The organism is Actinomadura sp. DC4, assembly GCF_030406325.1.
GTDB lineage: Bacteria > Actinomycetota > Actinomycetes > Streptosporangiales > Streptosporangiaceae > Actinoallomurus.
In genome coordinates this window covers 1-57,671 of sequence record NZ_JAUEQY010000009.1, presented here as the reverse complement: position 1 = coordinate 57,671, position 57,671 = coordinate 1, and the positions used below count along the sequence as shown (strand labels likewise).

At 72.1% G+C, this 57,671-nt stretch carries 43 protein-coding genes and 1 pseudogene (1 of these 44 running past the window's edge); 12 read left to right on the top strand and 32 right to left on the bottom strand.

What is annotated here, in order from left to right:
* Positions 1–638, top strand: partial view of a histidine kinase gene (locus tag QWU11_RS16655; protein WP_290109198.1) — the 3' portion only. 610 nt of this gene lie to the left of the window's left edge; only the last 638 of its 1,248 coding nucleotides appear in the window; its start codon lies off the left edge, out of view; its stop codon occupies positions 636–638.
* A gap of 923 nt (positions 639–1,561) precedes the next feature.
* Positions 1,562–1,888: a hypothetical protein gene (locus QWU11_RS16650; protein WP_290109197.1), complete on the top strand. Its 327-nt coding sequence runs from the start codon at positions 1,562–1,564 to the stop codon at positions 1,886–1,888.
* A gap of 70 nt (positions 1,889–1,958) precedes the next feature.
* Here the strand turns inward: QWU11_RS16650 and QWU11_RS16645 are convergent, their stop codons facing one another.
* A complete protein-coding gene (locus QWU11_RS16645) occupies positions 1,959–3,188 on the bottom strand; it encodes an MFS transporter (protein WP_290109196.1) in 1,230 nt (409 codons plus the stop codon).
* Between the two features lie 135 nt (positions 3,189–3,323).
* Here QWU11_RS16645 and QWU11_RS16640 point away from each other — a divergent pair, with 135 nt between their 5' ends.
* Positions 3,324–4,385: a LacI family DNA-binding transcriptional regulator gene (locus QWU11_RS16640; protein WP_290109195.1), complete on the top strand. Its 1,062-nt coding sequence runs from the start codon at positions 3,324–3,326 to the stop codon at positions 4,383–4,385.
* Between the two features lie 13 nt (positions 4,386–4,398).
* Here the strand turns inward: QWU11_RS16640 and QWU11_RS16635 are convergent, their stop codons facing one another.
* Entirely contained in the window at positions 4,399–6,132 is a 1,734-nt protein-coding gene (locus QWU11_RS16635) for a discoidin domain-containing protein (RefSeq protein WP_290109194.1), read from the bottom strand.
* A 242-nt stretch (positions 6,133–6,374) separates the two neighbouring features.
* On the opposite strand from QWU11_RS16635, the gene QWU11_RS16630 reads away from it, so the two are divergent.
* From QWU11_RS16630 to QWU11_RS16620, 3 genes are all read left to right on the top strand, one after another.
* The gene (locus QWU11_RS16630; protein WP_290109193.1) at positions 6,375–7,409 is read left to right on the top strand and encodes a DUF1996 domain-containing protein; all 1,035 of its coding nucleotides are present in this window, start codon (positions 6,375–6,377) and stop codon (positions 7,407–7,409) included.
* 112 nt (positions 7,410–7,521) lie between these two features.
* Entirely contained in the window at positions 7,522–8,322 is an 801-nt protein-coding gene (locus tag QWU11_RS16625) for a hypothetical protein (protein ID WP_290109192.1), read from the top strand.
* Between the two features lie 31 nt (positions 8,323–8,353).
* Positions 8,354–9,367: a glycosyl hydrolase family 18 protein gene (locus QWU11_RS16620; RefSeq protein ID WP_290109191.1), complete on the top strand. Its 1,014-nt coding sequence runs from the start codon at positions 8,354–8,356 to the stop codon at positions 9,365–9,367.
* A gap of 4 nt (positions 9,368–9,371) precedes the next feature.
* Here QWU11_RS16620 and QWU11_RS16615 read toward each other — a convergent pair whose 3' ends face one another.
* Both QWU11_RS16615 and QWU11_RS16610 read right to left on the bottom strand, forming a co-directional pair.
* Positions 9,372–11,837, bottom strand: coding sequence for an ABC transporter permease (locus QWU11_RS16615; RefSeq protein ID WP_290109190.1), 2,466 nt, complete (start codon positions 11,835–11,837; stop codon positions 9,372–9,374).
* Positions 11,834–12,619, bottom strand: coding sequence for an ABC transporter ATP-binding protein (locus QWU11_RS16610; protein WP_290109189.1), 786 nt, complete (start codon positions 12,617–12,619; stop codon positions 11,834–11,836). Before QWU11_RS16610 ends, QWU11_RS16615 begins: the two co-directional genes overlap by 4 nt.
* Before the next feature lie 215 nt (positions 12,620–12,834).
* Between QWU11_RS16610 and QWU11_RS16605 the strand changes: the two genes are divergently transcribed.
* Positions 12,835–15,267, top strand: coding sequence for an NPCBM/NEW2 domain-containing protein (locus QWU11_RS16605; RefSeq protein WP_290109188.1), 2,433 nt, complete (start codon positions 12,835–12,837; stop codon positions 15,265–15,267).
* Here the strand turns inward: QWU11_RS16605 and QWU11_RS16600 are convergent.
* From QWU11_RS16600 to QWU11_RS16590, 3 genes are all read right to left on the bottom strand, one after another.
* Positions 15,231–16,733, bottom strand: a complete 1,503-nt coding sequence (locus QWU11_RS16600) for a DHA2 family efflux MFS transporter permease subunit (protein ID WP_290109187.1) — start codon at positions 16,731–16,733, stop codon at positions 15,231–15,233. The genes QWU11_RS16605 and QWU11_RS16600 overlap by 37 nt on opposite strands.
* A 29-nt stretch (positions 16,734–16,762) precedes the next feature.
* The gene (locus tag QWU11_RS16595; protein WP_290109186.1) at positions 16,763–17,476 is read right to left on the bottom strand and encodes a hypothetical protein; all 714 of its coding nucleotides are present in this window, start codon (positions 17,474–17,476) and stop codon (positions 16,763–16,765) included.
* Positions 17,477–17,603: 127 nt separating this feature from the next.
* Positions 17,604–18,452 (bottom strand): AraC family transcriptional regulator, encoded by an 849-nt coding sequence (locus tag QWU11_RS16590; protein WP_290111385.1) that lies wholly within the window; start codon positions 18,450–18,452, stop codon positions 17,604–17,606.
* Positions 18,453–18,542: 90 nt separating this feature from the next.
* Here QWU11_RS16590 and QWU11_RS16585 point away from each other — a divergent pair, with 90 nt between their 5' ends.
* Positions 18,543–21,872 carry a DUF5107 domain-containing protein gene (locus tag QWU11_RS16585; protein ID WP_290109185.1) on the top strand — a complete coding sequence of 1,110 codons (3,330 nt, stop codon included), beginning with the start codon at positions 18,543–18,545 and terminating at the stop codon, positions 21,870–21,872.
* Positions 21,873–22,096: 224 nt separating this feature from the next.
* Here QWU11_RS16585 and QWU11_RS16580 read toward each other — a convergent pair whose 3' ends face one another.
* From QWU11_RS16580 to QWU11_RS16565, 4 genes are all read right to left on the bottom strand, one after another.
* Positions 22,097–22,663, bottom strand: coding sequence for a YkgJ family cysteine cluster protein (locus QWU11_RS16580; protein ID WP_290109184.1), 567 nt, complete (start codon positions 22,661–22,663; stop codon positions 22,097–22,099).
* Positions 22,660–23,262 carry a hypothetical protein gene (locus tag QWU11_RS16575; RefSeq protein WP_290109183.1) on the bottom strand — a complete coding sequence of 201 codons (603 nt, stop codon included), beginning with the start codon at positions 23,260–23,262 and terminating at the stop codon, positions 22,660–22,662. Before QWU11_RS16575 ends, QWU11_RS16580 begins: the two co-directional genes overlap by 4 nt.
* Before the next feature lie 468 nt (positions 23,263–23,730).
* Entirely contained in the window at positions 23,731–26,430 is a 2,700-nt protein-coding gene (locus tag QWU11_RS16570) for a hypothetical protein (RefSeq protein WP_290109182.1), read from the bottom strand.
* Between the two features lie 127 nt (positions 26,431–26,557).
* A complete protein-coding gene (locus tag QWU11_RS16565) occupies positions 26,558–27,463 on the bottom strand; it encodes a patatin-like phospholipase family protein (RefSeq protein ID WP_290109181.1) in 906 nt (301 codons plus the stop codon).
* Positions 27,464–27,704: 241 nt separating this feature from the next.
* Here QWU11_RS16565 and QWU11_RS16560 point away from each other — a divergent pair, with 241 nt between their 5' ends.
* Both QWU11_RS16560 and QWU11_RS16555 read left to right on the top strand, forming a co-directional pair.
* Positions 27,705–29,396: a proline--tRNA ligase gene (locus QWU11_RS16560; protein ID WP_290109180.1), complete on the top strand. Its 1,692-nt coding sequence runs from the start codon at positions 27,705–27,707 to the stop codon at positions 29,394–29,396.
* Between the two features lie 89 nt (positions 29,397–29,485).
* Positions 29,486–31,084, top strand: a complete 1,599-nt coding sequence (locus QWU11_RS16555) for a CehA/McbA family metallohydrolase (RefSeq protein ID WP_290109179.1) — start codon at positions 29,486–29,488, stop codon at positions 31,082–31,084.
* A gap of 3 nt (positions 31,085–31,087) precedes the next feature.
* On the opposite strand, the gene QWU11_RS16550 is transcribed toward QWU11_RS16555, so the two are convergent.
* From QWU11_RS16550 to QWU11_RS16480, 15 genes are all read right to left on the bottom strand, one after another.
* A complete protein-coding gene (locus QWU11_RS16550; RefSeq protein ID WP_290109178.1) occupies positions 31,088–31,759 on the bottom strand; it encodes a histidine phosphatase family protein in 672 nt (223 codons plus the stop codon).
* Between the two features lie 9 nt (positions 31,760–31,768).
* On the bottom strand, positions 31,769–32,758 hold the full coding sequence (locus QWU11_RS16545; RefSeq protein WP_290109177.1) for a hypothetical protein: 990 nt from the start codon (positions 32,756–32,758) through the stop codon (positions 31,769–31,771).
* Positions 32,755–34,146 carry a trehalose-6-phosphate synthase gene (locus QWU11_RS16540; RefSeq protein ID WP_290109176.1) on the bottom strand — a complete coding sequence of 464 codons (1,392 nt, stop codon included), beginning with the start codon at positions 34,144–34,146 and terminating at the stop codon, positions 32,755–32,757. Before QWU11_RS16540 ends, QWU11_RS16545 begins: the two co-directional genes overlap by 4 nt.
* Positions 34,143–38,012 carry an MFS transporter gene (locus tag QWU11_RS16535; protein ID WP_290109175.1) on the bottom strand — a complete coding sequence of 1,290 codons (3,870 nt, stop codon included), beginning with the start codon at positions 38,010–38,012 and terminating at the stop codon, positions 34,143–34,145. The genes QWU11_RS16540 and QWU11_RS16535 overlap by 4 nt, the downstream gene beginning before the upstream one ends.
* Before the next feature lie 25 nt (positions 38,013–38,037).
* Complete coding sequence (locus QWU11_RS16530) at positions 38,038–41,103, bottom strand: amino acid adenylation domain-containing protein (protein ID WP_290109174.1); 3,066 nt, start codon at positions 41,101–41,103, stop codon at positions 38,038–38,040.
* Positions 41,100–44,147: an AMP-binding protein gene (locus QWU11_RS16525; RefSeq protein ID WP_290109173.1), complete on the bottom strand. Its 3,048-nt coding sequence runs from the start codon at positions 44,145–44,147 to the stop codon at positions 41,100–41,102. Before QWU11_RS16525 ends, QWU11_RS16530 begins: the two co-directional genes overlap by 4 nt.
* 166 nt (positions 44,148–44,313) lie before the next feature.
* A complete protein-coding gene (locus tag QWU11_RS16520) occupies positions 44,314–45,213 on the bottom strand; it encodes a hypothetical protein (RefSeq protein WP_290109172.1) in 900 nt (299 codons plus the stop codon).
* Positions 45,179–45,505 (bottom strand): hypothetical protein, encoded by a 327-nt coding sequence (locus QWU11_RS16515; RefSeq protein ID WP_290109171.1) that lies wholly within the window; start codon positions 45,503–45,505, stop codon positions 45,179–45,181. The genes QWU11_RS16520 and QWU11_RS16515 overlap by 35 nt, the downstream gene beginning before the upstream one ends.
* Complete coding sequence (locus QWU11_RS16510) at positions 45,498–45,902, bottom strand: DUF6313 family protein (protein ID WP_290109170.1); 405 nt, start codon at positions 45,900–45,902, stop codon at positions 45,498–45,500. The genes QWU11_RS16515 and QWU11_RS16510 overlap by 8 nt, the downstream gene beginning before the upstream one ends.
* 64 nt (positions 45,903–45,966) lie before the next feature.
* Entirely contained in the window at positions 45,967–46,200 is a 234-nt protein-coding gene (locus QWU11_RS16505; protein ID WP_290109169.1) for a hypothetical protein, read from the bottom strand.
* Positions 46,197–46,865: a hypothetical protein gene (locus QWU11_RS16500; protein WP_290109168.1), complete on the bottom strand. Its 669-nt coding sequence runs from the start codon at positions 46,863–46,865 to the stop codon at positions 46,197–46,199. Before QWU11_RS16500 ends, QWU11_RS16505 begins: the two co-directional genes overlap by 4 nt.
* Positions 46,844–47,506 carry a hypothetical protein gene (locus QWU11_RS16495; protein ID WP_290109167.1) on the bottom strand — a complete coding sequence of 221 codons (663 nt, stop codon included), beginning with the start codon at positions 47,504–47,506 and terminating at the stop codon, positions 46,844–46,846. Before QWU11_RS16495 ends, QWU11_RS16500 begins: the two co-directional genes overlap by 22 nt.
* A gap of 155 nt (positions 47,507–47,661) precedes the next feature.
* Positions 47,662–49,506 (bottom strand): hypothetical protein, encoded by a 1,845-nt coding sequence (locus QWU11_RS16490; RefSeq protein ID WP_290109166.1) that lies wholly within the window; start codon positions 49,504–49,506, stop codon positions 47,662–47,664.
* A 283-nt stretch (positions 49,507–49,789) separates the two neighbouring features.
* The gene (locus tag QWU11_RS16485; protein WP_290109165.1) at positions 49,790–50,014 is read right to left on the bottom strand and encodes a PspC domain-containing protein; all 225 of its coding nucleotides are present in this window, start codon (positions 50,012–50,014) and stop codon (positions 49,790–49,792) included.
* 111 nt (positions 50,015–50,125) lie between these two features.
* A complete protein-coding gene (locus QWU11_RS16480; protein ID WP_290109164.1) occupies positions 50,126–51,202 on the bottom strand; it encodes a serine hydrolase domain-containing protein in 1,077 nt (358 codons plus the stop codon).
* 318 nt (positions 51,203–51,520) lie between these two features.
* On the opposite strand from QWU11_RS16480, the pseudogene QWU11_RS47320 reads away from it, so the two are divergent.
* Positions 51,521–51,748 (top strand): annotated as a pseudogene (locus QWU11_RS47320) (hypothetical protein); the annotation flags it as partial.
* Between the two features lie 37 nt (positions 51,749–51,785).
* On the opposite strand, the gene QWU11_RS16475 reads toward QWU11_RS47320, so the two are convergent.
* On the bottom strand, positions 51,786–52,277 hold the full coding sequence (locus QWU11_RS16475; RefSeq protein ID WP_290109163.1) for a hypothetical protein: 492 nt from the start codon (positions 52,275–52,277) through the stop codon (positions 51,786–51,788).
* Between the two features lie 139 nt (positions 52,278–52,416).
* Entirely contained in the window at positions 52,417–54,057 is a 1,641-nt protein-coding gene (locus QWU11_RS16470) for an amidohydrolase (RefSeq protein WP_290109162.1), read from the bottom strand.
* 365 nt (positions 54,058–54,422) lie between these two features.
* Between QWU11_RS16470 and QWU11_RS16465 the strand changes: the two genes are divergently transcribed.
* Positions 54,423–54,884 (top strand): universal stress protein, encoded by a 462-nt coding sequence (locus QWU11_RS16465; RefSeq protein WP_290109161.1) that lies wholly within the window; start codon positions 54,423–54,425, stop codon positions 54,882–54,884.
* A 221-nt stretch (positions 54,885–55,105) separates the two neighbouring features.
* On the opposite strand, the gene QWU11_RS16460 is transcribed toward QWU11_RS16465, so the two are convergent.
* The 4 genes from QWU11_RS16460 to QWU11_RS16445 all read right to left on the bottom strand — a co-directional run.
* Positions 55,106–55,948, bottom strand: coding sequence for a universal stress protein (locus tag QWU11_RS16460; protein WP_290109160.1), 843 nt, complete (start codon positions 55,946–55,948; stop codon positions 55,106–55,108).
* A 117-nt stretch (positions 55,949–56,065) separates the two neighbouring features.
* On the bottom strand, positions 56,066–56,452 hold the full coding sequence (locus QWU11_RS16455; RefSeq protein WP_290109159.1) for a pyridoxamine 5'-phosphate oxidase family protein: 387 nt from the start codon (positions 56,450–56,452) through the stop codon (positions 56,066–56,068).
* The gene (locus tag QWU11_RS16450; protein ID WP_290109158.1) at positions 56,449–56,991 is read right to left on the bottom strand and encodes a hypothetical protein; all 543 of its coding nucleotides are present in this window, start codon (positions 56,989–56,991) and stop codon (positions 56,449–56,451) included. The genes QWU11_RS16455 and QWU11_RS16450 overlap by 4 nt, the downstream gene beginning before the upstream one ends.
* 181 nt (positions 56,992–57,172) lie before the next feature.
* Positions 57,173–57,671: ATP-binding protein (locus QWU11_RS16445; protein WP_354670853.1), on the bottom strand; the 499-nt coding region annotated here is incomplete at its 5' end.

Sequence of the window (57,671 nt, the reverse complement as noted above, 5' to 3'; positions counted from 1 at the left end):
CCCAGGCCAAGAGCCGAGCGGACCTGATCGACTCCCGCGCGCGAGTGATCGCGGCCTCCGACGCGACGCGACGCCGCATCGAACGCGACCTGCACGACGGGGTCCAGCAGCACCTGGTGTCGATCGGCTACAACCTGCGCTCGGCGGAGGGGGTCGCGTCGCAGGATGAGCTGAAACAGGCCTTGTCCGGCGCGGCCGACGACCTGTCGGGCGTGCTGTCGGAGCTGCAGGAGATTTCGAGAGGCCTGCACCCGGCGGTGCTGTCGAAGTCGGGCCTGGACGCGGCGTTGAAGACCCTGGCCCGCCGGTCACCGGTGCCGGTGGAGCTGCACGACCAGGCCCCGAACCCGCTGCCGGAACAGGTACAGGTCGCCATCTTCTACGTGGTGAGCGAGGCCTTGACGAACGCGTACAAACACGCGGAGGCGTCAACGGTCCACGTGGACCTGGCAGCCGCCGACGGCGAGGTCCACCTGACCATCCACGACGACGGCCACGGCGGAGCCGAGTTCGGCCAGGGCTCAGGCCTGATCGGCCTGAAGGACCGGGTGGAGGCGTTGTCGGGCACCTTGCGCCTGGCCAGCCCTACGGGGGTGGGCACATCGCTGGACGTCACCATCCCGGTCGAGGCCGCCTGAGGCCTCCCGAACCCCTCCAGGCGGTTCGGGCAACAGGTGATCGGAACCTGCGATGTCGTCGTGCCCCGCTCGTTCGTGCCGGGCAGACGACCGACCGAGGGATGAAGTGGAGGAGGCACTCGCCCGGTCGTGCCGATCGGGACGACCTCTCCTGTCGCGAGCCGACCACGGAACAGATTCAACGCACAGGCGTATGCTCGGCGCCGGAGGTAGGCCGTGACAAGTTTGCAGAACGCCGTACAAGCGTCGACCCGGCTCGATGATCGAGTCCTGGGACGGTGGCTGCACAATCGGACACCATTGCCCCTGGCGATCATGTCCACGATCGCTGCAGTCGTCTTCGCGGTATTGGCTGCCATCCTTACAAGGAATGTCTGGATTCTTGGATTCGTACCCCTGGTCTCGGCCTCAGCTTGGTACGCGCGGGCCCGTCGCCGCACGCGCAGCTAGCTCAGGTCAGCGGGAAGCCAGGCCAAGATCCGCTCTTGCCACGGATCTGTGAGTGTCTTTTCCGGCGCTGCCGGGCCGGCGTTATGGTGAGCCATCGTGTGGAGCGATGTTCTGGCCTTCCTCGATCGAGGAGATCGAGTACGGCGAGGCGCTCACGGACGATCCAGGCGAAGAACTCGTGGCCGCCAGTGTCGGCGCTCACTACCTCAGCGATCCACGTCGACGGAATACGCCTCAGCACCGGCGTCCCGGACCTCTGGCCGGCCGAGCAGAGCTCGCCCCGGTTCCAAGCACTGTTCGGCCCGGTCAAGGAGACCTCCTGGCGACCGGCCCGCCGGTGATCCCCACGCAACCTTCTAGCCGTACGCTCCTACTCCACCGCGCTCAAAGACGACGACACCGCCACAGCGTCACGCACTTCGACGACCACGGCCACGCATGTTCCGCTCGGCCCCGGCGGGAGATGATGTGGCGTGATCGTCCAATGGAACGCCCCGACGGTGACGCTTGCCGCCGAACACGCCGGTCGCCCGTCGGCCGGCGGCATCACGACCCTCGTGATCGGGGTCGTCCTGCTCGCGCTCGGCTCGCCGGCGGTGAGGGCCTTCCGCCAGATTCTGGACCGTTCGGACCGGACCCCGGAATCGGTGCTGAGGTTCCTGCGGAAGATCCCTCCGCCGGGAGAGGAAACTCGGCCGGACCGGCCGCCCCGGGAATGGGTCGTCATCTCGGCCTTTGCCGTGGTCGGCCTGCTGAGCATCCCGCTCGGGATCTACCGCATCGTGACGGGGAGGCCGTGACGCGAATCGCGCGCCCCGTCCACGGTGGCCTGCGCCGCTTCCAGGGAGTACCAGCCGGCTACCCGGGACGTCATGCGGTTGGGGTCTGTTCGGCTGGGACGGTTAGCTGGGGTAGTACTCGTCGTTCTCGGTGGAAGGTCAGCAGGCTCGTCACCAGGACCAAAGCCGTGAAGACCGTTGTGATCACGGCGAGGCTCGCGAAACCGTACCGGCTGTCCGAATGGTCCGTCACCGCCGACACCCCCAGCATGACGACCACCGTGCCCGCCAGGCCGTACGCGTTGGCGAGGCCGAAGACGCGTCCCACCTCACGAGACGGCACCGACGTCAGCAGCAGTGCCCTGGAGGCGATCCGGGCCTGCCCCAGCACCCACGCGCCGACCAGTACGCCCGGTACGAGGCCGAGCGTGCCGAACTGGGGTTGCAGCACCAGCACGATCCCCGTCAGGAAGAAGCCGGCCAGGGCGATCGGCAGATCCTCCGTCCGCGGGCTGATCACGCGGTACGCCGCGGCGGCCAGGAGGAAACCGAGACCACCGAGCGCGTCGACGACCCCGAGAATCCCGCTCCCCCGATGCAGCTCGGCGATGACGAAGATCGGCAGCAGCGCGTTGAAGACCGTCACGACGATGCTGCTCTGCGCGTACAGCAGGATCAACCTCCCCGTACGGGCAGGCACCGCCGTAGAACGCGGAACAGCGTCCGCCGTCACCACCCGCACCGACCCCGACGGTCCCCGCCCCATCGCGAACACGCACGCCGCCGAGGCGAGAAACGTCCCCGCGTTGAACACGAACAACGGCATCGCGCCCAGCCACTGCACGGCGAAGCCGCCCACGGAAGCGGACAGCAACATCCCCGTCTGCATCGCGATCTCATAGTTCGCGTTGAACCGCCGCAGCTCCGAGCCCCGTACCCGCTCCTTGATCAGCGCCGCGCTCGCCGGTACGAACAGCGCGCTCACCGCCGCCAGCGCGAAGTTGGCCCCGTAGATGACGAAATGCCGCGGCCCGCCCGCCGCCACGCCCAGCGGAAGGGCCAGGGCCGCCACAGCGCTCGCCAGGTCGCAGCCGAACCACAGCCGCCGCCGGTCGAAGCGGTCCGCCAGCCGCCCGAAGAACGGCGACAGCACCGCCTGCGGAATGGCCACGGCGATGAAGAGCCAGCCCACGGCGAGCATCGTCTTCTCGGTCCGTACGAGCAGCAACGAGGCCGCGATGACCTGGATGTTGTTGCCCAACGACGTGATGAATATCGCCGGGATGAACAGGCGCTCGGCCCGGCGCGTGTGATCGTCCAAAGGGTCCTCAACGAGTAAGGGGAAATACAGGGACCATCCTGCAGGCCGAGAGCGGAAACGGCCCCCGAACTGGCCGTTGTCGGCCGGGCCCCGCGCCAAAAGGAGAGCGCTCTCCTCCGTGCTATAAAGACCGGCATGAGCGACGAGCCCATCCGGGTGTCGGGGCCTCCCACTCTGGAGGACGTGGCCCGGGTGGCGGGGGTCTCACGCGCGACGGTGTCGCGGGTGGTCAACGGCGTGCGCAACGTCGATCCGGAGATCCAGGAGACCGTCCGCCGGGCGGTGGCCGTCACCGGCTACGTCCCCAACAACGCCGCCCGCTCCCTCGTGACGCGACGCGTCGGGTCGGTCGCCCTCGTCGTCTCCGGCGCCGGGGAAGAGGACGAGATCGGCGAGGACGGCTTCTCCACCAAGCAGATCTTCGGCGACCCGTTCTTCGGCCGGGTCGTCGGCGGCATCGTGGGCTATCTACGCCCGCGCGGCATTCATCCGGTTCTGATGCTCGCCGACACCGCCGACGCCCGTCAGCAGGTTCTCGCCTTCCTCCGGCAGGGCAACGCCGACGGCGCCCTGCTCGTCTCCACCCACGCCGAGGACCCGCTCCCCCGCATGCTCACCGAGGCCGGCCAGCCGGCGGTCCTGTTCGCGCGGCCGGCCCGCCCGCTGCCGATCAGCTACGTCGACTGCGCCCACCAGGACGGCGGCCGGCTCGCCGCGGACCACCTCGTGGCCCGCGGCTGCGAGCGCGTCGCCACCATCGCCGGTCCGCTCGACGTGCCGGCCAGCCAGGACCGGCTCGCCGGGTTCCAGAGCGCGATGGCCGGGCACGGCCGCCCGTACGTCCCGGTGGTCGAGGGCAACTTCACCCTCGGCAGCGGGATGACGGCCATGGAACGCCTCCTGGTCGAGCACCCGGACGTCGACGGCGTCTTCGCGGCCAACGACCTCATGGCCCAGGGCGCCATCCTCGTGCTGCGCGAGGCCGGTCACCGCGTACCGGACGACGTCGCCGTGGTCGGTTTCGACGACAGCAGCGCGGCGCTGGCCTGCCGCCCGCAGCTCACCACCGTGCGCCAGCCGGTCGAGAACATGGCGGCCGAGATGGCCGGCCTCCTGCTCGCCACGCTCGACCGGCCGGACCGGCGGGTGACCTCGGTGGTCTTCGAGCCCACCCTCGTCATACGGCACAGCGCCTAACTCTCAGGCACGCTCAGCTCCCATAGACCCCCAGCTCGTACAGCGAGTAACCCCAGCCCGTACCGCGCTGCGTGCCGTTCACCCGCACGTACCGGCCCGAGCCGCCGACCGCGAAGTCGTCCACACCGCCGTCACCGGCCGAGGTCGAGGAGACCGTCCGCCAGTCGGTCCCGTTGTCGGAGGCCTGGATCGTGTAGGTCTTCGCGTACGCGGACTCCCAGACCAACTGGACATGATTGAACGCATGGACCGAGCCGAGGTCGACCTGGATCCACTGCGGGTCGCTCCAGTCGCTCGCCCAGCGCGTGGTCAGGTCGCCGTCGGTCACATTGCCGGGCACGAGGTTCTCGTACGGCTGGTACGACGAGGCGGTGGCCGGCCGGCCGCGCGCGAAATTCGTACCGCCGACCGGAGGCGGCACGACGCGGAACGACTTCGTCTCGACGCCGACGTTGCCCTTGCCGTCCTGGGCGAAGATGTAGACCTTCCAGACGCCGAGGGCCTGCGGCGCCGTCACGCGGAACGACCCGCTGCCCGTCTGAGTGAAGGAGGCGTTGACCAGCGTCGCGTCCCCGGTGGCGTACTTCCCGCTGACCTTGATCGTGTAGCTGACCGGATCGTTCTGCGGGTCCCGTACGGAGGCCGTGACGTCGAACGGCTGCCCCGCGGCCACGCTGGAGGAGACGGCCATGTTCGAGATCACGGGCGGGGTGTTGACCGGGGCCGAGCCGCCGTACGCCTGCCGGACCGTGTAGTAGGACAGCCGCTTGAGACCGCCGGGGATGAGGTTGAACCACACGCCGCCGAAGTCCTGCTCGGTGCCGTAGTGGAACATCGTGGCGCCGAGCGCGACCCCGGGGTGGGCCTTGACGCAGTTCCAGGCGTTGGTGTACCCGGCCGCCTTGGCCTGGTCGGCCGGCTCGCTCGGCACGCCGTTCGCGTCGTTCGGCACCTCCCACTCGCCGGCCGGGCCGGTCTCGGTGATGATGTACGGCTTGGTGTAGCCGCCGTCGATCCACGTCTGCTTCACGGCGCAGACGCCGTTGTAGGAGTTGACCGCGTACAGGTCGAGGGCGGGACTGTTGGCCTTGTAGTACGGCCAGGCGCCGGTCCACGCGTCGGTCGAGGTGACGGGGTGGTTCGCGTCGATGCCGTGGATCTTGACGGCGACGTCGTTGACGAAGCTCGTGTAGGCCTTGCGCTCGTTCTCCAGCGCGGAGCCGGAGAAGCAGTTCTGCATGCCGAGGACGGACTCGTTGCCGACGTTCCACAGCAGCACGCCCGGGTTGTCCTTGTACGTGGTCACCCACTTGGCGATCTCGGCCAGCATGTTCGACTTGTACGTGGAGTCGGTGACGTAGTCGACGCACCCGCCGCTGCCGGGCCCACCGCCCGGTTGCAGCCAGAAGCCGGCGACGACCTTCACGCCGTGCGCCGCCGCGGAGTCGAGCAGCGGCTTTGAGGTGCCGTCCGTCCCCCAGGTACGGATCGTGTTGACGCCCATCGACGCCAGGTCCGGCATGTACGTCTCGGCGTCCGCGACCGCGGGCCCCCAGGTGAGACCCTTGACGACGTACGGCGCGCCGTTGACCTGCAACTGCCAGTTCCCCTGGCCGCCGGTCACCTTGACCACGCTGCCGGCCGCCGAGGCCGGCGACGCGAGGGGCACGGTGACGAAGGCCGCCCCGATGAGGCCGATGAGCGCGGCGACGCGTCGGCGTCCCCCGGGACTGCGGGCAGGGTGCATGGTCTCTCCTCGATACGGGGCTCGCGGGGCGAGGAGAGCGCTCTCCAGCCCCGAGGCTGACCGTCGAGCGCGAAGCTGTCAAGAGCCCAGCGACCTCCCGGCCCAGACGAACGAAACTCGGTCTTGACAGCCCGTCATGAGCCACGTCACACTCAGGCCACCTCGGAGAGCGCTCTCCCCCGCCTCTTTCGACCAAGACCAGGACGCCGTACTCCTCCGCACGGCTCCTCGGGAGGTCCCGCATGGCACGAAAATCGTCCCTGCTCTTCGGCGGTCTGCTGGCCGCCGCCCTCGCCCCCGTCACGGTGGGCATGCTGCCGCTCGGCCACGCCGCGTACACGGTCCCGGCGGCACACGCCGGCCATCACGCGGTACCGGTGCCCTCCGGCGACGACCCGGACGGCGACGGATACATCCCCGCCAATCCGCCCGTGACCGGCGTCGTCCCCTCGCACGGTGATCCGCCGCACCGCTACTTCCACGAGTTCCAGGCGAACTGCGCCTACACCCACCACCAGCCGGACGACCCGATCGTCTACGCGGGCCAGCCCGGCGCCTCCCACGACCACACGTTCATGGGCAACACGACCACCGCCGCGAACAGCACCACCGCGTCGCTGAGCGCGGGCGGCACCACATGCCGGGCCCCGGGCGACAAGTCCGGCTACTGGGTGCCGACGATGTACAACGGGAGCACGCTCGTCACGCCGAACTTCCCGCAGGTCATCTACTACAAGACCGGCGTGCTCGACTACACGAGCGTACGGCCGTTCCCCAAGGGCCTGCGGTTCGTCGTCGGCAGCCCGACGGCCACCGCCGACCAGTTCATGCACAACCCCGGCACGGTCGAGGGCTGGGAGTGCGGCAACAGCTTCAAGAACGCCGACATCCCGCCGACGTGCCCGGCCGGCACCCAGCTCAACGTTCGCTACCAGGCACCGAGCTGCTGGGACGGCCGATACCTCGACGTGCCCGACCACAAGAGCCACATGGCCTACCCGGTGAACGGCATCTGCCCCGACGACCACCCGGTCGCCCTGCCGATGATCGAGTTCAAGATGGCCTTCCCGGTGTCCGGCGACATGTCCCAGGTCCGCCTGTCGAGCGGACGGGGCTACTCGTTCCACTACGACTTCTTCAACGCGTGGGACCCGGCGACCCAGAAGGCGCTGGTCGACCACTGCGTCGTCGGCGGCCTCCAGTGCGACGCGCGCGGCTACGACCAGACCCACCCCGAGGCCGGCGCCGCCCTCAACGAGAACTACGAACTGCCCTGACCTCGCATGCGATGCGGCCGGGATTCCTCCGGCCGCATCGCCGGTTGCGCGCCGGGGGCATCGGCCCGACACTGAAGATCCTTATACGGCAGAGAACCAAGGGCGGTACGACGTGCGCCTGCTCCCGTTATCGGTCGTCGCCGGGCTGCTCACCGCCTGCTCCAGTGCTCCCGCCTCGACCGACGAGTCCCCCCGTCCCACCGTCGCGAAGGCCGCGCCGAGCCCGACCGCCGAATGGGTCGCGGGCCAGTGCGTCACCGCGTCGTTCGAGGGCGACACCGAACCCACCGGCCCCTCGGCCGCCCTCCCCTGCACCGCCCCCGGCGCCGCGGGCCAGATCATCAAGGTCGTCACCCACCTACGGGACTGCCCGAGCCGTACCGACGGCACTATCCAGGCCCCGGCCGGCGGCGCGGTCTGCGTCCGCAACGTCGCCGCGCCGCACCCCGCCGACCCCGGCAAGGGCGGCGGCATCCTTCGCGTCGGCGACTGCATCTACAGCGACGACGACGCCGAGCCGAAGGAGCGGCCCTGCTACGACCGCCAGGGCCCCGGCAAGATCAGGAGCTTCCTGCGCAAGAAGTCACAGTGCCATGACGACCAGGGCCATCTCGACGGCTACTTCACGACCCGCCGCGAGGACGAGAAGCGGCCGGTCATCTGCCACGGCGAGGGCGCGAACGTCCTGGACCCCGGACCGGCCTTCGAGAACGGCGAGTGCGTCAAGAAGCCGGCGACCTTCAACGCACCCCTGGGCACCATGAGCCTCGGCCTCGACACGATCGACTGCGACGCCGAGTCCGCCTGGGCGAGGGTCGTCGCGACCGTGCTCACGCACTGCCCGGCGAAGTCCACGGACTCGGCCATCGACATCAACCACTACCCGAGTACGACCTGCCTGCGACGACTGTAAACATTTCCCCCGATATGGCGTCATACGGCATATGGGAAAAAGTCCGCTGTGGCGCCGGCGCCGGGTACGGATCACGGCCGTCGTGATCGCCCTGGTCCTGCTGGCGCCGGTGGCCGCCGGGACCGCGTTGCGGCTGGAGGACACCGGGACCCCGGACGCCCGGGCGCGTACCCGAGGGCACGACGCGGTCTGGCTCGGTCACGCCTGGGTGGACGGCCGCCGTACGGACGCGGACGTGGCAGCCCTCGCCGGGCGGATCCGCGGCACGGGCATCCGTGACCTGTACGTGCACGCGGGCCCCCTCGACGGCGACGGCTCGCTGGACCCGGCCAAGTCCCCGCAGGCGGCCTGGGCGGTACGCGCCCTGCGGACCGCGATACCCGGCGTACGGGTCCAGGCGTGGCTCGGCCAGCAGGTCGGCCGGGCGAAGGGGGATCTCGACCTCGACGACGCCTCGACGCGCACGCGCGTCGTCACCTCCGCGCGGCAGGTGCTGGACAAGGGCTTCGACGGCGTGCACTTCGACTTCGAACCCGTCCCGGACGGCGACCGCGGGCTCCTCGCGCTGCTGGACGCCACCGCCGCCATGGCCCACCGGCGCGCCCGCGTCGTCTCGATCGCCTCCCATCACGTCGAGCCCGTCGCCGGGCTCACCTCAGCGGGCAACGCGATCGTCGGGCACAACAAGTGGTGGACGCCCGGTTACCTGCGTCAGGTCGCCCGCCGCGTCGACCAGATCGCGATCATGAGCTACGACACGGCCCTTCCGCTCCGGTCCCTCTACGGCGGGTACGTGCGCCGCCAGACCGACCTGGCGCTGCGGAACGTGCCGTCGGCGACCGGCCTGCTGATGGGTCTCCCGGCCTACCACACCGACGACTGGGGGCACCACGCCTCCGCCGAGACGGTGGGCGCCGCCGTACGAGGCGTACGGCTCGCCCTCGGCGGGAACCCCCGGCAGGACTTCGGCGTCGCCCTGTACGTCGACTTCGCGGCCACCGACGCCGACTGGTCGGCGTACCGGCGCGACTGGGTCACGCCGTAGCGCCTCACTCGCGCAGCCCGATCGCCTCGACCGGGCGCATCCGCAGCACCCGCCGGACCGGCACGTATGTCGACACGCCGCCGAGCAGGACCACGCCGCCGATCACCGCCACCCACCCCGAGAGCGGGATGTACGGGGTCGCCGACCCGGTGATGCCCTTGACCATCGGGATGAGCGTGGCCGCGGCGATCGCCGCGCCGACCGCGAGGGACAGGCCGAGCAGCAGGACCTGCTCCATCCGGACCATGCCGAACACCTGCGGCCGGGTCGTCCCGGACAGCCGCAGCACCGCGAACTCCCTCCGCCGCCCCAGCGCGTACATGGCCAGCGTGTTCACCGCCGCGATCACCACGTACACGAGCAGCACGCCGGTGACCATCTGGTTCGTCCAGGCGTTCTCCTTCAGCTCCTGCCCGAGTCCGACCTGGTACGCGTCGCGGTCCACCACGACGGCGCCGGGGCCGAGCAGGGCCCGTACGGACGAGACCGCCCGGTCGCCGCCCGCCACGAGGACCGCGTCGTCCAGGCCCGCGGTGGTGTGCGGGAGCAGTGTGTCGTGCGGGACGGTCATCGACGCGAAGCCCAGGCCGCGGGTGTAGATGGCGACGACCCGCAGCCGCGCCACCGCACCGTCGCCGAACCAGCCGCGGAACTCCCCGCCAACCCGCAGGTGCAGCGACTGCGCGGTGAGCTCGTCGACCGCGACGGTGTCCCCGGTCAGCCCGGCCAGGTTGCCGCGGATGACACCGAGGTCCATCGTCTGGGCCAGGTCGGCCGCGTCGACGCCCTGTGCGGACATGTCGCTGATGCCGCCGCGCGGCGAGAACAGCCGGCCGTGCGTCACCCCGGTGACGGCCACGACGCCCGGCGTGCGCCGGATCGCCGCGGTCACCTCGGGCCGTACGCCGGAGGTCACGACGTGTCCGGCCAGGACGCCGGCGCGGCTCTGCCGAGCGGCGACGTGCAGCTCCGACGTCTGTACGAACCACAGCGAACCGCCCAGGGCCACCGCGAGGACCAGCGAGCTCACCACGGCCGACAGCCGCCGCGCCGAGGTCGCGGTGTTCGCGGCGGCCAGCCGCCCGGTGACGCCGGCGAGCCGCAGCGCCCGGCCGAACGTCGCCGCCGCCACGCGGATCAGCAGCGGGCTCAGCAGCGCGACGGCCACGACCATCGTGAACACGGTCGCCACCGACACGCCGGCCGCGCTGTCCCCCGACACCGACGCGGACACGATGCAGAGGGTGACCCCGCCGGCCAGCGCGACCAGGCCGAGGAACGTACGGATGAGGCCGACGCCCCCGCGCTCGACCGCCGTCTCAGCGAGCGCCTCGGTGGGTTTGATCCGGCTGGCGCGCAGGCTGGCGATCCACGCCGCGACGACCGCGATGAGCAGGGCGGACGCGGCGGCGACCGACGGCGGCAGCCATGACAGACGCGTGTGGAAGGAGTCCGGCACCATGCCGCGCGAGACGAACTCCTCACGCAGCCGGTGCGCGCCCGCCAGCCCCGGCCAGACGCCCGCCGCGCCGGCCACCACGCCCAGGGCCGCGGCCTCGCGCACGACCATCCGGCGCACCTGGCGCGGCGTCGCCGCGAGCGCGCGGAGCAGGGCGATGTCGCGGTGCCGCTGCTTGACCGACAGGCCCACCGTGCCGGCGATGACGAGGATCCCGATGAGCAGCGCGCATCCCCCGAACACGCTGGACACGGCGATGACGAACTCCCGCCCGTTGTCGACGGCCGGCGACTCGACGCTGCCGCGGCCGGCGCCGTGGAAGACGCGCGGGTACGCGCCGGACAGGCGTTCGGGCTCGGGCGGGAGCGCGTGGCGTACGGCGTCGGCCAGGCGCTTGGCCCCGACGCCGGGCTCGCCGAACACCGCGAGCACCTGGGGGGCGTTTACGGCACCGCCGGTGAAGACCGTCTCCGGAGCGTTCCCCGAGGCGATGCCCGTGACGGTGACCGTACGCGCGCCGAGGTGGACCTGGCCGCCTGGGTTCGTGTGGACGCGCTCGGCGAGGCGTTGGTCGAGGACGACCTGGTCACCGTTTCGAGGGGCGCCGCCCGCTGTCAGGCTGAAGGGCGCGAGCCGTGCCGCCGCCCAGGGGTGCGTCTCCACCGGCGTCGTGCCGATCCGGTCCGGCACGGCCGCGTCGGCGACCACCGTACGGACGCCGGGTGCCGCCGCGACGCGGGCCGCCAGCGACGGGTCGAGCGTTCCGCGTCCGGCCAGCGGGTAGCTCTCGGTGTCACGGTCGTCGCCGTGCCCCTCGGTGACGCGGATGTCGGTGGTGGCGACGAGCACGGGCGCGGCGGCGTACCGTGCGGTCGCGCCGTGGAACCGGATCCCCGACTCGAGCATCGCACCGCACGTCGTGACGATGCCGACCGCGAACCACAGCGCGAGCAGTGTCGCGATCATGCTCGCGGGACGCTGGGCCAGCATCCGCCAGGCGATCCTCGTCATGACGCCCTCCCGCGCATACCGAGGTGGGCGAGCCGCTCGGCGATCGCGTCGACACCGGGCGCGCGCAGGTCGTCGACGATCCGGCCGTCGGCCAGGAACACGACCCGGTCCGCGTACGAGGCGGCCACCGGGTCATGGGTGACCATGACCACGGTCTGCCGCTCGACGTCGACCGCCTGCCGCAACAGGCTCAGCACCTCCGCCGCGGTACTCGTGTCCAGCGCGCCGGTCGGCTCGTCGCAGAAGATCACCTCCGGCCGTACGGAGAGCGCGCGGGCGATGGCGACACGCTGCTGCTCACCGCCGGAGAGCTGGGCCGGGCGGTGCCGCAGCCGGTCCTGCAGCCCGACCCGCCGTACGACCTCGTCGAGGCGGCGGCGGTCGCATCGGATGTGCGCGAGCCGCGAGGGCAGCAGGATGTTTTCGCGTACGTTGAGCGCCGAGACGAGGTTGAACGCCTGGAAGACGAACCCGACACGGGTCCGGCGCTGCTTGGTCAGGGCTGTTTCGGACAGTTGGGCGAGGTCGGTCCCGGCGAGCCGCACGGTGCCGTCGGTGGGCCGGTCGAGCCCCGCCGCACAGTGCAGGAGCGTGCTCTTGCCCGATCCGGACGGCCCCATCACCGCGGTGAAGGTACCGCTGAAGAAGTCGATGTCACCGATGTCCAGAGCGCGCACGGCCGAACCGCCCCGCCCGTGGACCTTTCGCACACCCCGCAGCTCGACGGCCGCCTCGACGGCCTCGCGCGAGTACCCGGTCTGGGTCGGGTTCGGCACGTTCACTTGAGATCCCCGCTTCCACCGCTCCCCGCGAGTTCGAGAAGCCGAGAACGACGCTAGGCGGCATGCTCCCTGGTCACGATGGTGCGAGCCGCCCAGTCGCCCGGGGGTTACCCCCAGCGGGCCAGCCCCCGACGAGATCGCACAAAATCGACCAATTTATCTGTTAGGCCGCCAGTTATTGCTTTTCAAATGGCTGATCGCGCACGATCTCCGCCATGCGAACGCCTCTCGCCTGCATTGCCGCAGGAGTGCTCCTCGCCGGGTCGGTCTCCGGGCCGGCCGACGCCGCGCCCGCCCCACCGGCCCCCGTCAACAGCCTGGCTCGCACCCCGTACCCCGGCTGGAACACCTACTACGGCCTCGGCTCGACCTACGACTTCGCCACGATCAAAAGTGTCACGGACTCCCTGGTCAGCCGCGGCCTGAAGGCCGCCGGCTACAAGTACGTCTGGCTCGACGGCGGCTGGTGGTCCGGCACGCGAAACGACCAGGGCGACATCACGGTCGACGCGAAGCAGTGGCCCGACGGGATGAAGGCGGTCGCGGACTACATCCACAGCCGTGGACTGAAGGCCGGGATCTACACCGACGCCGGCAAGGACGGCTGCGGCGGTGCGAACCAGGGCAGCTACGGCCACTACCAGCAGGACGTCGACCAGTTCGCCTCATGGGGCTATGACGCAGTAAAGGTGGACTTTTGCGGCGGCACGAACCTCCACCTCGTGCCCTCCGAGGCGTACGGGAAGTTCCGGGACGCCCTGCGCGCCAACGGCCGGCCGATGCTGTTCAACATCTGCAACCCGTTCACCCCCGGCGCGGCCGGGCCCGGTGACCCGCCTCCGGAGCGCTCGGTCTACGAGTCGTACAAGTTCGGCCCCACCACCGGGAACTCCTGGCGTACGGACACCGACGTCGGTTTCGTGCACAGCGTCCAGTGGGCGGACGTCCTGCGCAACCTCGACCACGACGCGGCGCACCCCGAGGCGGCCGGGCCCGGGCACTGGAACGACCCCGACTACCTCGGTCCCGAGCTCGGCATGACCTCCGCCCAGGCGCGGGCCCAGTTCACGATGTGGTCGGTGCTCGCCGCGCCGCTCATCGTCGGCAGCGACGTACGCGCCCTGTCGCAGGACACGGTCGACATGCTGACCAACCGGGACGTACTCGCCGTCGACCAGGACCGGCTCGGTCTCCAGGGCACGAAGATCGCGAGTCAGGGCTCGGGCGACGTGTGGGTACGGCGGCTGGCGGACGGCGACCGCGCGGTCGCGCTGCTCAACCGGGGCACCACGCCGCTCACCATCACCACCTCGGCCTCCGCGACCGGCCTCCGCCACGCCGACCGGTACACGCTGAACGACCTGTGGTCGCACACCCGTACCGAGAGCGCCGGCGTCATCCGCGCCAGCGTCCCGCCGGGCAGCGCCGTGCTCTACCGCGTCTCGGCGGGCGCGCCCGGCGGTCTCCCGCCCGCCACCGCCCTCGACGCGCCGACCGTACCCGCGACCCCCGGCTGGGCCGGCGACCTCGCGCTCCCCGGTACGCCCACTCAGGTCACCGCCGCGTTCGTGAACACCGGGCGGACCCCGGTGACCGACGTCCGGCTCACCCTCGACGCACCGTCCGGCTGGAAGGGCGGCGGCACCGCGCATACCGGCAGGTGGCAGGTCACCCCGCCCGCCGGGACCCTCCCCGGCCGCTACCCGCTCACCGTCACCGCGCGGTACCGCTGGGGCGGGCGCCACACCGAACAGCGCACCGGACAGCTCCTGGTCCAGGTGCCGGCCACGCCTCCCGGCGGCGGATACCTCAGCGACCAGCCCTGGCTCGACGCGAGCAGCGGCTGGCAGGTCCCCGCGCCGGACGCGAGCGTCGGCGGCAACCCGATCAGCCTCGGCGGCACGTCGTACGACCGCGGCCTCGGCGTCGCCTCGCCGTCCACCGTCGACTACTACCTCGGTGGCGCCTGCACGAGCCTGACGGGTACGGCCGGCATCGACGATGCGGTCAACGCGGTCGGGCCCGAGGGCGGCACGGCGTCCTTCACCGTACGAGGTGACGGGCGGGCGCTCTACGGCAGCGGCAACGTCGACCGTACGGCCGAGCACGACTTCACCGCCGACCTGACCGGCGTACGCATGCTGACGCTGCAGGTCGGCGACGCGGGCGACGGCGGGTACAACGATCGCGCGGACTGGGCCGGGCTCAAGCTCTCGTGTACGGCGCCGGGCGCCCCGTGGCCGTCCTTCGCCACACCGGCGGCGGCGACCGCGACCACCGCGCACGACGGTTACCCGGCCTCAGGGGCGATCGACGGCCGGCAGGCCACGATCTGGCACGACGAGTTCAGCCCGCAGGCGCCCCTGCCGCAGTCGATCACCATCGACCTCGGTTCCGTACGGGCGGTCGGCGGGCTGACCTATCAGCCTCGCCTCGACGCGGGCACCACGGGCACGATCACCGGCTACCGGGTCGAGGTCAGTTCCGACGGATCGGCGTTCACGCAGGTCGCCTCGGGCGAGTGGGCGGATGACAAGGCGCTGAAGCCGGTCGCGTTCCCGTCCGCACAGGCACGGTTCGTACGGCTGACGGCGACCGGGGGCGACGGCGGCTACGCCTCCGCCGCCGAGGTTCGCGTTTCCGGCTGATCACCGAGGGGGGCGGTCCTCCGGGCCGCCCCCCGGTCGACCTCCTCGAACAGCGCCGCCGCCCGCCCGGCCGTGCCCAGGGCCCGGCTCCCCGTACTGACCAGCCCCAGGACCAGGATGCCGACGCCGAGCCCGGCCACCAGCCACCACACGCCGTGCTCCGCGTCGGTGAACGCCGTACCGCCGCTTGCGAAGGACGACCCGACGATCGTCCCGGAGATCGCGACGCCCAGAGTGGTGCCGGTCTGCCGTCCTGCGGAGGCCAGCGAGGTGGCGACCCCGGCCATCGACCGGGGCATTCCGCTCACCGCGGTGTTGGTGATCGGCGGGTTGACGGTGCCGAGGAAGACGCCGAACAGCAGGTAGGCGGCGAGTACGGCCGGCAGCGGGGTCGCGGGCGCGAGCCCGATCGACACTCCACCGCCGAGCGCGAGCGCCGCTCCGGCGACCATCAGCGGCAGCCGTGGCCCGCGCGCGCCGACCAGGCGGCCGGCCAGCGGGGCGAGCACGACGATCAGCGCTCCGACCGGGAGCAGGCTGAGCCCGGCGGCGAGCGCCGACATGCCGCGTACGTCCTGGAGGTACTGGGTCGTCACGAACAGGAACGCCCCGAACCCGCACAGCGCGAAGATCGCCATCAGGATCGCCGCGCTGAACGGCACGCTGCGGAAGAGCCGCAGTTCGAGCAGCGGGTCGGCGCGGCGCGGCTCGTACGCGAGGAGACCCAGGGCGCTGATCACGGCGACGGCGAGCAGGCCGAGGATGGCGGGCGAGGTCCAGCCCAGCCCTTTCGACTCGATGATCGCGTACACGACGCTGCCCAGGACCAGGATCATCAGCACCTGGCCGATCGGGTCGAACCGGCGCGCCCGCGGAGCACGGGACTCGGGTACGAACAGCGCGGTGCACACGATCGCGGCGATCACGATCGGCACGTTGACCCAGAAGATGGCGTACCAGCCCAGGCCGTCGACCAGCGCGCCACCGAGGATCGGCCCGAGCGCCAGGGCGAGGCCGCTCATCGAGCCGAACACCCCGATCGCCCGCGCCCGCTCGGACGGGTCGGGGAACGTCGTGGCGACGATCGCCATCGCGACGGGGTTGAGCATCGTGCCGCCGGCCGCCTGCAGCACCCGCGCCACGATCAGCCAGCCGATGCTCGGCGCGAGGCCGCACAGGAGCGAGCCGAGCCCGAAGACGGCGAGGCCGACCTGGAAGATCCTCCGGCGTCCGACGCGGTCCGCGGTGGAGCCGGCCAGTACGAGGAAACTGGCCAGGACCAGGGTGTACGCGTCGACCGTCCACTGCAGGCCGGACACGGAGGCGTGCAGGTCGCTGCGGATCGTCGGCAGCGCGACGTTGACGATGGAGATGTCCATCACGACGACGACCACGCTGGCGCAGCAGATCACGAGCACCAGAAGCCTGCGACGCCGGCTGAGCTCACCCTCCGTTTGATCACTCATGCCCATGACGTTAGGAATGAGAGTGCGCTCTAAGTCAAGTGGCCCATCTCGATGAGGTAGGCCAGGCCGAGTGCGAGGTACGCCTGGTGAAGCCGGATCGGGTCGGGGAAGACCGACCCTAAGGCCCGGTCGCCGGGGGCGAGGCGCGCGAAACCGTCGGCGGCTTCCGGGTGATTTTCCAGGATCTCTGCCGTCTGTTCGTACCAGGTATGGATCTGCCGCGGTGACTGCGATGTCGTCAGGCACCTGCCGGCGTCGACCTGTCGCGCGATGTCCTGGCTTCTGCAGGTCGGCGGGTGGGTCTCGTCCGGAACGTTGAGCAGGGGCCAGCCGGGAGAGAACTTCTTGAGCTTCGCCGCCGCGGCGGCGAAGTCCTCATATGCGCTCTCCAGCCGGTTCCCGGCGCCGCGGCAGTCGATCCCGAAGAACGTCGGGAAGCCCTGGGGCCCCTGCCGGTCGAACCCGTCGACGTCCCCGACGAGCGCGGTGAGCCAGCGGACGGCCTCCTCGGCCCAGCCGAACGCCTCTTCGAGCGCACGCCGCGCGCCCGGCTTGAGGCATCGGTCCGCCGGGTTTCGTCTGGAGGGTGGTCCGTACTCGCGTCCCCGCCACGGCTTGAGCAGTTTTTCCGCTATGGCTTCCGCTTCGAGACCCAACTGTGCCAGTTGCGGAAGGAGCCGTTCCCTGCCGGCTCGCTCTTGATCACGGATGACGCGTCGGGCTTCCTTCGCCTCCATGGCCACCAAGCATCCCGCAGCGGAAAGCGTCATTGTGTGCGCTTCGCCACGCCCCGGACGGCCCCCGGCGTAAGGCCGGAGGCCGTCTCGAGGGCTTTCCCACACGCCGCTCGCGGCGGCTCGTACTGAACGGTCAGCCTTTGTTCTGGGTCCGGTAGGCGCTCGGACTGGTTCCGTGCACGGAGCGGAACTGGCGCGAGAAGTAGAACGGGTCGGCGTAGCCGAGAGCACGCGCGATCTCCGCGACGGACCGGTCGGTGGTGTCGAGGAGTTCGCGCGCCCGCGACATCCGCAGGCGGGTCTGATACTGCAGGACGCCCGTGCCGGTCGCGCGGCGGAACAGCGCCGCGAAGTGCGACGGGCTGAGCCGGGCCAGCGTGGCGAGCTCGGCCACGCTGGTCCGAGCGCCGAGGTGCTCGCGGAGATACCGCTGCGCCTGGTGGATCGCCTCGGTGCGGCTCGCGGGGGCGCCGGTCTGGCTCGCGGCCAGCAACGCGAGCAGGTGCCACGCCGCGCCGGCCGCCGCTTGGCGGCCGCGGACCGAGTCGTCGCGCTCCATCAGCGTGAGCACCTCGTCGATCAGCGATACCGCACGGTAGACGTCCCCGACCCGTACGACGGGTCCGGTCAGCGCGCCGACGAGCTCGGCCACGTCCGCGCCGCCGAGGTGCAACCACCAGATCGTCCAGGGATCGTCTCCGGCGGCACCGTACTCGTGCGGCACGCCCGCCGGGATGACGAGCGCCTGACCCGCCTCCACCTCGGCGCGTCCGGACGGCAGACGGCACCATCCCGCGCCCTCGACGCAGATGATCACGATGGCCTGCGGGCTGCCGTTCGTACGGCTCCGCAGGTGGTCGGCGGCGTACGGGAAGTGGCCGCAGTCGGTGACGAGGAGCCGGGAGGTGAGCGGGAGGTCGAGCGCCTGTCGCATCAGCGGGCGGGCGAGCACGCTGATGCGCTCGCCGGTGAACCCGTGCATCCGTGGCACGGTCACAATCGTACTTTCGTCCAGGCCGAACCGTACCTTTGGCCATTCCCCGCCCCGCCCCGATCTCCCTAACCTCGAACCATGTCGACCAACAGCAGACTCGATCTGCCGCCCACCCCCGAGGACCTGCGTGCCGCCCCGGTGGCGGTCTGGCGCGAGGACGTGCTGATCGACACGTACGAGCCGGCCGCCCCTGATCCGTACCCCGCCTTCCTGGAGAGCCGCGTCTACCAGGGCTCCTCCGGCCGGGTCTATCCGCTGCCGTTCTACGAGCGGATCGCCGAGACCAAGGCGCCGAAACGGTGGGGCGCGATCCACCTGGAGAACACCTGGTTGCGCCTGATGGTCCTGCCGGAGCTGGGCGGCCGCATCCACGTGGGCTACGACAAGACCGCCGGATACGACTTCTTCTACCGCAACAACGTCATCAAACCTGCGCTGGTCGGGCTGGCGGGTCCGTGGATCTCCGGCGGCGTGGAGTTCAACTGGCCCCAGCACCACCGCCCGGCCACGTTCCTGCCGGTCGACGTCGAGATCGAGCACGAGCCCGACGGCGCGGTGACGGTGTGGTGCTCCGACCACGACCCGCTCACCCGGATGAAGGGCATGCACGGCGTACGGCTGAGACCCGACCGTGCGGTGGTGGAGCTGCGGGTCCGGCTCTACAACCGGACCGAGGACGTCCAGACGTTCCTGTGGTGGGCCAACGTCGCGGCGCACGCGAACGACGACTACCAGTCCTTCTTCCCCACGGACGTACGCTTCGTGGCCGACCACGCCAAGCGGGCGATGACGACGTTCCCGCGCGCGTCGGGCCGCTATTACGGCGTCGACTACTCCTCACGCGGCGGCCTCGACTGGTATCGCAACATCCCGGTGCCGACGTCCTACATGTGCCTGGGCAGCGAGGACGACTTCTTCGGCGGCTACGACCACGGCGCGGAGGCGGGCTTCGTGCACTGGGCCGACCATCGCATCGCGCCGGGCAAAAAGCAGTGGACCTGGGGAAACGCCCCGTTCGGCTGGGCCTGGGACCGCAACCTGACCGACGGCGACGGCCCCTACGTCGAGCTGATGGCCGGGGTCCACACCGACAACCAACCGGACTTCTCCTTCCTGGCGCCGGGTGAGACCAAGACGTTCCACCAGTACTGGTATCCCATCCAGCGCATCGGCCCGGCCCACCAGGCCACCCTGGACGCGGCCGTGAGCCTCGGCGTCTCCGACGTCCGTGTACGGGTCGGCGTGGCGGTCACCTCCGTACGGTCCGGCTGCCTGGTCCGGCTGCGCGATCCCGGCGGGGAGATCGTCTGGGAGACGGCGCGTGACCTGGCCCCGGGGACGCCGCTGGTCGCCGAGGTGGAGCTGCCGGGGTACACGCCGGAGGACCTGGAGCTGGCCGTCGAGCATGAAGGCGCGACGCTGGTCGCGTGGCGCCCGCGTGCCGTCTCCGGTGAGGCCGAGCCGCCACCGCCGGCGACCGAGCCACCGCCGCCCGAGGAGATCGCCTCCGCCGATGAGCTGTACGTGACGGGCCTGCACCTGGAGCAGTACCGCCACGCGACCCGTTCGCCGGAGCCCTACTGGCTGGAGGCCCTTCGCCGCGACCCGGGCGACGCCCGCAGCGCGGTGGCGCTGGCCGCCCGCCGCTACCGCGACGCAGAGTACGAGGAGGCCGAACGCCTGCTGAGGCGGGCCGTCGACCGGCTGACCGTACGCAATCCGAACCCCTACGACGGCGAGGCGCACTACCGCCTGGGCCTCACCCTCGTCCGGCTGAACCGCCTGGACGAGGCGTACGACGCGTTGGCCAAGGCCGCCTGGAACGCGGCCTGGCGAGCCCCCGCCCACTGGGTGATGGCCCGCCTCGACTGCCGCGCCGCCCGGTGGACCGCCGCCCTCGGCCACCTCGACGCGGTCCTGTCCGCCGAGGCAGGCCTGCTCCAGGCCCACGACCTGCGCGTTCTGGTCCTCCAGCGGCTGGGTCGTTCGGCGGAGGCGGAGGCCGCGCTGGCCGCGGTGAGACGCCTCGACCCCCTGGACTGGTGGTCCCGTGACCAGGCAGGCATCCCCTTGGACTGCTCTCCCCAGACGCGCCTGGACGTCGCCCTCGACTACGCCGCCGCCGGCTTCACCACCGAGGCCCTGCGCGTCCTCGACCAGAGCGGGCGCGGAGCCGCCGTCGGCGAGCCGGGCGCCGCTCCGCTGATCGGTTATCACCGTGCGGCCCTGCTGTCCGAGCTCGGTGACGAGGAGCGCGCCCGCGAGGCGGCGGAGTCCGCGCGCACGGCCGACCCGCGCTACTGCTTCCCGAGTCGTTTGGAGGACGCGGCCGCACTGTTCACGGCGCTCGACCACGACCCGTCCGACGGACAGGCGTCGTCGCTGCTGGGCCACTGGCTGTACCACCACGGCCGCCACGAGGACGCGATCGCCTCCTGGCGACGGGCGGTCGAGCACGACCCGTCCGACGTCGTGGCCTGGCGTAATCTAGGCGTGGCCGCCTTCAATGTTCACCACGCCCCGGCCGAGGCCGCATCCTGCTACGAGCAGGCCCTGACGCTGGCCCCCGACGACGCCCGCCTCTGGTACGAGTCGGACCAGCTGGCCAAGCGCGCGGGCACCCCGCCGGTGGACCGCCTGTCCCGTCTGCGACGTCGCCCGGACGTCGTGACGTCCCGTGATGACCTGACCGTGGAGTACGTGCTGCTGCTGGTCACGACCGGCGATGCGGAAGAAGCCCTGAAGCTCCTGACGGACCGCAGGTTCCAGCCGTGGGAGGGCGGCGAGGGCCAGGCCTTGTACGCCTGGGAACAGACGCGGCTGTCCCTGGCCCACACGGCTCTGACCGTCGGCGACGCGACGGCGGCGGCGGCCCACGCCCGAGCCGCCCTGGACCCCCCGGAGTCGCTGGGCGAGGCCCGCCACGAACTGGCCAACTGCGCCGACCTTCTCCTTGTCCTGGGCGACGCCTTGGCCGCAGCCGGTGAGAAGGAGGCCGCCGAGCACGCCTGGTCCCGTGCGGCCGAGGCAGAGGGTGACTTCCAGGAGATGAGCACGCGCCCGTACAGCGAGAAGACCTATTTCTCCGCCCTGGCCCGGCACCGCCTGGGCCACGGGGAGGAGGCCGCGACACTGGCCGGCGGCCTGGAGGCGTACGCGACCGAGCTGGCGACCACCCCGGCCCGCGTCGACTACTTCGCCACGTCCCTGCCGACGATGCTCCTGTTCACCGACGACCTGACGTCCCGTCGCAGAACGACCGCGACGTTCCTGTCCGCCCAGGCCGCCGCCCTACGCGGCCAACGAGACGAGGCCGGGGCCGGCCTCGCCACCGTCCTGGCCCACGATCCCAACCACCTGGCCGCAGCCACCCTCACCACCTCACTGACGGTTGAGGGCCCGTCTTGAAATCTCCGGTCCGCCGCAAGCGGTCTCCAGGTAATGGAGGAAGGAGCCGGCCCTGTCCAGCCGTCCACCGACGGCAGCACCGCCACACGCCACCAAGGTGACGATCCCGCACCGCCCAAGCGACCCCGCCCCATCCAGGCGGTGGTTCCACCCCGCCGGGATGACAGTCCCGCCACACCCTGGCGACAGTCCCGCCCTGCCGGGATGACCGTCCTGCGACGGTGTTAGACCGTGGGGCCCTCCGCTGCTTTGATCGGGCAGGTGAGCAGGTAGTCGTACAGCTCCTCCGGCGTCGCCTCCCGGCCGGAGGCGTCGACTCGCTCGTTCCACGTCTCGATGGCCTGGCGGTGTTCGACCTTCGCGTCCTTGTCGCGGAGAAGGTCGCGCCGGTAGGCGGGGAGGTCCATCGCGGCGAGGTTCCAGGAGTCGGGGCCGCAGAGGGTGTCCTCGCGGAGCGTCACCACGCTGCGTTGCAGGCTCAGGGGGAAGTTGCTGCACACGAGGGGACGGTGAGCATAGACGCCGCACCGCGCCTTTCCGGACGCGATCTCCATGAGGAACACGCAGCCGCTGCCCTTGCCCCCCACGTGTTGCATGTACAGGCCCTTCGCGGGGCCGCCCGCCTTGAGGCGGAAGCCGTCCTTGTCGGTGTCGAGCAGACGGAGGAAGTCACCGGGATGCATGGCGGTGCCCTCGGCGAGCACCTGGACGTCCCTGACGGTCACCCCGACGCGATACTTGCGGCAGCACTGGCCGGCGCACCCGGCACATCCGGCGGAAGCAGCGCTCATGCCGTCGCCTCCTCGGGCCAGCCCGCGCCGGTCTCACGCGCCGACTCCGCTTCGAGCAGGTAGCGCTGGAAATCCTCGATGCCGAGCTCCTCGGCGGACTCAGAAGCCAGCGCGTTCCACCGTTCGACCACCTCGAACCAGTGATCCCGATCGGCCGACCAGGTGCGGAGGGCCTCGGTCACCGCCTCCTGGTCCAGATCCTCCAGCGTCCACTCCCGGCAGTCGCACCCGGGCTCGCGGCGGATCGCCGGGGCGCCGTCCTTGGTGTCGGCGGGGAAGATCCGGCAGGAGACCGGCGCGAGATCCCCCAGTCCACAGCCGCGTGCGCCGCTGGGAGTGCGAATCGAGAAGACACAGCCGTTCGTGGCGTTGGCGATCTTGAGGAAGACCCGCCGCCGCCCCTTGTCGAGCACGATCCCGGTGGGATCGTCCGCGATCGCGGGTGCGGTCTCCGTGAAGTGCCAGGGCTCCAGAGCGAGCGTACGAGAGATCCGGACGATGTCCGCCCCCGTGACCTGCCGCGGCCCGCGCGCACAACGAGCCTTCGCCCGGCAGGCGTGCCATTGGGCGCGTGCCTCCACCGATCTGTCCAGAATCAACGCTCCATCCCCTTCGGTATGGCGATGCCGACCGGCCCCTTCTCCGGCATACGGAGCAAACGCCCAGGCGGTTCACTCCGGCGGTGGTGTCGTCGGCGATCCCCGGCAGCCGCCCGTGGTGTGCGCCCTTCCAGGTGGACCAGCCGCGGCTGAGCAGCCCGAACCGGCGAGTCGCTCATCCAACCGGCCGTCAGGCCGGCCCGTCGTACAGAAGCCGAGCCGGTCACACGGACACCGCTCGGACCAGGGTCCGGTCCGCTGCGGGGCCGTGGATCTACCTCATCGTCGCGACCGGCGACATCTGCGAGGACATCCCACTAGGCCCAGGCCGCCGCCGCGTGGCGTACGGCCAACGCGGCGCGACGCCGCCCCGCCGGCCCGAGCGGCACCGCAACGGGGAACACGCCTTTCGTGCGGCTCACAGCCGTGGAGAGGTTGAGAATGTGGGGGTGCCCCTGCCTCGCACCTTCACGTTCCCCAATCGTCCCAGAGTCGCAGGAACCTTTCCCAGTTGCCTGGGTTGAAAGGCCGGGGGACGATATCAATGCGCTGGGACAGACCTGTCGCGCTGGCGAGCGCGTTGAGCGTTCGCACATAGTTGAGAACGTTGATCAGGCATATCCTGTCTGATCTGGCAAGCTCTTCCCCCCGATTGAGGCGATGGAGAGCCGCTACGGCCGCCGCCAGCTCCCTCGGCGGGTACGGGTGGAGCGCGTCGACGAGAATGTAATCTCGCGAATTCATGAAGACGATGTTGCCCGCACCGACGGTGTCCATGATCTCGTCTGTGTGTTTCGTGTAGGCGATCGAGTTGTGAACGAACGTCCGGACGGCCGCCTGAGTGGCGGGATCCGATTGCAGCAGGTCCACTATCCGGCCGATCGAAGGACTCCGCTGAACGGACAGGAACAGCTGTGGATCGAAACCTGCCGGACCGTGAAGTTCGAGCCAGCGCCGGCTGGCCGCCACGTACTGCTCAGTGTCAGGCTTGTCGTCCATCTCTGAGTATCCCGTTGAAAGGTCAGGATTACTCAGGCTCTCCAGTCCGGAGATCTTTTCTTGGGTCGTCATCAAGGTGGGCAGGACGTAGCTTTGATCGGGCTCCACCCGCCTCCCGTCGGCGGCCAGCTCCCGGAGCATACGTCCAGGCCACTCCAGCTCCCGGACATGAACGGTTTCCGGGATCACGTGAGCGGACCCGTGAAAGTCTTTCAAGGCTTGATATCGATGCATTCTCTCTTCGGCGATGCTCGTCATCTTCGCCAAGACCTCATCGGCTCGGAAGTCTTCCGGATGCCATCCCTCCTCGCGCCAGCCCAGCAACTGTCCCGTGGTGTTGTGATCCACCTTGACGACACTGTCACCGGCCCCGTAGACGAGATTCTCGCCGCCCTTGGTCATGAACACCGGATCCGTACCGAAGAACCCGTCGAAGAGCTCACGGCCACGCACCGCGTACGGGGATTCCGTCGGTTTCCAGCCGACCAGGGCGGCGTCGAGAGCCGTCGTGAAACCGTCCCGGCCGTGAAACGCTCCTCGGTCCACCTCGTCGTGGAGCCGGGCATGGCCGGCCGGGTCGAGGTCCCCCAGCCTCTTCAACGGGGATGCGAGCCGCGGATCCACGCTCAGATCGGCCCACCGGAGGTGCGCGGCAGCGCCGCCATCGAGCGTCCTGGCCGCATCGGCCGCCGGCCCCGCGGAGCCGGCAGGGGCATGCCCTTCGCCGGCCTCGTCCGCGCCGGCGTGGGAACCGCCCGGCGCCGCGTCGGAGGCGAGCTCGGTGGCGCGGTCGGCCGGCGCGCCCGCGGGGAGACGGGATCCGCCGGCGAGAGGTGTCGGCCGGCCGTCCAGCCAGGCGGCGAGCCGGGCCGTGTCCTCGAGCCGGCCGGCGAGACGTCCGCCCGCGTGTGCGGCGCCATCGAGACCGGCCATTCCGAAGCCGAACATGGCTGCTTCTCCGAGGTCGGCGTGCCCCTTGCGGAACGTGAGCTGGGCGGCGACGTTGCCGAGGGTGCCGCTGGCGCCGACCACGCCGAACCGCGACGCGACACCGGTGAGGCCGCCGGATTCCATCCAGCTCGACAACGCGGTGGTGAGCGGGTTGCGCTGTCGTCCGATCCATCCGCCGGCCGCCCCCATCACCCCGCCGGTGATGGCGCCCTCTCCCGCGGCCGTGAAGAACTCTTCGGCGTCGAAGCCCTTCTGGAGGCCCTCGTGTACGCGGGCGTACTGGCCGGCAGCGTCCAGGCCGCCGTTGTACAACACGCCCATCGCGACGGCTCGCAAAAACGCCCTGAGTGCGATTCCTTCAGCCGCTGTGGCCGCGAAGGCATCGACGACCGACGCGCCGCCGACCATCCACGAAGTCGCCAGTGCCATCGCCCATACCGCGGACAGGAAGGCCACGGACAGCTCGAACTGCAGGCGGGCGGCCCGCTTCTCCTCGATCAGAGCGTCGACCCAGTCCGCAAGCTTGCGACATATCAAGGCGTGCCGCTTCAGGCCGCGTTCGTCGCCGTCGCCGGTCAACACCGCAGCGAACGAGGTGAACCTCTGTGTGGCCTCGCCCACGTTGCTGGCCGTGACCGCGTGAGCATGATGTCGCACGTCCTTCGCCACCGCGTCGGCCGACTTCGCCGCGGCAGTGAACGCATTCCGTACGGACGCGAGCCGTGACATGTTGCCGTCCGGCCACCGGCATCCCACGACCAGCCGCTCCAGCAGTCCGAGGATCCATTCCCCGTCCGCCGGCGGCGGGTCGGAGTCCACGAGACTCGCCGTCACCGGCGGCAATTGATAGAGATCTTCCAGCGCGACCGCGTTCCGGCCCCCGTGCGACGGCAAGGCCCATTCTCCATCGCTCGCCTCATCGGCCAGCAGATAGGTCTTCCCTGACACGATCAGCTTGCCGCCCGTGGTGCGCAGCGAGTTCACCATGTCCTCGAGATCGGCCAGCATCGCGTCCCGTACGGTGGCGAAGCCGGCCGCCTCACCGGTCCCGTGGAAGAACGCCTGCCCGATGTCGTCCGCGCCCCAGCACGCCCCCGCCGAGGCGAGTTCACGGCACAACGCGTCGACCGCCGAAGCAAGCAGGTCCGATGCCTCGACCACCCCTTTCCCGGAGGTCATCCAGGTATCGGCCCGAGCCTCGAATCCTGCCGCGGTCACACCATCCCCCCTCCGACGCCCAGGGAACGATATCGGCAGCGCGGGCCGGTGAAGAGACCTCTCACCAGGGCGGAGTCAGAGGTGCCGTCACAACGGCGACGCCCCGCGGGATCGCGAACACCTCCGCCTACCCTGCCGCGAGTCGGGAGCCGATCTGCCGGGCCGCGGCAGGCGCCTGCCGCACTCCGGCCGCGTACGCCGGCGCCCACGCGGCGCGGTCGGTGATGTCCGGGCCGAACGCCGCGATCGCCTCGGCGTCCGGGACCAGCCGTACGGCCCTTTCGTCCGCTGTGGTCTCACCGGACAGGTGCGCCATCGGCTCGGCGACGATGAGGAGGTCCGCGGCTCCGGCCAGGTCGACGTTGAGCCCCGCCCGGAGAGCACCGTCGATGTACCGCCGCCCTCCGATGGTGATCGGCGGCGCGGTCGCCGGGAACGCGATGCTCGCCGCCACGGCCTGGGGCAGCGAGGCGGCGCCGTCCCGATCCCAGACCACCGCCTCGCCGGTCTCGGCGTCGACCGCCGGGATCAGCAGCGGCCGGTCCGGCCAGTCGGCCCCTCCGACCAGGTACCGCATCCCGGCGATGACCGTCTCCTCCTCACCGGCCGAGGCGAGGACGGCCAGCCGCCCGACCCGGCGCACGGCCTCCGCCCGGTCGAGCCTCGCGTCGCCGAGCACCGCGAACACCTCCGCCAGCCGTTCCGGATCGCTCCGCACCTCCACAGCCTCACCCCGACCCGCCTCGGCGAGCCTGCCCGGATCGTCCCGCGCCCCTGCGGGCTCTTCTCGTCCCGTCTCCGTGACCGACCGCAGATCGGCTCGTACCCCGCTCCCAGAGCCGGGCAGGGTCGCGAGCCGGTCCAGGTCTCCCCCGCACGCCAGGATCGCCCCGACGATCGCACCCGCCGACGTGCCCACGATCAGGTCGACCGCGCCGAGGTCCACCCGCTCACGGCGCAGTCCCGCCGCCAGGCCGGCCAGCCACGCCGTCCCGACCGGCCCACCGGGCCCCAGCACGAGCGCGCTTCTCACCACGTCTCCTCGACCGGAAACGCAACGATCCGACGCGGATGAATCCGGATGAAGGCGGCATAGATGTAGTCGACCGGGCTGAATGCCATGAGCCGACCCTAGGAAAGCGGCGTCCGCACCGCATCGGCCATAAGCCCGGCCACGCCCGCGACGATCGCCCTAGACCCAGACGAGCGGTCTGGACCAACGGAATAGGCTTTGGCGCCGGCGGTACACCTCCGAGAACGAAGGCCCGAACACGATGCGCTGGTCTCAGATGCACATTCCGACTCTGCGGGAGGACCCGGCCGAGGCGGACGCGGCAAGTCATCGGCTGCTGCTCCGGGCCGGATACATCCGGCAGCTCATGGCAGGCCACTACTCCCTCCTGCCGCTCGCCGTCCGGGTGCGCACCAAGGTCATCGACGTCATCCGGCAGGAGATGGACCGGATGGGCGCGCAGGAGTTCGTGCTCCCGATCATGCACCCGGCCGAGGTCTGGCAGCGCAGCGGCCGGTGGGAGGTCATGGGCGAGGAGATGTTCCGGCTGAAGGACCGCAGGGGCGCGGACCTCGCCCTGGGCATGACGCACGAGGAGATCTTCGCGACGCTCGCGGCAGAGCTCCGGTCGTACAAGAAGCTCCCCCAGACCTGGTACCAGTTCCAGACCAAGCTGAGGGACGAGCCGCGCCCCAAGGCGGGCCTGTTGCGCACCCGTGAGTTCACGATGAAGGACTCCTACAGCTTCGACCTGGACCAGGAGGGCCTGGACGCCTCCTTCACCCGCCACCACGACGCCTACGTACGGATCTTCGAGCGGCTCGGCATCCCCGCGATCCCCGTCGAGGCCTCCAGCGGCACGATGGGCGGGTCGGCCTCGACCGAGTTCATGTGCCCCTCCGACGCCGGCGAGGACGTGATCGTCCACTGCCCCGCCTGCGGATACGCCGCGAACATCGAGAAGGCCACCTCCCGGCTCCCGGAGACGAAAGACGGTGAAAGAGAGGCGGAGCGCTTCGACACCCCCGGCGCCCGTACGATCGAGGACCTGGTCAAGGGGTACGACGCCCCCGCCGACCGCCAGATCAAGACGCTCGTCCACCTCGTCGGCGACCGGCTCACGCTGACGCTGCTCCGCGGCGACCACGCCCTCAACGAGCAGAAGCTGAAAGACGCCACCGGAGCAAAAGAGGTACGGCCCGCGCAGGCCGGCGAGATCCACGAAGCCCTCGGCGCGCACCCCGGCAGCCTCGGCGCGGTCGGCGTCACGAACCTCCCGGTAATCGCCGACGAGGCCCTGCGCGGCCGCCGCGACATGTTCACCGGCGCCAACACCGACGACGTCCACCTCCGCGGCGTCGACGTCGACCGCGACATCACCGTCGGCACCTGGGCCGACCTGCGCGAGGTGGCCGCGGGTGAGGCCTGCGTACGGTGCGGCGAACCCGTACGGCGAACCCGCACGATCGAGGTCGGGCACATCTTCAAGCTCGGCACCCGGTACGCCGAGGCCCTGGGCATCGACGTCCTCGACCCCGGCGGCGACCGCAAGCCGGTGATCATGGGCAGCTACGGCATCGGCGTCGAACGCGCCATGGCCGCCATCGTCGAGACCCACCACGACGAGCGCGGCATCGTCTGGCCCGAAACGGTCGCGCCCTTCCAGGTGGCGGTCGTCGTCGCCCAGTCCAACGACGACGAGACCGCGAGAGAGGGCGAGGCGATCTACGAACGGCTCCGCGCCGCCGGCATCGAGACCATCGTCGACGACCGCCCGGAGCGAGCCGGCGTGAAGTTCCGCGACGTCGAGCTGTCCGGCATCCCGTACCGCGTCACCGTCGGCAGACGCGGCCTGGCCGACGGCACCGTCGAGTGGACGGTGCGGGCCACCGGGGAGACCGCGAAGATCGCCCTCGAAGACGTCGTCGACCACGCGCTGACGTCATCCGCATGAGACGAGCCGTCCGCCCAGGGATCACCTTACGTTCGCTGAACTGGGCGAACATCCTTGGGATCCCCACGAAACGACCCCACGAGGATGACATGTGCCCTGAAGGACGTTGCGAGCACCACTCCGAACCCGCGGCGGCCGACGGCCAGAGCGCAGGGCTCGACCGACGCCGGCTGCTGATGGCCGCCGCCACCGGCGCCGCCGCGGTCACCCTCGCCCCCGTCTCATTCACCCAGGGACGGGCGTCCGCCGCGACAACGCCCCAAGACGTCACCCGCACCGTCACCGGCCACCTCGACACCGGCGCGGCCGACTTCGTCTACGTCCCGGTCGAGGTCCCGAAGGGCGTGCAGAAGATCGCCGTCGAGTACACCTACGACAAGCCGGCCGTGCCGGCGGGCACCCCGGGCAACTCCTGCGACATCGGCGTCTTCGACCAGCGCGGTACCAAGCTCGGCGGCCGGGGCTTTCGCGGCTGGTCCGGCGGATTCCGCACCGCGTTCGAGATCAGCAACACCGAGGCCACCCCCGGCTACCTGCCCGGCCCGGTCCAGTCCGGCACGTGGAACATCGTCCTCGGCCCGTACCAGATCGCACCCCAGGGCATGAACTACCAGGTCAAGATCACGCTCACGTTCGGCGCGCCGGGAGAGGCGTTCACGCCGAACTACCCGCCGCGGCGGGCCAAGGGCCGCGGCCGTGCCTGGTACCGCGGCGACGGTCACCTCCACACCGTGCACTCCGACGGCCGGCGGCTCCCCGGAGAGGTGGCCGCCGGCGCGCGCGAGGCCGGGCTCGACTTCATGGTCTCCACCGACCACAACACCTCCTCCTCCCACGCGGTCTGGGGCGAGTACGCCGGGCCGGACCTGCTGATCATCACCGGTGAGGAGGTCACCACGAGGAACGGCCACTGGCTCGCGCTCGGCCTCACCGCCGGAGAGTGGATCGACTGGCGCTACCGCTCGCGTGACGACGCCTTCGACCGGTTCGCGCGCCAGGTGCACCGCTCCGGCGGCATCGTCGTGCCCGCCCACCCGTACTGCCCGTACGTCGCCTGCCAGTGGAAGTTCGGGTACGACGACGCCGACGCCGTGGAGGTCTGGAACGGCCCCTGGACCTACGACGACGAGTCCTCCGTCGACATGTGGGACGCCAAGCTCGGCGAGGCCGTGCGTACGGGCAGGCGCTGGCTCCCCGCGATGGGCGACAGCGACGCCCACAGCGTTCCGCAGGTGATCGGGCTCCCGCACAACGTCGTGTACGCGGACGACCTGGACACCGACGCCATCATGGACGGCCTCCGCGCGGGCCGTAACTGGATCGCCGAGTCGTCCGAGGTGGAGCTCTCCTTCGGCGTCAGCGGCCACCGGCGGCAGGCCGGCATCGGCGGCACGCTCACCGCTCCCGCCGACGCCCCGGTCGACGTCACGCTGGAGGTCGCGGGCGTGCCGAACGGCACCGTCCGGTTCATCACGGACGAGGGCCAGATGCACCAGGAGTCCCTCGGCGCCTCCGGTACGGGCACCGTCGTGTGGCGCACCACGACCTCGCTCGCCGCGTACGTGCGCGCGGAGGTACGCCACCCGATGGCGGACGGCAACCCGGGCCACGGCAACACGATGGGGCCGGCGCTGATGTGGGGCCCGATGGCCGCGCTGACCAACCCGATCTTCCTCAAGCGCTCCTGACGTTCACGCGGTCAGCCAGTCCGGGCGCAGGTGGGCGGTCTCGTTGACGCTCTGCAAAACCCAGCGCCCGGACGACAGGCACACGCGGGAAAGGGACGCGTGGGCCGGGCGGACGAAGTAGTCGCGGTCCAGCGACAGCGTGTCGGCCAGGTGGGCGTTGATGACGCCGCTGTGGCACACCACCGCGACCGTGCCCGTCGCGTGGTCCGAGGCGATCTCGGCGAACGCCCGGCGGACCCGCAGGCGAAACTCCGACGCCGGGTCCGGCTTCAGGAACGACTCCCAGCGCCCTCCGGACACGAACGCGGCCGCGGCCGACGTCCACGCCGCCGCGTCCCCCAGGTCCCCGCGGAACACCGTGATCTCCCGCAGCCCGGCCGTCTCCCGAACGGGCACGCCGAGCCGCCCGCCGACGATCGCGGCGGTCTCCCCCGCGCGGGCCAGATCGCTGCAGAAAACGGCCGTCACCCCGTCCAGCGCCAGCGCCGCGCGTTCGGCCTGCCGGCGGCCGAGCGCGCTCAGCGGCGGGTCCAGCAGCTCCGACTCGCGCCGCTCCGGCTCCGGAAGCGGCTGGCCGTGCCGTACGAGGACCACCTCCCGCTGCTCCACGCCGAAGGCGGTGGCCGCGGCGATCGCCCGGTCGATGATCCCCGGGATCGTCGCGGCGTCAGGCATGGGACAGCGTCACGCCGGCTCCAGCAGACCGCCGTGATGCGGCCAGCACCGCCCGTACGCCTCCCACGCCAGCCTCTGCAACGCGGCCAGCCGCGACGGTGAGGCGTAGAGATGCAGGTCGGCCAGTGACTCCCCGGGCGCCAGCAGCGACTGCAGCCAGTCCGTACGCGGCGCGCCCAGCGGACGGCCCCACAGGTCCAGGCCCTCGCCGACGTAGGAGTGCCGTCCGGAGTCCCGGCAGGCCGTCACGGCGATCGGCGACGCGCGGTGGTACTTCTCCTCGCCCGGATGCGCGACCACGCTCCCCGCGTCACCGACCTCGGTGGTCAGGTTGAACACCACGGCCGGCCCGTCGAGGACGTACGTCACGTGCCAGATGCCGAAGGGCACGGCCATGAGGTCGCCCGGCCCGCAGACCTGCTCGTACAGGAACGGGCGGCCGTCGCGCGTGTAGCCGCCGACCAGCATCGCCACCCGCCCGGTCAGCGTCTGGAAGATCTCCAGCTGGCCGGGGAGGTTCCAGTGGCCGGTCGAGCGGAACGGCTCACCGCCCGGCAGCGTGCCCGGCTGGTAGACCACGAGGTCGGCGAAGATGTGGTCGCGGCTCTCGGCGGCGGCGTGCTCCGGCGTCCCGGCCGGCACGCACCGTTTGCTCGCCTTCTCGCGCGGCGGCAGGAAGTCACGGATCGCGTGGTACAGCACCGGGTCGTACCCCGCCTCGTGCCGCGCGGCCACGGCCATACGGTCCGCGAGGTACCCGCCCGTCCCGAGCACGTCCGACAGCGTGCGGTGCGACGGGACGCAGCGGTCGCCGTCGATCGCGACGACGCCCCCGGAGTCGGCCGTGATGCCGGAGACGCCGAGCGCGAGCGGGCTGCCGCCGGTCACGCGCCGGTCGTCGACGCCGATGATCCCCCGGTGCCGCAGGTGCTCCAGCACCGTACGCCGCACCGAAAGGCGGTGGCCGGTGAGGTTGTCGGACGAGCGCATCCCGATCATGACGCGGTCAGCTTCGCCAGCCAGCCGGCGGCGGTCTGGCCGCGCAGCAGATCGCGGCCCGCGGCCTGCGCGGCCGAGACGCCGCCGCCGTTCATGCCGTCGAGCAGGGCCTGCGCGGTGGACTCGACGTCGAAGGGCTCGATCGGCGTCACGTGGCCGGCCAGTTCCTCGTACGCCCCGGCGTTCACCGAGAGCAGCAGCGGCGCGTGTTCTCCGAGGTAGAGCGCTTCCTTGGCGACGAGGTTCATCCCGTCCAGGGTCGGGTTGACGAGCGTGAGGTCGGCGGAGCTCAGCGCGGCGACCACGCAGTTGCGGGTGGTGGCCAGGTCGGGATAGACGAGCGAGACGGCCGGGCGGGTCGGCAGCCCGAACCTCTCGTTGATCCGCGCCACCATCTTCTCGCACTTGCGCTGCAGGTCACGGCTGCGCTCGGTGGTACGGCTCGGCGGAGTGGCCACCGCGCAGAACCACCACTCGTCGGCCAGCCCCGGCTTGCGCTCCAGCACGCTCTCGTACGCAGCGAAGCCGCGCGGCAGGTTCTTCCACAGGTCGATGCGGTCGGCACGGGCGATCATCCGCCGGCCCTCGCCGAGCCCCTGCAGGTGCTTCTCCCACAGCGCGGTGTCGGACGAGCCGCGCAGGCGGTCCACCGCGTCCACGTCGAGCGGGAACGGGGCGACCGAGACCCGCGTCTCGTGCCCCTCGAAGACGACCCGCCCGTCCGAGGCCGAACAGCCCGGCAGGAAACGCGCGCAGCAGGCCAGGAACGCCTCCGCCCAGCGGGTGGAGTGGAAGCCGACGATGTCGCAGCGCAGCAGGCTGGTCAGGATCCGGTCGCGGATGCGCGCGGGCAGCAGGCCGAAGTAGTCCGGGTCACACCACGGCAGCCCGTGGAAGAACGCGAGCCGTCCCCCGGCCCGCGCGCCCAGCATCTCCGGGACCAGGAACAGGTGGTAATCGTTGATCAACACGAGCTCGTCCGGTGCGTTCGTCATCAGCTTCGCCAGCCGGTCCGCGTACGCCCGGTTCACGGTCTCATAGCCGGTCCACGCGTCCGCGAACTTCCGGTCGAACAGCGGCTCGCGCGCGGTGTCGAACAGGTAGTGGAACAGCCACAGCATCAGCCGGATGCCGATCTCGGTGTAGTGCTGTTCGAGCACCGCCTTGGACTGGCGCACCTGGTGCAGCGTCACGCCGTCCGGCAGCGTGGTCACCTCGACCGCCTCCGAGCCCGGAGGGGCTCCGCCGGGCGCCGTGCAGATCCAGTCGCCGCCGTGTTCGCCGAGCAACGTGACCAGCAGGGGTACCAGCCCGCCGGGCGAGCGGGGCATCAGCCCCACTCCCTCCTGCCATCGGGGGGCACTGTTGCTGCAAATGACCAGTTTCATGCGTTGCCCATCCTTAGGTCGGCGCCGGACTCGCGGCGTGATCGATGCTCGTTGAGGCCGACGAGGTCGTCGGCGATCGCGTCCGGCACCTCGTCGTCGAAGCGGGACACGCGGCCGTAGCGGGCGGCGAGGAGGCTCGTCACCGCCATCACCAGGCCGAACGCGACGTACATGAGGCCGATGCCCCGCCCGGGGCCGGTGCCGATCACCGCGCCGACGGTGCCGGCCAGCCGGCCGTCCGGCGTGAGCATCGCCCCGAACACGTGGGCCCACAGCGGGGCCAGCACGGCGAACCCGAGCGGGATGGTCGACCAGGAGATCACCTGGTTGACCGCGAAGACCCGGCCCTGCAGCCGCTGCGGCACCTTGGTCTGCACGATCGTGGCGTACGTGCCGCGCACGATCGCCAGGCAGTACAGCATCCCGGCCAGGCCGGCGGCGATGAGGACCAGGGAGGGGCGCAGCCCGGTGAGGACGCCGAAGCCGCCCTGGACCGCCGTGCCGAGCACGACCGCGCGCATCCGGCGGCGTACGGGACCGCCCCAGATGACCATGGTCAGGCCGCCGAGCGCGGCACCCGCGCCGCCGAGGACGATGACCGGCCCGACCGAGGACAGACCGGCGAACGACAGCACGAGCGGGGAGACCGCGACCAGCATCGCGGACAGGAACAGCGTCTGGACGGCGAAGTAGCCGAGCATGGCGCGGAACCCCGGCCGCTCCAGCGAGTAGCGCAGCCCGCCGAGGATCTCCGCGCCGAGCGGTTCGCGCCGCCGCAGGGCCATCGCGGCCGGGAAGCGCACGGCCAGCACCACGGCGACCGCGACGGCGAAGCTCACCAGGTCCATCGTGAGGATCCCGCCCAGGCCGACGGCCGCCATCAGCCCGACCGCGACCAGCGGGGCGGCGAACTGCGCGATGCCGTTGAACATCTCGACCACGCCGTTGGCATGCCCCAGATAACGCTTGGGCACGAGCTGCGGGACCGCCGAGGCGTAGGCGAGCCGCTGGAAGGTCAGGGCCACCGACAGCCACGCGACCAGGGCGTACACGAATCCGAGGCGCAGTGAGCCGGTCGCGTACAGCAGGGCGACGGTGCCGACGGCGGCGCCGGACAGCGCGTCGCCGGCCAGCATGACCCGCCTGCGCCGGCACCGGTCGACGACCGCGCCGGCGAGCGGCGCGGCCAGGACGCCCGGCATGATCGCCAGGACGGACAGGATGGCGTACTGGGTGAGCGAGCCGACCTTGAGATAGGTCCACAGCGGAAGGGCGAACTCCGTCACCGCGGACCCGGCGATGGAGACGAGCTGGCCGACCGAGACGGTCAGGAACCGCGCCATGCTCGGCTGGACCTCCGCCGACGCCTCCTCCGGCGCCGAGGACACCCCGCCGACCCACCAGCGCGACCGCGACCCGGTGCTCGGCCGCAGCGTCCCGCCGGCCAGCGCGGGATGCGTGCCGGTGATGATCTCGGCGAGCTCGCCGGCCCGGTGCTTGAGGAAGAAGTGCCCGGCCTCCGGCAGCACCACCAGGGCCGTACGGTCGGACAGGAAGTGCCACTCGCGGTAGCGCTCCTCGGCGAACTCCGTCACCGGGTCGCGCTCGCCGACGACCGAGATCACCGGGCAGCGCAGCCGGGCGCGCGGCCGCTCTCCGTAATAGGCCTCGGCGGCCTCGCCGTCGTGGCGGATGTTGCGGACGATGAACGCCACCTGGTCGGCGTCCAGGCCTTCGAGGTCCGCGCCCATCGAGGTCAGCCAGTTCGCCGTGACCCGGTCGCTGCGCAGCCCCTCGCGGCCGGCGATCCGGATGAGCCGGTCCAGCAGCCGGCCGCTCGGGCGGGCGAAGGGGTAGGTGGCGCCCAGGTAGAGCGCCGCCGGTTCGCGGCCGGCCTCCTGGAGCCGCAGCGCGATCTCCACGGCGAGCGCGCCGCCGACGCCGCAGTGCCCGTAGAGCACGACCGGCCCGGTGACGCGCTCCCGGATCTCGGCCACGCACGCGGCGGCGATCTCCTCCAGCGGCCGCGTCTCCTCCAGCCGGCCCAGGTCGTGACCGGGGATGGCGACGGAGTACAGCGAGCAGTCCGGGCCGACCGCGTCCGCGAGCGGCTTGTAGACGATCGCGCTGCCGCCGCCGTACGGGACGCAGACGAGCGACATGCTGCGGCGGCCGGACGGGGTCAGCTCGTGCAGCAGACCCTCCTGCCGTACGGCCTCGCCGGTGCCGGTGGCGAGCTGGGCGAGCCGCCGTACGGTCCGGTGCTGGAACAGGTCCATGACGCTGAGCGGACGCGCGTCCGCCGGCAGGACGCCACGCTGGCGTGCGACGACCCGCGCGGCGAGCAGCGAGTGGCCGCCCAGGTCGAAGAAGTCGTCGGTGGCGCCGACCCGTGCCACGCCGAGGGCCTCACGCCAGATCTCGGCGAGCGCGGTCTCGACCGGGCCCTCAGGGTCCTCCGGGTCGGGGGCCGGCGAGACCGGCGCCGGCGGCCGGGGCCGCACCGGGTGGCGGCGCGGAGTCGGTTCGAGGACGCCGAGCTCGGACAGGCGGGTGTCCGGTACGGCGCAGCCGACGGTGAGCACCTCGACCAGGTCACGGGCCAGCGCCTCGACGGTGGCGGCCTCGAACAGGTCGGCGTTGTAGACGAACTCCGCGCACGCGTCGCCCTCGCCCCAGGTCACCTCCAGCGTCAGGTCGACCTGTGCCGTACGGTGGCCGACCTCGAACGGGGTGACCTCCAGGCCGTCGAGCCGCAGCTCGGCCACGCCGCCGGGGTCGAGCCGGAACATCGCCTGGAACACAGGCGTACGGCTCAGGTCGCGGGGCAGGTCCAGCTCGGTCACGAGCCGGTCGAAGGGCACGTCCGCGTTCGCGTACGCCTCCAGCGCGGTGGCACGGGTGCGGGACACCAGGTCGCGGAAGGTCGGGTCCCCGGACAGGTCGCCGCGCAACGCGAGCGTGTTGACGAACAGGCCGATGAGGGGCTCCAGCTCGACCTCGTCGCGTACCGAGACGGGCGTGCCGACGCAGACGTCGTCCAGGCCGCTGTGGCGCGCCAGTATCGCCTGGTAGGCCGTGAGCATGGTCATGAAAAGCGTCGCGCGCTGCGCCCGCGCGAACCGCGTGACCTCCGCGCACAGCGCGGCCGGCAGCGGCTGCCGTACGGTGGCGCCGCGCGAGGTGCGCACGGGCGGGCGGTCGCGGCTGCCGCGCAGTTCGAGAGGCGGCACTCCGGTGAGCTGCCCGAGCCAGTAGTCGAGCCGCCGCGGCGCGCCCTCGCCGGGCTCGCGGCGCTGCCACAGGGCGTAGTCGGCGTACTGGATGGGCAGCGGCGGCACGTCCGTCTCCCGGTACAGCGCGCCGAGCTCGTCGCACATCAGCCCGAGTGACCAGCCGTCGGCCACGATGTGGTGGACGACCAGGCACAACAGGTGCTCGTCCTCGCTCCGCCGTACGAGCGTGGCCCGCAGCAGCGGCCCCGCGTCGAGGTCGAACGGCGCCTCGATCCGCTGGACGAACAGCTCGCGGGCGCGCTCCTCGCCGTCCTCGTCCTCCAGGAGCGCGACGACCAGCGGCACCGGCTCGGGCGGGTCGACGACCTGCAACGGGACGCCGTCCGCGGTCGGGAACCTGGTGCGGAGGCACTCGTGCCGGGCGACCAGGTCCGACAGCGCGCGGGCGAGCCGGTCCGGGGCGAGCGGGCCGCGGAGGCGCCGCGCGACGAAGACGTGGTACGCGGTGTCGGCCGGGTCGAGCTGGTGCAGGAACCACAGCCGCTCCTGGCCCCAGGACAGCGGCAGGTCCGCCTCGTCCGGGGAACGCGGAACGATGATCGGCAAGTCCGGCAGCATCCCGGCCGTCATGTCGTCTCCTGACGTCGTCGGTGGGTCAGCGGTCGCTCTGGCCGGCCGCCGCCACCACGCCCCGGACCGTGGGGGTGTCGTAGAACACCTGCAGCGGAAGGTCGAGGCGCAGCCGGCGGCGCATGCGGGCGGCGATCTGGGTGATGGTCAGCGAGTGGCCGCCGAGGTCGAACAGGTCGTCGTCCAGGCCGATCCGCTCCGCGCCCAGCACCTCCGACCAGATCGCGCGGACGTCCTCCAGCAGCCGGCCGTCGCCCGTGACGGCGTCCGCCGCGGACACCGCGGACGCGGCGACGCGGGGCAGGGGCCGCGCGGCCAGCGCGGCGTGGTCGAGCTTGCCGTTGGGGGTCAGCGGCAGGTCGTCCAGCACGACGAACGCGGCGGGGATCATGTAGTCGGGCAGCCGCGTGGTCAGGTGCGCGCGCAGCGAGGCCGCGTCGGCGGGGTCCGCGGCGGGCACCACGTACGCGACGAGCCGCCGGTCGCCGCCCGTGCCGGCGACGACCACGGCCGTCTGGGCGACGCCGGGGTGCGCCCGGATCGCGGCCTCGACCTCCCCCGGCTCGATGCGGTTGCCGCGCAGCTTGACCTGCCGGTCCATGCGCCCGAGGTAGTCCAGGTCGCCGTCCACGCGCCACCGGGCGAAGTCGCCGGTGCGGTAGAGCCGTCCCCCGGGCACGAACCGGTCGGGGACGAACCGCTCGGCGGTCAGCTCCTCCCGGCCCAGGTAGCCCAGTGCCACGCCGGGCCCGCCGATCAGCAGCTCGCCGGGGATGCCGGCCGGCACCGGGTTGCCCTGCCGGTCGACGACGTACAGCCGCATGTTCTGGATCGGGCGGCCGATGGGCAGCCGTGTCCGGCCGACGACCTGTCCGGGCTCGCAGTGCCAGGAGCTGACGTCGATGGCGGCCTCGGTCGGGCCGTACAGGTTGTGCAGCTCACCGGGCATGCGCCGCAGGAACTCGGCGGCCAGCGCGGGCGTGAGCTCCTCGCCGCTGCAGATCGTACGGCGGAGGCTGACGCAGGACGAGACGTCCGGTTCCTCCAGGAAGACGCCGAGCATCGAGGGCACGAAGTGCACGGTCGTGATCGCCCGTTCGACGATGACCTGGCGCAGGTAGCCCGGGTCGCGGTGCCCGCCCGGGCTCGCCATGACGAGGCGGGCGCCGGTCATCAGCGGCCAGAAGAACTCCCAGACCGACACGTCGAAGCCGATCGGCGTCTTCTGCAACACGGCGTCGTCGGCGCCGAGCGCGAACTCCCGCTGCATCCAGTCGAGCCGGTTGCAGAGCCCCCGGTGGCTGTTCAGCACGCCCTTCGGCGCGCCGGTCGAGCCGGAGGTGTAGATGAGGTACGCGGGGTCGTCCGGGCCGGCCAGGGGCTCGGGATCCTCGGCGGGCTGCTCCCCGGCGGCCTGCTCCAGCAGCACGGCCCGTACGCCGGCCGGGAGCCGGGGCGCGAGGAGGCTGGCGGTGAGCGTGAGCTCGGCTCCGGCGTCGGCGAGCATGAACGCCAGCCGGTCGTCGGGCTGGTCCGGGTCCAGCGGCAGGTACGCGGCGCCGGCCTTGAGCACGGCCAGGAGCCCGACGACGAGGTCGGCCGACCGGCGGGCGAAGACGCCGACCACCCCGCCCGGCCGTACGCCCTCCTCGCGCAGCAGGTGCGCCAGGCGGTTGGCGGCCGCGTTCAGCTCGGCATAGGTGAGCCGCTCGCCGCCGGCCTCGACGGCCGTCGCGTCCGGGGTGGCCCGTACCTGGGCCGCGATCATCCGGTCGACCGTGGTCGCGTCCGGGAAGGGGCGCGCGGTGTCGTTCCACTCCTCGACCACCTGCCGCCGCTCCTCCTCCGTCATGAGCGCGAGCTCGTCCAGGGGCCGGTCCGGGTCCCGCGTGACGTCGGACAGCAGCGTGCGCAGGTGGCCGGCGATCCGCGTGACGGCCTCGGAGCGGCCGGCGAGCGTGGCCGCCGTGCCGTCCGGCGCGTCCACGATCTGCAGGTGCAGCGCCCCGCGCGCGGCATGGTTGAAGCGGTTCCAGCCGACCCGCGCGCTCAGCCCCTCGGGCCAGACCGGGGCCTCGGCGCGCCGCCGGTAGCTGACCGAGACCGGGGCGAGCGACAGGCCGGCGGGCACTCCGGCGGCGACGTGGCTGAGCGGCACGCGGCGGATCGGGTAGAGCTCGCGCAGCTCACCGCGGGTGGCGCGGGCGAAGTCGGAGAAGTCGGCGTACGGTTCCGGGCTTCCGCCGACCGGGAGCTGGTTGACGTACATGCCGATCCGGCCCCGCGTCTCCTCGGTACGGGTGCCGAGGTCGACCGCGACCGTCACCGGGTCGTTGCCGTAGCGCATGAGGAGCGCCCGCAGCGCGGCGAGGAGGAGTTCGAAGCGGGTGACGCCGAGCCGCTCGGCGGTCACGCCGACCGCGCGTGACAGTGTGGCGTCGATGCCGACCTCGGCCACCACGGGCCGCGCGCCGGCGGTGTCCCCGGGCAGCGTGACCTCGGCCGGCGGCGTCCACCGCCGGGCCCAGAACTCCCGCGCGGCGGCCTCCTCCTCGGGCGGGCGGCGGCGCGCGGCCGGCGACGGCGCGGGCAGCGGCGGCCGGGCCGTGCCCGCGATCGCCGCGCGGTAGCCCTCCGCGAGCTCGGCCACGAAGACGTCCTTGGATCCGCCGTCGAACACCAGGTGGTGGGCGACCACGACGAGCACGTGCCGCGCCGCGTCCAGGGTCACGAGGGTGAACCGGCACAGCGGTCCCTTGTCCCGTACGAACGGCCGTACGGTCTCCTCCTCCACGTGCCGTCCCGCCGCGTCGGCGCGGCCGTCCTCGGGCAGCCCGGACAGGTCGATCAGGTCCAGCTCCGGCGCCGGGACGGGCACGAGGTAGGGCACGCCGTCCGCCACGTGCACGGCGGTGGCGAGCACCGGGTGGCGGCTCACCACGGTCGCGCACGCGGTCCGCAGCGCGCCGGTGTCCAGCGCGCCGTCGAAGCCCACCGTGAGCGGGAGATGGTAGGCGGTGCCGGCCTGGCCCAGTTCCTCGGTGAACCAGACGCCGGCCTGTTCGGGTGACATCGGTACGGGTGCGGTCATCGGTTACTCCCTGCCGGTGTCGGAGCGCCGGTCACGGCGCGTGCGACCGTCTCTTTCAGGTCGTCGGCGAGATGCCCGACGGTGTCCTCGACGAAGGCGTGCCGGTTGTAGGTCAGCCGTCCTTCGATCCGGCCGCCGGGCAGCTCGGCCAGCTCCAGCTTCGGCACGCCGCGGTCCTCGCCGGGCAGCGGCCAGCTCCACACGAGGCCGTGCGGCAGCGCGAACGCCTCGGAGATCAGCCCGGGAAAGTGCGGCTCGCCCGGCCACCGGCTGAACGGGATCTCCACCGGGAACGGGACGGCCGCACCAAACTCGGCGAACGGGTACGCCTGGCGGTCGGTCGCGGCGAGCAGCCCGTCGCGTACGCGCTCCACCAGGACGCCCAGCGGCGGGTCGTCGCCGACCGGGACCCGGACGAGCAGCGACTGGGCCAGGCAGCCGACCGCGCTCTCGAACTCCGGCCGGGCCCGGCCGGTGACCGGGGTCAGGGCGACGAACTCGCTCGCCCCGGTGTGCCGCGCCAGCACGGCGAGCCAGCACGCGGCGACCAGCGTGAACGCGCTCGTCCGGTGCCGTTCCGCGACGGCGCGCAGGCCCGCGGCCAGGTCGGGCTCGAACAGAAACCGCTGCGACGCGGCCTGGTAGGTACGGGCGAGGCGGCGGCCGGGGAAGTACTCGACGGCCGCCGGCGCGCCGTCGAGGGCACGCCGCCACAGCGGGCGCGTACGCGGCCACTGCCGTCGGTTCCACGCGACCACGTCGGCGCTCTGCGTCGCGGGCGGCAGCGAGGGCCGGTGCCCGGTGCGCAGCGCGGAGTACAGCAGGCCGAGCTCGCGCAGCAGGATGCCCATCGACCAGCCGTCCACGACGAGGTGGTGGATGACGAGGGCGGCGAGGTACTCCTCGGGACCGACCCGGACCAGGACCGCGCGGACGAGAGGACCGCGCCGCCAGTCGAACGGCCGCGCCACCTCGGCGGCGACGAGCCCGGCGGCGTCGCGCTGCCGCTCCTCCTCCGTCGCGCCGACGGCGTCGCGCGTGACCAGCTCGGGCGGCGGCTTCTCCCGTACGGTGGCGGTCCAGCCGGCCGGCCCGCGCGCGAATCGCGTGCGCAGGCCGTCGTGCCGGCGGACCAGCGCGTCGAGGGCGGCGGCCAGGAGGGCGGGGTCGACCTCCTCGTGGACGCGCACGGCGACGTGCATCGGGCCGACGTCGCGCGGCGGGTCGAGCTCGTGCATCCAGGTGAGCAGGTGCTCCTGCAGGGAGCCGACCGCGTGCTCGTCGGACCCGCCGTCGGCCGGCCGCCGCGCGGCGCGGCCGGCCGCGTCGATCCAGGCCGCCTGGCCGGCCAGGTCGGGGTGGTCGAAGACGAGCGCCGCGGGAACGTCGACGCCGAACTCCTCGCCGGCGAGCGTGGCGAGCTGCGCGGCGCGCATCGAGTCGCCGCCGAGGGCGAAGAACTCGTCGCTCGCGCCGACGCCAGCGGTCCCGAGGAGGCGGCCCCACAGCCGGGCGAGCGCGGTCTCGGTCGCCGACGCGGGCGCCGGTCCGTTGCGGCGTTCGCCCAGGGCGAGGACCGCGCGCAGCTCGCCCTTGACCACCTTTCCGGCCGCGTTGTACGGGAGCGCGTCGACGCTGCGGATGTGGGCGGGCATCTCGTGGCGGCCGAGCCGCTCGGCCAGGAAGGCGCGCAGGTCGCCGATCTCGCCCGCGGGGACGACGGCGGCGGCGAGCGCCTGGCCGAGCACCGGGTGCGGGACGCCGACGACGGCGGCCTCGGCGACGGCCGGGTGCTCGTGCAGCGCCGCCTCGACGCGGAGCGTGGAGACCGCGAGCGCCCCGGACTTGACGACGTCGTCGGCCCGGTCGACGAGGTGCAGGTAACCGTCGGCGTCCTGGTAGCCGAGGTCGCCCATGGCCACCCAGCCGCCGGCGAACACGCCGTCCGCCGCCTGCCCGTGGTAGCCGCGCGGCGGCGCGTACGAGCGGAGCCAGACCGCGCCGGTGCACTCGCGCGGCACTGGCCGGCCGTCCTCACCGGTGATCCGGATGTCGCCGGGCCGCGCGGGCCGGCCGAGGGCACCGGGCCGCTCGGGGTCGAAGACCATGGTGATCTGCGCCGGGGCCGCCTCGGTGGAGGTGTAGCTGTTGGTCAGTGTCGCGCCGGGCAGCGCCTCCGACAGGGCGAGCGCCACCGCGGGCGGCAGCGCGGCGGCGGTGGAGCCGAACAGCAGCACGCTCGACAGGTCGAACCGCTGCGGGATCCGGCGGTTGACCAGCTCGATGGCCATCGACGGGACGACGAAGACGCTGCCCACGCGGTGGCGCTCGATCAGCGCGCCGAACTCCTCCGCGTCGAAGCCCGGCGCGATCACCGTCGCAGGCCGGGCCACGAGCGCGTTGACCAGCATCGTCTGGGCGGCGTTGGAGCCGAGCGCGAACGCGTGCAGGCAGTGCTCGGAGTGCGCGAGCGGCCGGGGCCGGGGCGCCGGGTCGAGGCCGTACGTGAGGTTCGCGTGGGTGGCGGTGACGCCCTTGGGCCGGCCGGTCGTCCCGGAGGTGTAGAGGATCTGGGCCGGGTCCGCCGGCCGTACGCCGAGGCCGAGCAGGTCTTCGGCCCCGAGAGCAGGCTCGGCCTCGGCGGTGGTGGTCGACCATCCGGGGGTCTGCGGCGCGGACCCGTCGTGCACCGTGCCCGCGACCTCGCACTGGCGCAGGAGGCCGGCGATCGCGTGCGGCCCGAGGTGCGCGCCGAGCGGTACGGCGACGCCGCCCGCCTTCTGCACGCCACAGTAGGCGACCGCGAAGTCGAGGTGGCTCTCGGGGCCGAAGACGAGTCCGGCGGGATCGCCGGGGCGCAGCCCGCGCTCGCGTACGCCGCGGGCGACGGCGTCCGAGCGCCGGTCCCAGTCTCCGTAGGTCAGGGTCCCGCCGCCGGCGAGCCGCAGGGCGACGCGGCCGGGCTCGGCCTCGGCACGCGCCCGCAGCAACGCCGGGACGGTCGTGGGCTCGGCCGCTCGCACGAGGCTTGGCGGCTCAGGCACGTGGGCACCGTTCAACCAAGGCGATCAGCCTCCCGTCTCCTCCGCACGCAGGGGTCACGGAATGCGAGACGGTGACCACCAGTGCGCATGCATGTTATGCATACGCGTTATCTAAAAGTCAACCGATGGACTTCTACCGGTATGGGAGGTTCTGCGCGCGGGCCGACTAGCCGAGGAGAGCGCGCCAGGCCAGGGTGGTCACCCTGTTGTCGGCGGCCTCGACGGAGGCCTGGACCCGTTCCGTGTCGGCCGGGCCGATCTCGCCCGTGGCGTCGGCGAGCCACCAGGGACCGGACGGGGCGAAGTCGCGCATGCGCAGCCGCGACCGGTGCGCGCCGGGCACGAACAGCGTGTGCGGGCGGCCGTCCGTGCCCCAGTAGTGCACCTGGAAGACCTTCATCCGGCCGCCCGGCGCGAGGACCTCCAGCACGTACGGGGCCGTGCCCTTGGGCTCGCTCAGCAGCAGGACGATCCCGCCGGGCAGCGCCACCGCGTACGCCCCGCCCGCAGCCGCGATCGCGCCCGGGGCGGCGCGTACGACGGGCAGCGGGATCGCGTCGTCGCGGGCCGTGCCGGAGAGCACGAGGAGGTCGAACGCCCAGTCGCCCTCCGGGACGCCGGTGAACTCCGCGCGCCCGGCCTCGTCGAGCCCGGCGAGGTGGCGGAGGGCGCGCGTGCCGCCGTCGGCCCGCAGGACCAGCCAGATCCCGGCCGGCACCACGACCTCGGAGTCGAGGTGTGCGGCCGTGAGCTCGATCGCGTACCGGCCGTCCGGCGCGGTCCTGGCCGCGACGAGTGCCAGGTCGAGGTCGCCGGTGAGGACGTGCGCCCGCGGCGTCTCGGCCGACAGCCGAACCTCGGCGAGCGCCTCGCGGAGCGCACGGTCGAAGGGCGGCGCGGCCGGGGGCTCCGGTGCGCCAGCCTCGTCCGCGGCGTCGAGCGCGGAGGCGGCCAGCGGGCCGGCGTGCTCGTGCACCCAGGCGGCGTCGCGCTCGGGGTTCGCGGCGGCCAGCAGGTCGCCGACGAGCGACTCAAGGCTGTTCGGCTCCGGCCGGCTCTCGCCCATGGGCACCTCCTCTCACCTGGGACGGGCAGTACGGGCAACGACGTCGCAACAGCGGGTCGGACAGCAGCGTGCTCGCGATCGTCACCGCAGCCCGCATCGCCTCGCCCGGCGACGCGCGCCGGCCCACGTCCTTGGTCCGCAGGACCTGCGCGACGAGGCGCTCCCAGTGCTCTTCGGCGACCAGCCATTCACTGCCGTGCGCCCGGACGTAGCTCACGGCGAAGCCCGGCGGCACGCGATGGCCGTTACGGGTGAAGCACAGCTCCCGCAGGGGCGGGATGCGGTCACTCATCGTCGTCTCGAGTGAAGATCTCCTCGGCCGACCCGGTGCGCCGCGACGTGATGGCGTCGCTGACGACGTATCCGGCGATGCCGCCGACCACGGCCGGTACGAGCAGCCACCCGGCGACCGAAAGGAACCAGGCGAGCACGGGAACGCGCGAGCCGGCGGGCGAGGTGATCCCGATGCTCACGTCATAGGCGCGCCGCCAGCCGATCGCGAAACCGCTGGCCACGAACAGCCCGACGTAGGTCATGAGAAGCGGCAGGCCGCGGGTGAGCGCCCAGTAGCGGAGCCCGTGATAACGCTCCAGCGAAAGACGCCAGCGGCGGAGGGAATGGCGGTAGGGCTCGCGCGGAGGAGGCGGCAGGTCGACGCCGTCTGCCGAGCCCTCGGGCGGTGCCGCCATGGCGGCATGATAGTCGCGGCGAGGAGGAATCCGGGAGGCGTTCATTTCTCTCGCCGTGCCTTTCTCAGCACACCTTGCTCATTTCCCGCCCGGGGACGTACCTCTTCCATTCTTCCCGGGTCAGACGGCGGTGCGCGATGGCGCAGACGGCCGTTTTCAGGTCGGCCGGGCGGGCGATGTCCCACTGCTGTACGCGCCCGATGAAATCAGTGGTGAACAGCGCCTTTCCGCCCGGCCGGAATTCGACCGCGGTCAGGTCGACGGCGAGCCTGCCGTCGATGGTGGTGTCGTCGTTCACCACGGCGGCCGTGCCGCTCCCAGGCGATGGCCAGGGCCCCGCTGGAAGTCGGCGTCGGCGGTGAAGGTGGGCATGACGCGGGGGTCGGGGAACAGCCCGGGCGGCCCGCCGGGCACGACCTCCATCTCGAGGACGACTCCCGCGACGCCCGTCCAGCCGTCCGTGAGCGCGTCGAAGAGCACGCCGATCCGGCTCCGCCGCCCGCGCCGCACGTCGCCGCGGAGCAGGTGGAGCTGGAGGGCGACCATGGCGTCGGCGGAGCCGGGGAGCACCCGCGCCGCCTCCCAGTCGGCGGCCACCGCCCGCAGCGTGTCCTCGTCCGCCGGGCCGGCGGCGAGGCGCGCGACCGCGAGCGTACGGCGGCCGGCCGCGTCGTCGCCCGACTCCCCGTCGACCACCTCGGCCGCCCAGCAAGACGCCGTGGTCCAGTCCCGGAGCCGCGCGGCGTCGTGCCGTACGGCCTCGGCGCAGGCCGCCCACCAGAGCCCCTCGTCGAGCAGGATCCGGACGCACTCCTCGGCGCCGATCGCGTCCTCGGGGGTGTCCTGCCAGCCGCCGTACCGGAGCCGGAGGGCGTCGAACTCGGCGAGCCTCGGGGTCTGCCTGCCTAAGCCGGCGTCGTCCTGTTCCCCGGCCGCACGCATCAGCCGGCCGGCCAGCCGCACTCGCTGCAGAACTTCGCGTCGGCGAGGTTGTTGCCGCAGTTCGTGCAGAACTTCTTCGTGGCCTGGGGCGCCGCCGCCTGCGGTGCGCCGCAGTGCCGGCAGAACTTCCCCCCGCCCGAGTCGTTGCCGCACGCGGCACATCGTCCGACGGCCTCGTCGCGGTAGTCGACCCCGCCGGTCCAGTCCTGCGCCCGGATCTTCTGGTTCAGCTGGTCGACCTGCGCCGCCGCCTGCATCCCGGCGACCTCCTGAGCGAGCTTGGGCGAACAGGTCGTGCACATGCCGCGCTCGCCGTTCCAGCAGATCTGGTTGCAGACCCACTGCCCGCAACGGTGACACTGGGTGAACTGCGGCGAGACCTCCTCGACCGCCTTGGCCAGCATCTTGTCGCGGGTCGACCCGCGCTCGCCGTACCCCCGCAGCCACTGGGCGTCCCAGCCCAGCTCGGAGGCCTTGCTCCCCATCTGCCCACCGAGCATGTCGCCGCCCATCTGCAGCAGCTTGCCCCCGAACCCCGACACCGAGTGCTGGAACGAGGAGGAGTAGCCGTTCCCGCACCGCTCGCAATGGAACTCGAACTGGTAACCGTTGTCCGTCGAGCGGTCGGTGTAGTTGTCGGTGAAGAAGACCATTTTCGCCATGGCCCGTACGCCCCTTTGCCTGATCTGCGGATCCCCCGGTTGAACCCGCCTATTTAGGATGCCTAAGCGGCCAAGGACGATGGTGCGGATTCTGTCCGGATACGGCCACGTTCCCCCTGGACAACGGGGTGATCATGCGGTCGGCGACCATTCGGTCACACGGTGTCGTTCACCGCTGTGAGCTGGGGCGCTATGCGGTCGAGGGCCTCGGTGCAGACCTCGGCCCATTCCTCGTCCTCGGCGACCCACGTGGCCGGGCTGCCGAACTCGATCTGGCGGAGGTCCGACGTCACGGCCTGCCGGAGAGCCGGTACGGCCTCGGCGGCGGGCGGGCCGATCTCGCCGAGGCGGCGGACCGCCTCGACGCCGGGCCGGCCGGCCCGTACGTGGGGCAGAAGTGCGGGCACGACCGGTTCGGGGTCGCCGGTGAGCGACCAGTAGGCGGTCGCCGAGCGGACCGCCGTCGTCTCGTCCCCCGAGTCGAACAGCTCCGGCAGCAGGGGCGCCAGGCCGGCGCCTGCCGGGCCGAGATCGGCGAGGGCAGCGAGCGCGTGCGACCGGTCGTACCCCTCTCCGCCCGTGATCCGCTCCCGCAGGACGCCGAGTGCCGCGTCCCTGTCTCCCGCGACGAGCCAGACGGCGCGCGCCGCGTTGATCGCCACGATCGGCTGGTCGTGGGTGAGCAGCGCGCACAGTTCCGGGAGCGCGCCGGCGGCGGCCGGGCCGAGGTCGCCGAGGACCCGGGTCGTGACGTGGGGGTGGGTGGCGCACTGCCGGCGGAGCTCCGGCACGACGGCGCGGATCGTCGCCTCGCCGGTGCAGAGGCGGCCGACGGCGCCGATCACCGCGATGCGGGTGTTGCCCTCGGGCGTCTCCGGGAGGAGCCGGACCAGCGCGTCGCGGCAGGTGGCGGCCCACGGGCCGATGAGCCCGATGGCGGTCTCCAGCCCGGACAGGTCGGCCGGTTCGGCGGCGAATCTGGCCGCCAGGTACTCCGCGGCGCGTGGGTCCCGCAGACGGCACAGGGCGTTCAGGGCGGACGCGGCCGGGGTGTTGTGCTCGGCCGGTTCGCTTCGGAGCAGGTCCCACAGCGCATCCGCCGCCTCAGCCGCGGCCCGGCCCGCGCCGGCGAGGTGGCTCGCCGCCCAGTAGCGGACGTCGCGCTCGGGGTCGGACAGGCGCAGCGCCAGGTCGCCGACGAGCCGTCCGGCGGCGGGACGCCACGTGAGGATCGGGTACTCCGTCGCGTACACCGCGCCCTTGCGCACCTCGCCGTCCTCGTGCCGCATCCAGCCGCGCAGCAGCCGGATCCGCAGGTCCCAGTCGTCGGGCAGCCGCTCGATCACCCACAGCAGCGGGTCCTCGGCGAGGGCGGCCCAGGGCAGGCGCGGCAGGTCCTCCAGCGAGGGCGGGGTGTCCCGCTCCAGCACCTCGACCACGGGCGGCTCGGCGGCGAGCGCGGCGGCCAGCCGGGGCAGCGGGTGCGGATCCCGCAGCCACGCCTGGACGCGGGACGGGGTCGCCGCGTCCAGGGCGCCGGCCGCGAAGACGACACTCGCGCGTACGACCGGGTCGGCGTCGATGTGCTCCAGCAGGGCCGGATCGGCCGTCTCGCCGGAGACGCCGAGCGTGTGCGCGGCGGCGGCGCGTACGTCCGCCGACTCGTGGGCGAGCAGCCGCAGGTACGTGGGCGCGCCGGCGGCCACCGCGTCCCGGGTGCCGGTGTCCTCGTCCTCGGGGTCGCCCTCGGCGATCGCCGACAGCAGGCCGAGCAGCCCGGCCGTGTCGGTGTCCGGCGCGGCGAGCAGTTCGATCAGGAACGGGACGGCGTGCGTGGTGGCCTCGTACACCGTTCCCTGATGCCAGATCGTGCCGAACAGCTCGTTCAGCGCGTCGCCGTCGCCCTCGGCCACCCCCCGCAGGACGTCCGGTACGTCGGAGGCCGCGCCGTACGCGTGGTCGAGGTCATCCCAGGCGATCTCTTCAAGTCCGTCCAACACGGGGGGCAATGTACCGCCGCCGGTGGCATCCGACTGGAATACGCCGAGCCGGCCCGCATCGCATCGGCGACCCGGCGCGCGGCCGGCAGGGAGCAGGGCGGCAAAGGCCCGGAAACAGATGATCGTGGCCGTGGCCATTGGCCGCACGCGGTGATCGAATGTGCCACGGCGCTGAGCAACGCGAATCATCACGGCCAACGCGACGCCGTCGATCCTTCGACTGGCGCCCTTCTGCGCGTACGACCTCACCGCCGCGCTGCCGCAGATCAGTGCGGCTGGAGTTCTAGGGCTGAGTGGCGGCGTATTTCTCCTGACTCGGCATCATGATCCACAGAGCGATGTAAATCAGGAACTGCGGGCCGGGCAGCACGCAAGAGATGATCGCCAGCAGTCGGACGGTCCAGGCGCCGAGTCCGTAGCGGCGGCCGAGTCCGGCGCACACACCAGCGATGACCCGGCCCTGGCGCGGACGGTAAAGACCGTTCATGTCAACGTCCTCCTCAGTCATCGGGTACTTCCCACACTAAGGAGACGTAATACGCACGCGCATCGCCCCATGGGGCTGTTCGCCCGTCCTCCCGGCGGCGGAGCCTCCTAGGCCGGACGTCGTAGAGATCGGCTACGCGGACGCGAGGCTCGTGTAGGCGGCGAGGATGATGCCCGCGCCCCGGGAGTCGCCGGTGAGCTCGGCGCCCATGCGGTTCATCACGTACGACACCGTCAGGTGCGCGTCCAGGTCGACGACGATGACCGAGCCGCCCCAGCCGCCCCACGCCACGCTGCGCGGGCTCGGCAACGGCAGGCCCGGGGACGGGAGGGCGTAACCCAGGCCGAAACGGACGTGGATGCCGAGCATGGCGTCGACGCCGTCGGACTGCTGGTCGAAGACGCGTTCGCAGCCGGCCGTGGACAGCAGGGGGCCTCCGCCCGCGGCCAGGACCGTCTGGACCAGGGCGACCGAGCGGGCGTTGCCGTGGCCGCCCGCGGCGGGGATCTCCGCGCGGCGCCACTCCTCGGACCAGGTCACGTCCGCGGTGAGCGGCGGGTTGTCCAGGCTCGGCGCGCTCTCGTGCGGGATGACGTCGGCGACCCGCGCGTCGTGTTCCGGGGGCAGGCCGATGTGGAAGTCGGCGCCGAGCGGGGTGGCGAGCTCCTCGCGGAAGAACGTGCCGAGGGTACGGCCGGTGATCCGGCGTACGACCTCGCCGATGAGGTAGCCGTGCGTGAGGGCGTGGTACTCCGACCGGCTGCCGGGCTCCCACGACGGCGCCTGCGCGGCCAGCAGCGACGTCGCCTTCTCCCAGTCGTACAGGTCGGCGACGGTCATCGGCGACGTCCAGTTCGCGAGCCCCGAGGTGTGGCCCATCAGGTGCCGTACCTCGACGTCCGCCTTGCCGGCGGCGGCGAACTCCGGCCAGTACTTCGCGACCGGCGCGGCGAAGTCGAGTTCGCCGCGGTCGGCCAGCAGGAGCGCGCAGAGGGCGGTCACCGTCTTCGTGATGGACCAGACATTGATGATCGTGTCGCGCTGCCACGGACCGGCCTGCGTACGGCCGCCCCAGATGTCGACGACCGGCTCGCCCTCGAGGAAGACCGCCACGGAGGCCCCCACGTCGTCGCCGCTGGAGAGGTTCGCCTCCAGGGCCTCGCGTACCGCGCCGAAACGTGAATCACAGAACCCGTCAGTCGTCGCCATGAACCGGACTGTACGCCCCATGCCTTCGGCGCGACTCCGCAGGCCGCAGGGCCGCAAGGGCGCCGGGCAGCCGGCGCGGACCGCCGGACGACACCCTTGTCGAGGCCGACCATAAAGACACAAATGTACGATGGACGAGCGAATCAAAGCATTGGTCAAATCATACTAAGAACTGATAAATCTCTGATCGAAGCGAGGATTTCTCCGACGGCGAGCTATTGACGACGCGAGTCGCGCGATGAGCGGAACGCAAACCGGACGCACCGGCATACACCTTCGTCGACCACGGGACCGTCCGCGAAGGACATCCCGCTCGGGATGCGGCCCGAGGCGGCCACGCCGTGCTACCGCCTCGCCGAGGCGACCGTCTTCGTGAGCGGCGTGAACGGCGACCGGCCGCCGACCGTGCTCACCGTCGACCCGCAGGGTCTGTCCGAGGGCATGATCCGGCTCGCCGCGCAGAACGACCGTGTTCGCGCCGTGGCACCGGAGCAACCGGGCCAGGCGTCGTACGCGACGGCCAACGCGCGCGTCGACGCGCTCGTGGAGTGGCGGCGCGCGCATGGCCTGACCGGCGGCACCATCAACTGGCGCACCGGTCGGACGTCGGCGGCGCGGCGGGGCCGACCGTCGCCGCGATCGACCCGATCACGCCGGATGAGGGCGCGGACGCACTGGAGGCGCTGCTCGCCCACGACCAGACCGCCACCGGGGTGCTCCGGTTCAACCCGAACCGCGCGCTCGCCACATTTCCCGAGCTGCGGCAGCGGCCGTACTTCGCCGCGCTACTCGGCGCCACCGCCCACGACCTCGCCGGCGACGACTGGCCGGGGCCGTCCGCGCTCGAGAGCGTGGACACGCGGACCGCGCGGCGGCTCGTACACGGCCGGGTGCGGGCCCGCGTCTCCGCCGTGTTCGACGGGGAGACCGACAAGGACGTACGCCGCTCCCTCCACGTGAGTTCGGTCGAGATGCCCGAGCTTGCCCCGGACGAGGCGCTGGTCGCGGTCATGGCCTCGTCCGTCGACTTCAACAGCGTCTGGACCGTCGTGTTCGAGCCGGTCCCGACCTTCACGTTCCTGAACGCACGGGGCCACGAGGGCCGGTGGGGCGCACGGCACGGCCTGCCGTACCACATCATCGGATCCGACGCCGCCAGGGTGATCGTCCGCACCGGCGTGGCGGTACGCCACTGGTCGGCCGGCGGTCGCCGGTCAGGCCTCGTGGACGCGGACGCCTCCGACGTAGGTCTGCGACACCCGGGTGGCGGCGATCTCCTCGGGTGGGGCGGCGAACGGGTCGCGGTCGAGTACGGCCAGATCCGCGAGCCTGCCCCGCTCGATCGTGCCCGTCTCGTCGAGATGGTTCACATGCGCACTGCCCGCCGTGTACGCGGCCAGCGCGGTGGCGAGGTCGAGCCGCTGACCCGGCAGGAACGCCGGCGTGCCCTCGCCGACCTCCGGGAGGCGGCGGTTCACCGCGACGTGGATGCCGTGGATCGGGTCGGCGCTGCTGACGGGCCAGTCGCTGCCGGCGGCGAGGGTGGCCCCCGCACTCCGCAGGTCGCCGAACGGATACTGCCACGCCGCGCGCTCCGCGCCCAGGAACGGGATGGTCAGGTCGTCCATCTGCGGCTCGTGGACCGCCCACAGCGGTTGCATGTTCGCGACCGCGCCGAGCATGCGGAACCGCGCCACGTCCTCGGGGTGGACGACCTGGATGTGGGCCAGGTGCGGCCGGGTGCCCGTCCAGCCGTTGGCGCGCCGCGCGGCCTCGACGGCGTCGAGCGCCTCGCGTACGGCACGGTCGCCCAGCGCGTGGAAGTGCACCTGGAAGCCGTGCGCGTCCAGCTCCTGGACGTACTCCCTCAGCGCGGCGGGCTCGATGAACGAGATGCCCGCGTTGTCTTTCTGCCCGATGTAGGGGGCGAGCATGGCGGCGGTGTGGTTCTCCGCGATGCCGTCCTGCATGATCTTCACGGTCGTGGCTCTCAGGCGGCCCTCGGTCAGGTGCTCACGCTGGTCGAGCAGGTGCTCGATCTGCTCGGCACCCCTGCCGCGGTCCCACCAGAGCGCGCCGGCCACGCGGGCGGTGAGCCGCTCGCTCCGTACGGCGGCGAGGTAGGCGGGCGCTCCGTCGGCGGTGACCGGGTTGTCCCCGACGATCGCGTCCTGCCAGGCGGTGATCCCGTACGAGTGGAGGAGTTTCTGGGCGCGTAGGAGGGCGTCGAGGAGGTCCTGGCCCGTGGGCGCCGGGAGGAGGTCGCCGACGAGCCGCATCGCGCCTTCTTGCAGCGTTCCGGTCGGGCGGCCGGCGGCGTCGCGCTCGATCCGGCCGTCGGCGGGGTCGAGGGTGTCCGCGGTGATCCCCGCCATCTCCAGGGCGCGGGAGTTGACCCAGGCGCCGTGGTGATCGCGGTTGGCGAGGTACGCGGGGCGGTCGGGGACGAGCTCGTCGAGCTGCTCTCTCCGCGGGGTACCGCCGGGGAAACTCTCCATCGACCACCCGCCGCCGGTGATCCAGGGGAGGCCGGGGTGCGCGTCGGCGTACGCGCGGATCCTTCGCCGGTACTCCTCCGGCGTCACGGCCCCGGTGAGGTCGCACAGGCCGAGCTCGAGCCCGCCGCCGACGGGGTGGACGTGCGCGTCCTGGAAGCCGGGGATGAGCAGCCGCCCGCCGAGATCGACCACCTCGGTACGGGGCCCGATCAGCTCCCGGACGTCGTCATGGCCGACGGCGACGATCCGCTCGCCCCGCACGGCGACGCTCGTGGCCCGGCTACGCGCGGCGTCCCCGGTGTACACGGGCCCACCGGTGAAGACGAGGTCAGCGGCACCGTCGTTACGAACAGCCATGCCGAGCACGCTACCCACGCCCACCACTCCTCGCGCCCGCCACCCCGGCCCGCACGCCCCCGCACCGTCGCGTCCACGCGCCACCATCTCCGCGCCAATGCCTCCACGCCAACGGACCACCACGCCACCACCTCCACGTCAGCGCACCTCCATGCCACCACCTCGCGCCAGCGCGTCCGCGCCTCCCCGTACCTCCGTGCGCCGCAAGACCTGCGGTGCACTCGTGCCTCCGCCCGTTCGCGTCCGCGCGCCGGCCGCGTCGTCGCGGGCGGACAGGCCGAAGGTCCCGGTCCGATGGGGCCGCTCGGCCCTCTCGCCGGTGCCGCTGAGCGGCCACTCTCTAGAAGGAAACGAGGAGGTCGGAAATGCAGGTCATCCCAGGACCGCGGTACGTGCTCACCGGATTCGACGGATCGCCCAACTCGGCCGTCGCGCTGCGTCGCGCCGCCACCGAGGCACGCGAGCGCCACGCCCGCCTGGACGTGGTCCGGGTCGTCCCGCGCGCCGTCGGGTTCGCCCGGGTACCCGCCGCGTGGCTGCGGCTGCGCGGCGAGGTCGCCGGGCTCCTGCCCCGCGCGCAGCACGTCTCGACCCGTCTGCGGATCGTCCGCGGCGACGCCGCCGAACAACTCACCCGCCTGGCCGCCCGCGCGGACGTCCTGGTGGTCGGCGCACGGGTGAACTCCCGCCACGGCGCACCGCTCGGCGGCCAGACCGTCCCGGCCATCCTGTCCGGCGCCTCGTGCCCGGTCATCATCTGCGACGACGGCGCGGAACCCGGCACCCGCACAGGCGGGCACGCGCAAGACGACACCAGACGCCGCTGAGACCCACCCCGGAAAGCGGTCACCCCTTCCGGAGACCACACCTACCCGCCGACGCCTACGTCCTCCGGCCCGCTCCGGACGGTCCGGCGAAGCGCGGCGGCCGTCATGTCACAGGCTGATGGCGTGCTCGCCCGGCCAGGGGCGCCGGGCGGCGACCGGCCCGGCCGGCTCACGTGACGTCCCGGACGGCCGCCGCCACGCACTCTGCGGAGACCGGGGGCTCAGGCGTGCGGGCCGATCACGGTGACGGGACAGTCGGCGTGGTGGATCACACCGTGGCTCACCGAGCCGATGTGCGGGCCGCCGCCGTGGCGGTGGGAACCGACGACCAGGCGTTCGGCTCGGGTCGAGCGGTTCACCAGTTCTCGGACCGGCTGGCCCGAGGGTGTCTCCTCCACGACTCGTACCTCCGGGTACCGGGCTCGCCACGGCCCGACCGCCTCCGCCAGGCGGCTCTGTGCGGCCGTGAGCGCCTCTCGTACGCTCACCGGATATCGGCCGTCCAGCAGCGTGGGGGGCACCTCCCAGGCGTGCACGGCTCGTACCCACGCACCCCGCGAGGCCGCCGTCTCGAACGCGTACTCCAGAACGTGTCCCGACTCGCGCAGGTCGACGCCGGCCACCACCTCGTCACGTTCCTCCCCCGTGCCGCCCCGGACGACCACCAGCGGGCAGGGTGTACGGCCCGCCAGGCTCAGGCTCGTCGAGCCGAGCAGCAACCCGGCGAAACCGCCGCGGCCCCGGTGGCCCACGACCACCTCCGACGCGCCGCCGGCCCGTTCTCGCAGGGCGAAGCCCGGTGCCTCGAACATCAGCTCCCTCGTCACCTCGACGTCCGGCGCGGTCTTGACCACCAGTTCGGTGGCGCGGAGGAGGAAGTGTTCGCCGGCCTCGGCGAGCAGGTCGATGTCCCACGGCCCCGAGTGGAGGGTGCACTCGGCCGGCCGTACGGCGTACACGACGTGCAACGGGCACCGGCGGCGGGTCGCCTCGGCGGCGGCCCACTCGACGGCGCGTTCGGCGGGGGGCGAGCCATCGGTTCCGACGACGATCGGGTTCGTCATGCGTTCTCACCTCGCGGAAGCGTCTCTCCTGGGACACAGCCTCGGCCGCCGGCGGCGCCGAGGCAGGGGCCGGAGGTCCGTGCCCCGGCAGGACCTTCGACCTCGATCACACGGCCCTCAGCTCGCCCGGTCCTCGCTCTCGGCCGCCGCGACGAGCCTGCCGCCGGAGACCTGCCTCGCCGCGATCTGGGTGTACGCCCCCGGCGGATGCCGGCGCCCCATCACCGGCCCCGCCTGCCCGATCACCGTGACCCACCAGCCCGCCGAGGTGACCGGGTCGATCTCGTCCGCCTGGAACGCCACCACCGTGCCGTGTACGGCCGCGGCCAGCGCGCAAGACGTACGGATGGTGACCCGGTCGCCCTCGAGGAGGAACGCCACCGGCGTCACGGCCGGCAGCGCCTGGTCGGTGTACACCACCCGGCCGATCGGCACCGATGCCAGGAGGGCGAGGCACCGCTCGCGGCCGAAGCCCGGTGCCTCGCCCTCCTCCGTCCTCGTCACCTGAGGACGGGGAACCGGGAGACGATACGGGTCCCGGCCCACCAGCGGCCGAGGCCGAGCGTGTCTCCGGCGCCGACCAGCGCGAGGCCGATGATCACCAGTGCGTACACGAGGTGGTCGTCCATGAACACATTGCTGTCCGGGGGCAGGACGACGCTCCACATCATGACGAGCAGGACCGTGCCCGCGATGGCCGCGAGGCGCATGCCGACGCCCAGCAGCAGGGCCGCGCCGATCGCGCCCAGGCCGAGCATGAACAGCCAGTCGGCCCAGACGTCGCCGGCGATGGAGTGGTAGAAGCCCTTGAGCGGGCCGGCGGCGGAGAACTTCAGGAACCCCAGCGTCGGATGGCCGCCGTGGATCCAGGCCTGCTTGGACGCGGTGCCGTGGCCGAGCCCGAACAGTTTGTCCAAGAACGCCCAGGCGAAAACGAAGCCGAGCGACAGCCGGGCGAGCGCCCATACATAGCGGACGACTCCGGAACCGTCCTGCGCCGAGTCGGCCTGGCGGGCCGCGGGGATGTGGTCGGCGATGGCCATGTCGTGTTCACCTCTTCCGTGCAGCCGGAGGGGTTTCCGGCTGCCCCCAATCAACGCCACCGGGTAGGGCGCGCCGCAGAGGCGAAAGAACGGGCGCCCGCAGGACCTTCGTCCCGTGCCCGGAAAACCGCGGGAAAACGCGAGAAAACGCCGGTCGCCGCGAGACGGCTCCGGCGACGGCCTAGCCGTGCTGGAGCGGGACCCGCCACTCGAGGACCGTGCCCCCGCCCCTCCCCGGCCGTACGGCGAACTCCCCGCCCAGGCTCTTCGCACGGGAGGCCATGTTCTCCAGGCCGCTGCGCCGGCCCGTCTCGGGGACGCCCACGCCGTTGTCACTCACCCGCAGCAGCAGGTCGTCGCCCGCGATCACGCTCACGTCCGTACGGGTCGCGTGCGCGTGCCGCGCCACGTTGGACAGGGCCTCCCGCAGGACGGCGGTCAGGTGGTCGGCGGTCGTGTCGTCGACGGCGAGGTCCAGCAGCCCGTCGAGCCGCACCGCGGGTGCGAAACCGAGGCTCGCGGTGGCGTCCTCCACCACGCCGTGCAGCCGCGACCGCAGCGTCGGCTCGTCCTCCCCCGAGGTCTGCAGCGCGAAGACGGTGGAGCGGACCTGCCGGATCGTGTCGTCCAGGTCGTCGACGGCGCGCTGGACCCGTACGGCGACGTCGCGCTTCTGGGTG

Coding starts and splice junctions, on each gene's coding strand:
- QWU11_RS16640 (WP_290109195.1), top strand. CDS start 3,324: ATGAGCGACGAGCCCATCCGGGTGTCGGGGCCTCCCACTCTGGAGGAC.
- QWU11_RS16635 (WP_290109194.1), bottom strand. CDS start 6,132: ATGCACCCTGCCCGCAGTCCCGGGGGACGCCGACGCGTCGCCGCGCTC.
- QWU11_RS16630 (WP_290109193.1), top strand. CDS start 6,375: ATGGCACGAAAATCGTCCCTGCTCTTCGGCGGTCTGCTGGCCGCCGCC.
- QWU11_RS16620 (WP_290109191.1), top strand. CDS start 8,354: ATGGGAAAAAGTCCGCTGTGGCGCCGGCGCCGGGTACGGATCACGGCC.
- QWU11_RS16615 (WP_290109190.1), bottom strand. CDS start 11,837: ATGACGAGGATCGCCTGGCGGATGCTGGCCCAGCGTCCCGCGAGCATG.
- QWU11_RS16605 (WP_290109188.1), top strand. CDS start 12,835: ATGCGAACGCCTCTCGCCTGCATTGCCGCAGGAGTGCTCCTCGCCGGG.
- QWU11_RS16600 (WP_290109187.1), bottom strand. CDS start 16,733: ATGAGTGATCAAACGGAGGGTGAGCTCAGCCGGCGTCGCAGGCTTCTG.
- QWU11_RS16590 (WP_290111385.1), bottom strand. CDS start 18,452: ATGCACGGGTTCACCGGCGAGCGCATCAGCGTGCTCGCCCGCCCGCTG.
- QWU11_RS16585 (WP_290109185.1), top strand. CDS start 18,543: ATGTCGACCAACAGCAGACTCGATCTGCCGCCCACCCCCGAGGACCTG.
- QWU11_RS16580 (WP_290109184.1), bottom strand. CDS start 22,663: ATGAGCGCTGCTTCCGCCGGATGTGCCGGGTGCGCCGGCCAGTGCTGC.
- QWU11_RS16560 (WP_290109180.1), top strand. CDS start 27,705: ATGCGCTGGTCTCAGATGCACATTCCGACTCTGCGGGAGGACCCGGCC.
- QWU11_RS16555 (WP_290109179.1), top strand. CDS start 29,486: ATGTGCCCTGAAGGACGTTGCGAGCACCACTCCGAACCCGCGGCGGCC.
- QWU11_RS16550 (WP_290109178.1), bottom strand. CDS start 31,759: ATGCCTGACGCCGCGACGATCCCGGGGATCATCGACCGGGCGATCGCC.
- QWU11_RS16545 (WP_290109177.1), bottom strand. CDS start 32,758: ATGATCGGGATGCGCTCGTCCGACAACCTCACCGGCCACCGCCTTTCG.
- QWU11_RS16540 (WP_290109176.1), bottom strand. CDS start 34,146: ATGAAACTGGTCATTTGCAGCAACAGTGCCCCCCGATGGCAGGAGGGA.
- QWU11_RS16535 (WP_290109175.1), bottom strand. CDS start 38,012: ATGACGGCCGGGATGCTGCCGGACTTGCCGATCATCGTTCCGCGTTCC.
- QWU11_RS16530 (WP_290109174.1), bottom strand. CDS start 41,103: ATGACCGCACCCGTACCGATGTCACCCGAACAGGCCGGCGTCTGGTTC.
- QWU11_RS16520 (WP_290109172.1), bottom strand. CDS start 45,213: ATGGGCGAGAGCCGGCCGGAGCCGAACAGCCTTGAGTCGCTCGTCGGC.
- QWU11_RS16515 (WP_290109171.1), bottom strand. CDS start 45,505: ATGAGTGACCGCATCCCGCCCCTGCGGGAGCTGTGCTTCACCCGTAAC.
- QWU11_RS16510 (WP_290109170.1), bottom strand. CDS start 45,902: ATGGCGGCACCGCCCGAGGGCTCGGCAGACGGCGTCGACCTGCCGCCT.
- QWU11_RS16495 (WP_290109167.1), bottom strand. CDS start 47,506: ATGGCGAAAATGGTCTTCTTCACCGACAACTACACCGACCGCTCGACG.
- QWU11_RS16485 (WP_290109165.1), bottom strand. CDS start 50,014: ATGACTGAGGAGGACGTTGACATGAACGGTCTTTACCGTCCGCGCCAG.
- QWU11_RS16480 (WP_290109164.1), bottom strand. CDS start 51,202: ATGGCGACGACTGACGGGTTCTGTGATTCACGTTTCGGCGCGGTACGC.
- QWU11_RS16470 (WP_290109162.1), bottom strand. CDS start 54,057: ATGGCTGTTCGTAACGACGGTGCCGCTGACCTCGTCTTCACCGGTGGG.
- QWU11_RS16465 (WP_290109161.1), top strand. CDS start 54,423: ATGCAGGTCATCCCAGGACCGCGGTACGTGCTCACCGGATTCGACGGA.
- QWU11_RS16460 (WP_290109160.1), bottom strand. CDS start 55,948: ATGACGAACCCGATCGTCGTCGGAACCGATGGCTCGCCCCCCGCCGAA.
- QWU11_RS16450 (WP_290109158.1), bottom strand. CDS start 56,991: ATGGCCATCGCCGACCACATCCCCGCGGCCCGCCAGGCCGACTCGGCG.